At 71.6% G+C, this 56,724-nt stretch carries 50 protein-coding genes (2 of these 50 only partly in view); 23 read left to right on the forward strand and 27 right to left on the reverse strand.

Features of this window, described 5'->3' with window-relative positions; all coding sequences use genetic code 11:
• The 3 genes in view from ettA to ACWC1K_RS15770 are tightly spaced (at most 6 nt apart) and all read left to right on the forward strand, a layout consistent with a single transcriptional unit that may run on beyond the window.
• Window positions 1-777, forward strand: the 3' portion of a protein-coding gene (gene ettA / locus ACWC1K_RS15760; protein ID WP_097264247.1) for an energy-dependent translational throttle protein EttA. It extends 888 nt beyond the left edge of the window; the window shows 777 of its 1,665 coding nt (coding positions 889-1,665); its start codon lies beyond the left edge, outside the window; its stop codon occupies window positions 775-777.
• A 6-nt stretch (window positions 778-783) separates the two neighbouring features.
• Window positions 784-1,197: an acyl-CoA thioesterase gene (locus ACWC1K_RS15765; RefSeq protein WP_351474866.1), complete on the forward strand. Its 414-nt coding sequence runs from the start codon at window positions 784-786 to the stop codon at window positions 1,195-1,197.
• Window positions 1,194-1,871, forward strand: coding sequence for a hypothetical protein (locus tag ACWC1K_RS15770; protein ID WP_450831715.1), 678 nt, complete (start codon window positions 1,194-1,196; stop codon window positions 1,869-1,871). Before ACWC1K_RS15765 ends, ACWC1K_RS15770 begins: the two co-directional genes overlap by 4 nt.
• A 34-nt stretch (window positions 1,872-1,905) precedes the next feature.
• On the opposite strand, the gene ACWC1K_RS15775 is transcribed toward ACWC1K_RS15770, so the two are convergent.
• Window positions 1,906-2,085, reverse strand: coding sequence for a hypothetical protein (locus tag ACWC1K_RS15775; RefSeq protein ID WP_450831717.1), 180 nt, complete (start codon window positions 2,083-2,085; stop codon window positions 1,906-1,908).
• Between the two features lie 20 nt (window positions 2,086-2,105).
• On the reverse strand, window positions 2,106-2,510 hold the full coding sequence (locus tag ACWC1K_RS15780) for a globin (RefSeq protein WP_351474861.1): 405 nt from the start codon (window positions 2,508-2,510) through the stop codon (window positions 2,106-2,108).
• A gap of 132 nt (window positions 2,511-2,642) precedes the next feature.
• On the opposite strand from ACWC1K_RS15780, the gene ACWC1K_RS15785 reads away from it, so the two are divergent.
• Complete coding sequence (locus tag ACWC1K_RS15785) at window positions 2,643-3,626, forward strand: methyltransferase domain-containing protein (protein WP_450831719.1); 984 nt, start codon at window positions 2,643-2,645, stop codon at window positions 3,624-3,626.
• A gap of 11 nt (window positions 3,627-3,637) precedes the next feature.
• Here ACWC1K_RS15785 and ACWC1K_RS15790 read toward each other — a convergent pair whose 3' ends face one another.
• From ACWC1K_RS15790 to ACWC1K_RS15855, 14 genes are all read right to left on the reverse strand, one after another.
• Complete coding sequence (locus tag ACWC1K_RS15790) at window positions 3,638-4,930, reverse strand: FHA domain-containing protein (protein ID WP_450831721.1); 1,293 nt, start codon at window positions 4,928-4,930, stop codon at window positions 3,638-3,640.
• A gap of 79 nt (window positions 4,931-5,009) precedes the next feature.
• Window positions 5,010-6,356 carry a vWA domain-containing protein gene (locus tag ACWC1K_RS15795; protein WP_450831723.1) on the reverse strand — a complete coding sequence of 449 codons (1,347 nt, stop codon included), beginning with the start codon at window positions 6,354-6,356 and terminating at the stop codon, window positions 5,010-5,012.
• A 98-nt stretch (window positions 6,357-6,454) separates the two neighbouring features.
• A complete protein-coding gene (locus ACWC1K_RS15800) occupies window positions 6,455-7,789 on the reverse strand; it encodes a PP2C family serine/threonine-protein phosphatase (protein ID WP_450831725.1) in 1,335 nt (444 codons plus the stop codon).
• A 3-nt stretch (window positions 7,790-7,792) separates the two neighbouring features.
• Complete coding sequence (locus tag ACWC1K_RS15805; RefSeq protein WP_450831727.1) at window positions 7,793-10,288, reverse strand: tetratricopeptide repeat protein; 2,496 nt, start codon at window positions 10,286-10,288, stop codon at window positions 7,793-7,795.
• Window positions 10,289-10,313: 25 nt separating this feature from the next.
• On the reverse strand, window positions 10,314-11,645 hold the full coding sequence (locus ACWC1K_RS15810; RefSeq protein ID WP_450831729.1) for a hypothetical protein: 1,332 nt from the start codon (window positions 11,643-11,645) through the stop codon (window positions 10,314-10,316).
• 65 nt (window positions 11,646-11,710) lie between these two features.
• Window positions 11,711-12,760 (reverse strand): glutamate ABC transporter substrate-binding protein, encoded by a 1,050-nt coding sequence (locus ACWC1K_RS15815; RefSeq protein WP_450831731.1) that lies wholly within the window; start codon window positions 12,758-12,760, stop codon window positions 11,711-11,713.
• Window positions 12,761-12,774: 14 nt separating this feature from the next.
• Entirely contained in the window at window positions 12,775-14,226 is a 1,452-nt protein-coding gene (locus ACWC1K_RS15820; RefSeq protein WP_450831733.1) for a hypothetical protein, read from the reverse strand.
• Between the two features lie 192 nt (window positions 14,227-14,418).
• Complete coding sequence (locus tag ACWC1K_RS15825; RefSeq protein WP_450831735.1) at window positions 14,419-15,444, reverse strand: N-acetylglucosamine kinase; 1,026 nt, start codon at window positions 15,442-15,444, stop codon at window positions 14,419-14,421.
• Complete coding sequence (locus ACWC1K_RS15830) at window positions 15,435-16,700, reverse strand: 6-phospho-beta-glucosidase (protein ID WP_450831737.1); 1,266 nt, start codon at window positions 16,698-16,700, stop codon at window positions 15,435-15,437. Before ACWC1K_RS15830 ends, ACWC1K_RS15825 begins: the two co-directional genes overlap by 10 nt.
• Before the next feature lie 6 nt (window positions 16,701-16,706).
• Complete coding sequence (locus ACWC1K_RS15835) at window positions 16,707-17,600, reverse strand: carbohydrate ABC transporter permease (RefSeq protein WP_450831739.1); 894 nt, start codon at window positions 17,598-17,600, stop codon at window positions 16,707-16,709.
• Window positions 17,601-17,602: 2 nt separating this feature from the next.
• Window positions 17,603-18,544, reverse strand: a complete 942-nt coding sequence (locus ACWC1K_RS15840; protein ID WP_450831741.1) for a carbohydrate ABC transporter permease — start codon at window positions 18,542-18,544, stop codon at window positions 17,603-17,605.
• 7 nt (window positions 18,545-18,551) lie between these two features.
• Window positions 18,552-19,889: an ABC transporter substrate-binding protein gene (locus tag ACWC1K_RS15845; RefSeq protein WP_450831743.1), complete on the reverse strand. Its 1,338-nt coding sequence runs from the start codon at window positions 19,887-19,889 to the stop codon at window positions 18,552-18,554.
• An 86-nt stretch (window positions 19,890-19,975) separates the two neighbouring features.
• The gene (locus tag ACWC1K_RS15850) at window positions 19,976-21,187 is read right to left on the reverse strand and encodes an ROK family transcriptional regulator (protein ID WP_450831745.1); all 1,212 of its coding nucleotides are present in this window, start codon (window positions 21,185-21,187) and stop codon (window positions 19,976-19,978) included.
• Window positions 21,188-21,414: 227 nt separating this feature from the next.
• Window positions 21,415-22,509, reverse strand: coding sequence for a mechanosensitive ion channel family protein (locus ACWC1K_RS15855; RefSeq protein WP_450831747.1), 1,095 nt, complete (start codon window positions 22,507-22,509; stop codon window positions 21,415-21,417).
• 328 nt (window positions 22,510-22,837) lie between these two features.
• Here ACWC1K_RS15855 and ACWC1K_RS15860 point away from each other — a divergent pair, with 328 nt between their 5' ends.
• Window positions 22,838-23,374 carry an HNH endonuclease gene (locus ACWC1K_RS15860; protein ID WP_020116449.1) on the forward strand — a complete coding sequence of 179 codons (537 nt, stop codon included), beginning with the start codon at window positions 22,838-22,840 and terminating at the stop codon, window positions 23,372-23,374.
• Between the two features lie 90 nt (window positions 23,375-23,464).
• Here ACWC1K_RS15860 and ACWC1K_RS15865 read toward each other — a convergent pair whose 3' ends face one another.
• Genes ACWC1K_RS15865 through ACWC1K_RS15875 form a run of 3 tightly spaced genes read right to left on the reverse strand, consistent with a single transcriptional unit; the run spans window position 23,465 to window position 26,051 of the window.
• Window positions 23,465-24,820 (reverse strand): FtsX-like permease family protein, encoded by a 1,356-nt coding sequence (locus tag ACWC1K_RS15865; RefSeq protein WP_450831749.1) that lies wholly within the window; start codon window positions 24,818-24,820, stop codon window positions 23,465-23,467.
• A complete protein-coding gene (locus ACWC1K_RS15870) occupies window positions 24,817-25,521 on the reverse strand; it encodes an ABC transporter ATP-binding protein (protein ID WP_450831751.1) in 705 nt (234 codons plus the stop codon). The genes ACWC1K_RS15865 and ACWC1K_RS15870 overlap by 4 nt, the downstream gene beginning before the upstream one ends.
• Window positions 25,518-26,051, reverse strand: a complete 534-nt coding sequence (locus tag ACWC1K_RS15875; RefSeq protein ID WP_450831753.1) for a PadR family transcriptional regulator — start codon at window positions 26,049-26,051, stop codon at window positions 25,518-25,520. The genes ACWC1K_RS15870 and ACWC1K_RS15875 overlap by 4 nt, the downstream gene beginning before the upstream one ends.
• A gap of 177 nt (window positions 26,052-26,228) precedes the next feature.
• Between ACWC1K_RS15875 and ACWC1K_RS15880 the strand changes: the two genes are divergently transcribed.
• The 3 genes from ACWC1K_RS15880 (at window position 26,229) to ACWC1K_RS15890 (ending at window position 28,867) form a co-directional block, all read left to right on the forward strand.
• The gene (locus tag ACWC1K_RS15880; protein WP_450701117.1) at window positions 26,229-26,459 is read left to right on the forward strand and encodes a hypothetical protein; all 231 of its coding nucleotides are present in this window, start codon (window positions 26,229-26,231) and stop codon (window positions 26,457-26,459) included.
• Window positions 26,459-28,546 carry a 4-alpha-glucanotransferase gene (malQ, locus tag ACWC1K_RS15885; RefSeq protein WP_450831755.1) on the forward strand — a complete coding sequence of 696 codons (2,088 nt, stop codon included), beginning with the start codon at window positions 26,459-26,461 and terminating at the stop codon, window positions 28,544-28,546. The genes ACWC1K_RS15880 and malQ overlap by 1 nt, the downstream gene beginning before the upstream one ends.
• Before the next feature lie 69 nt (window positions 28,547-28,615).
• The gene (locus ACWC1K_RS15890; RefSeq protein ID WP_450831757.1) at window positions 28,616-28,867 is read left to right on the forward strand and encodes a hypothetical protein; all 252 of its coding nucleotides are present in this window, start codon (window positions 28,616-28,618) and stop codon (window positions 28,865-28,867) included.
• A gap of 66 nt (window positions 28,868-28,933) precedes the next feature.
• On the opposite strand, the gene ACWC1K_RS15895 is transcribed toward ACWC1K_RS15890, so the two are convergent.
• Window positions 28,934-29,530, reverse strand: coding sequence for a TetR/AcrR family transcriptional regulator (locus ACWC1K_RS15895; protein WP_450831758.1), 597 nt, complete (start codon window positions 29,528-29,530; stop codon window positions 28,934-28,936).
• A 113-nt stretch (window positions 29,531-29,643) separates the two neighbouring features.
• Between ACWC1K_RS15895 and ACWC1K_RS15900 the strand changes: the two genes are divergently transcribed.
• Window positions 29,644-31,086, forward strand: coding sequence for an FAD-dependent monooxygenase (locus ACWC1K_RS15900; protein ID WP_450831759.1), 1,443 nt, complete (start codon window positions 29,644-29,646; stop codon window positions 31,084-31,086).
• 38 nt (window positions 31,087-31,124) lie between these two features.
• Here the strand turns inward: ACWC1K_RS15900 and ACWC1K_RS15905 are convergent, their stop codons facing one another.
• Window positions 31,125-31,634 (reverse strand): MarR family winged helix-turn-helix transcriptional regulator, encoded by a 510-nt coding sequence (locus tag ACWC1K_RS15905; RefSeq protein ID WP_450831760.1) that lies wholly within the window; start codon window positions 31,632-31,634, stop codon window positions 31,125-31,127.
• A gap of 150 nt (window positions 31,635-31,784) precedes the next feature.
• Here ACWC1K_RS15905 and ACWC1K_RS15910 point away from each other — a divergent pair, with 150 nt between their 5' ends.
• The 4 genes from ACWC1K_RS15910 to ACWC1K_RS15925 are packed head-to-tail and all read left to right on the forward strand — an operon-like array spanning window position 31,785 to window position 35,901.
• Window positions 31,785-33,107 carry an MFS transporter gene (locus tag ACWC1K_RS15910; protein WP_450831761.1) on the forward strand — a complete coding sequence of 441 codons (1,323 nt, stop codon included), beginning with the start codon at window positions 31,785-31,787 and terminating at the stop codon, window positions 33,105-33,107.
• On the forward strand, window positions 33,104-34,036 hold the full coding sequence (locus ACWC1K_RS15915) for an EamA family transporter (RefSeq protein ID WP_450831762.1): 933 nt from the start codon (window positions 33,104-33,106) through the stop codon (window positions 34,034-34,036). The genes ACWC1K_RS15910 and ACWC1K_RS15915 overlap by 4 nt, the downstream gene beginning before the upstream one ends.
• A gap of 35 nt (window positions 34,037-34,071) precedes the next feature.
• Window positions 34,072-34,965, forward strand: coding sequence for a DMT family transporter (locus ACWC1K_RS15920; RefSeq protein WP_450831763.1), 894 nt, complete (start codon window positions 34,072-34,074; stop codon window positions 34,963-34,965).
• A gap of 9 nt (window positions 34,966-34,974) precedes the next feature.
• On the forward strand, window positions 34,975-35,901 hold the full coding sequence (locus ACWC1K_RS15925) for a LysR substrate-binding domain-containing protein (RefSeq protein WP_450831764.1): 927 nt from the start codon (window positions 34,975-34,977) through the stop codon (window positions 35,899-35,901).
• Here ACWC1K_RS15925 and ACWC1K_RS15930 read toward each other — a convergent pair.
• The gene (locus ACWC1K_RS15930) at window positions 35,891-36,796 is read right to left on the reverse strand and encodes an SDR family oxidoreductase (RefSeq protein ID WP_450831765.1); all 906 of its coding nucleotides are present in this window, start codon (window positions 36,794-36,796) and stop codon (window positions 35,891-35,893) included. The two genes, ACWC1K_RS15925 and ACWC1K_RS15930, sit on opposite strands and share 11 nt — an antisense overlap.
• A 130-nt stretch (window positions 36,797-36,926) precedes the next feature.
• Here ACWC1K_RS15930 and ACWC1K_RS15935 point away from each other — a divergent pair, with 130 nt between their 5' ends.
• The 3 genes from ACWC1K_RS15935 to ACWC1K_RS15945 all read left to right on the forward strand — a co-directional run bounded on the left by ACWC1K_RS15935 (window position 36,927) and on the right by ACWC1K_RS15945 (window position 40,473).
• Window positions 36,927-37,814 carry a LysR family transcriptional regulator gene (locus tag ACWC1K_RS15935; RefSeq protein WP_450831767.1) on the forward strand — a complete coding sequence of 296 codons (888 nt, stop codon included), beginning with the start codon at window positions 36,927-36,929 and terminating at the stop codon, window positions 37,812-37,814.
• 496 nt (window positions 37,815-38,310) lie between these two features.
• Window positions 38,311-39,639: a sigma-70 family RNA polymerase sigma factor gene (locus tag ACWC1K_RS15940; protein WP_450831769.1), complete on the forward strand. Its 1,329-nt coding sequence runs from the start codon at window positions 38,311-38,313 to the stop codon at window positions 39,637-39,639.
• Between the two features lie 75 nt (window positions 39,640-39,714).
• Window positions 39,715-40,473 carry an SDR family NAD(P)-dependent oxidoreductase gene (locus ACWC1K_RS15945; RefSeq protein WP_450831826.1) on the forward strand — a complete coding sequence of 253 codons (759 nt, stop codon included), beginning with the start codon at window positions 39,715-39,717 and terminating at the stop codon, window positions 40,471-40,473.
• 96 nt (window positions 40,474-40,569) lie between these two features.
• Here ACWC1K_RS15945 and pepN read toward each other — a convergent pair whose 3' ends face one another.
• Window positions 40,570-43,140 (reverse strand): aminopeptidase N, encoded by a 2,571-nt coding sequence (pepN, locus tag ACWC1K_RS15950; RefSeq protein ID WP_450831770.1) that lies wholly within the window; start codon window positions 43,138-43,140, stop codon window positions 40,570-40,572.
• Window positions 43,141-43,296: 156 nt separating this feature from the next.
• On the opposite strand from pepN, the gene ACWC1K_RS15955 reads away from it, so the two are divergent.
• Window positions 43,297-43,812, forward strand: coding sequence for a DUF1203 domain-containing protein (locus ACWC1K_RS15955; RefSeq protein ID WP_450831772.1), 516 nt, complete (start codon window positions 43,297-43,299; stop codon window positions 43,810-43,812).
• On the opposite strand, the gene ACWC1K_RS15960 is transcribed toward ACWC1K_RS15955, so the two are convergent.
• A complete protein-coding gene (locus tag ACWC1K_RS15960; protein WP_450831773.1) occupies window positions 43,754-44,779 on the reverse strand; it encodes an aspartate-semialdehyde dehydrogenase in 1,026 nt (341 codons plus the stop codon). The genes ACWC1K_RS15955 and ACWC1K_RS15960 overlap by 59 nt on opposite strands.
• Window positions 44,780-44,998: 219 nt before the next feature.
• On the opposite strand from ACWC1K_RS15960, the gene ACWC1K_RS15965 reads away from it, so the two are divergent.
• Together ACWC1K_RS15965 and ACWC1K_RS15970 are read left to right on the forward strand one after the other, a co-directional pair.
• Window positions 44,999-45,526, forward strand: a complete 528-nt coding sequence (locus tag ACWC1K_RS15965) for an RNA polymerase sigma factor (protein ID WP_351475243.1) — start codon at window positions 44,999-45,001, stop codon at window positions 45,524-45,526.
• Between the two features lies 1 nt (window position 45,527).
• Window positions 45,528-46,250 carry a hypothetical protein gene (locus ACWC1K_RS15970; RefSeq protein WP_450831775.1) on the forward strand — a complete coding sequence of 241 codons (723 nt, stop codon included), beginning with the start codon at window positions 45,528-45,530 and terminating at the stop codon, window positions 46,248-46,250.
• 66 nt (window positions 46,251-46,316) lie between these two features.
• Here ACWC1K_RS15970 and ACWC1K_RS15975 read toward each other — a convergent pair whose 3' ends face one another.
• On the reverse strand, window positions 46,317-49,604 hold the full coding sequence (locus ACWC1K_RS15975; protein WP_450831777.1) for a S8 family serine peptidase: 3,288 nt from the start codon (window positions 49,602-49,604) through the stop codon (window positions 46,317-46,319).
• A 182-nt stretch (window positions 49,605-49,786) separates the two neighbouring features.
• Between ACWC1K_RS15975 and ACWC1K_RS15980 the strand changes: the two genes are divergently transcribed.
• From ACWC1K_RS15980 to ACWC1K_RS15990, 3 genes are all read left to right on the forward strand, one after another.
• Window positions 49,787-50,254, forward strand: coding sequence for an NUDIX hydrolase (locus tag ACWC1K_RS15980; RefSeq protein WP_450831778.1), 468 nt, complete (start codon window positions 49,787-49,789; stop codon window positions 50,252-50,254).
• Window positions 50,255-50,466: 212 nt separating this feature from the next.
• Entirely contained in the window at window positions 50,467-52,215 is a 1,749-nt protein-coding gene (locus ACWC1K_RS15985) for a TIGR03767 family metallophosphoesterase (protein ID WP_450831780.1), read from the forward strand.
• A gap of 104 nt (window positions 52,216-52,319) precedes the next feature.
• Window positions 52,320-53,489 (forward strand): serine hydrolase domain-containing protein, encoded by a 1,170-nt coding sequence (locus ACWC1K_RS15990; RefSeq protein WP_450831781.1) that lies wholly within the window; start codon window positions 52,320-52,322, stop codon window positions 53,487-53,489.
• On the opposite strand, the gene pdxR is transcribed toward ACWC1K_RS15990, so the two are convergent.
• Window positions 53,477-54,895 (reverse strand): MocR-like pyridoxine biosynthesis transcription factor PdxR, encoded by a 1,419-nt coding sequence (gene pdxR, locus ACWC1K_RS15995; RefSeq protein WP_450831783.1) that lies wholly within the window; start codon window positions 54,893-54,895, stop codon window positions 53,477-53,479. The two genes, ACWC1K_RS15990 and pdxR, sit on opposite strands and share 13 nt — an antisense overlap.
• Before the next feature lie 361 nt (window positions 54,896-55,256).
• On the opposite strand from pdxR, the gene ACWC1K_RS16000 reads away from it, so the two are divergent.
• Window positions 55,257-56,441, forward strand: coding sequence for a glycosyltransferase (locus tag ACWC1K_RS16000; protein WP_450831827.1), 1,185 nt, complete (start codon window positions 55,257-55,259; stop codon window positions 56,439-56,441).
• 134 nt (window positions 56,442-56,575) lie between these two features.
• Here ACWC1K_RS16000 and ACWC1K_RS16005 read toward each other — a convergent pair whose 3' ends face one another.
• Window positions 56,576-56,724, reverse strand: the 3' end of a protein-coding gene (locus tag ACWC1K_RS16005; protein ID WP_450831785.1) for a hypothetical protein. It continues 910 nt past the right edge of the window; the window shows 149 of its 1,059 coding nt (coding positions 911-1,059); its start codon lies off the right edge, out of view; it ends in the stop codon at window positions 56,576-56,578.

Raw genomic sequence — 56,724 nt, forward strand, 5'->3', positions numbered from 1 at the left:
GAGGCCGACAAGATGCGGAAGCTGGACTTCGAGGAGATCCAGATCCCGCCGGGTCCGCGTCTGGGCAGCATCGTCGTCGAGGTCAACAACCTCAGCAAGGGCTTCGGCGACAAGCTCCTCATCGACGACCTTAGCTTCACCCTGCCGCGCAACGGCATCGTCGGTGTCATCGGCCCGAACGGCGCCGGCAAGACCACCCTCTTCAAGATGATCCAGGGTCTGGAGACCCCGGACTCCGGCTCCATCAAGGTCGGCGAGACCGTCAAGATCTCGTACGTCGACCAGAGCCGCGAGAACATCGACCCGAAGAAGACCCTCTGGGCCGTCGTCAGCGATGAGCTCGACTACATCAATGTCGGGCAGGTCGAGATGCCGAGCCGGGCGTATGTGTCCGCCTTCGGCTTCAAGGGCCCCGACCAGCAGAAGCCCGCCGGCGTCCTCTCCGGTGGTGAGCGCAACCGCCTCAACCTCGCGCTCACCCTCAAGCAGGGCGGCAACCTGCTGCTCCTCGACGAGCCGACCAACGACCTCGACGTCGAGACCCTCGGCTCGCTGGAGAACGCGCTGCTGGAGTTCCCGGGCGCGGCCGTGGTCGTCTCCCACGACCGGTGGTTCCTGGACCGAGTGGCCACGCACATCCTCGCCTACGAGGGTGACTCCAAGTGGTTCTGGTTCGAGGGCAACTTCGAGTCGTACGAGAAGAACAAGATCGAGCGGCTCGGACCGGACGCCGCGCGCCCGCACCGCGCCACCTACAAGAAGCTGACCCGGGGCTGATCGATCTTGCGTCACATCTACCGCTGCCCCCTGCGCTGGTCGGACATGGATGCCTACGGCCATGTCAACAACGCGATCTTCCTCCGGTATCTGGAGGAGGCACGCATCGACTTCCTGTCCCTGCGGGGCAAGGAGTCCAAGCAGGGGTCCGTGGTGGCGCGCCATGAGATCGACTACAAGCGGCAGCTCGTGCACCGGCCCGACCCGGTGGACATCGAGCTGTGGATCACCGAGATCAGGGCCGCGTCCTTCACCGTCACCTACGAGGTGAAGGACGAGGACCTGGTCTATGTACGGGCCTCGACCGTCGTCGTGCCGTTCGACTTCGAGACGCAGCGGCCGCGCCGGATCACCTCCGAGGAGCGGGAGTTCCTCGAGGGGTACCGGGACGACGCCGAGGAGGAGGCCGTCGCCGCATGACGGTGCTCCACCTTGCCGACGAGCGGGAGGCGGCGGACCTCGCGGCCTTCCTCTCGCGGCTGCTCCACTACGACCGTGGGGCCGCGGTGCGCCTCCAGGCCGCAGGGACCGCGCTCGCCGTCTTCGGGCGGCCGCCGTCCTTCGAGGTGCTCGCGATCCGCGCGGTGCGGCTCGCCAAGCCCTACGAGAACGGGCTCGACGTCACGCTCGACGTGACCGTGTCCGCGGGTGAACTCCTGGAGGCGGTGGACGAGTCGGCGGCGACGGCTGGCGTTCCGGCGGCGGTGACGGGGCCGCCGTGGGCCGGCGTCCTCCCGCCGCGCGGCGGCTGGCGGCCCGAGCCCGGGCTGCCCGCGCCCGACGCGCTGCGCGCCATGGTCGGCGCGGCCGTCGCCGAATTCCGCTCCCGTACCGGGGAGTTGGCACCCGAGCTGCGCACACGCGCCGAGCTCGACCGCATCGGACGGGAGATCTGGTCCCGGACGGTCGGCGACACCCACCTTCCGGTACGGGCCGCGCACGCGGCACAGTCGCTCGGGTTCCTCCGGTCCACGCAGAGTGCCGGGGACCTGGCGCTGGTCTCGTCGGGCGCCTGGCTGCGGCTTCGTACGCCGTATGGCTCGATCGCCGTACGGCGTGCGGGGCTTGGGGCGCTGGACGTCAGCGTCCGGTAGCCATCCGGACGGGTGCGGTGGTCATCCCACGTGATCACTCACTGCCGTCCGGCCGTACGGCGATGTGGTCCGGCTCCGGTTCCAGGGCGACGCAGTCGCGCATGCCGGGCTTCAGGTCGGGGCGCTGCGCGGCGTTCTGCGGGCCCGCAGCGAGTGACGCCGGTCCGCGCGTCACCGCTCGCGCGCGGGCGCGTGACAGGACGAACGGTGCCACCGCACCGAACGTCGTCAGGGTCAGTCCGGGGCGTTCACCATCGAGGCCGCGGCGTAGGTCAGGTACTTCCACAGCTGCTGCTCGTGCTCCTCGGACAGGCCGAGCTCGTCGACGGCGTCCCGCATGTGCCGCAGCCAGGCGTCGTGCGCCTCGCGGTTCACGGTGAAGGGGGCGTGACGCATGCGCAGCCGGGGGTGGCCGCGGTTGTCGCTGTACGTCGTCGGGCCGCCCCAGTACTGGATCAGGAACAGCGTGAGGCGCTCCTCGGCAGGGCCGAGGTCCTCCTCGGGGTACATGGGCCGCAGTACCGGGTCCTCGGCCACCCCCTCGTAGAAACGGTGGACGAGGCGGCGGAAGGTCTCCTCCCCGCCGACCTGCTCGTAGAAGGTCTGCTCCTGAAGCGTGCCGCGCCGAATCTCATTCACGCTCCCATGGTCTCAGACCGCTCGGCGGAGGACTTGAGGCTTAGGTCCCCGCCCCGCCTCCAGGAAGTGGACATTCCGGATCTGGCGGAGTCGGTACTCGCCTCGTGCTTCCTCCCGCAGCACAGTGGACGTATGGGCGCAGCTGCTCTCGACAAGGAATTGGACGACCTCGCGGCCACCGCGCGGGCGGCGCTCGTACGGGAGATCGACGCGAGCGGGGCCTGGGACGACGACCCGGTGTGGCGGGAGGCGTTCGCTGCGGTCCCGCGCCATCTCTTCGTGCCGTACTACTACGTCGGGGTCGTCGGCGGCTACGAGCGACGCTGGGGCGAGAGCCCTGATCCACGCACGCGCGAGCGCTGGTTGCGCGGGGCCTACGAGGACGCCCCGCTGGCCACCCGGCTGCGCGACGGCGAGCTGCTCTCCTCCAGCAGCCAGCCGTCGCTGATGGCGAAGATGCTGGCCGAGCTGAGGGTCGAGGACGGCAACCGGGTCCTGGAGATCGGCGCGGGCACCGGCTACAACGCCGCCCTGCTGGCCCACCGGCTCGGCGACGACGACCTGGTCACCACCGTCGACCTGGAGCCGGAGATCACCGAGTCGGCCCGGCAGCACCTGGCGGCCGCCGGCCACCACCCGGCCGTCGTCACCGGCGACGGCGCCCGCGGAGTCCCCGAACGCGGCCCCTTCGACCGGATCATCGCCACCTGCACCCTGACCTCGGTCCCGCGCGCCTGGCTCGCCCAGTGCAACCCCGGCGCCCGCATCCTGGCGCCCTTCGCGACGGGCCTGATCGCCCTGACGGTCCGGGACCCCGCCCACGCCGAGGGCCGCTTCCTCCACACGCCCGCCTACTTCGTGCCCCTGCGCGGCGAGACCCGCCCCGAGCGGGGGTCACTCCAACTCGGCGACATTCCCCGCCGTGCCAGGGACCACGAACTCTTCCGCTTCCTCCTGGCCCTGACCCGCGGCACCCTCGACCCACAGGATGCTTTCGCCCTGTGGGAACACGAGGAACAGCCGGAGCGCCAGCGCTACGGCATCACCATCGGCACAGACCGAGCGTGGGCATGGCTGGATGACTCGGAGGGGCCGTACGTCTGGCCCCTCCGATGAATCAACGGCTTTCAGGGGGCGCGGCGAATAGTGATCGTCGTCCACGCACCCACGTGCACCCGATCCCCATCCTGCAACGGCACCGGCACAAAAGGTTGAATCGGCTCATCAGAGCCGTTGACCGTCGTACCGTTCGTCGAGTTCTGGTCCACGACCGCCCAACTGCCGTCCGGCTGCTGCACGAGCACCGCATGCTGGTGCGAGACGCCCGGGTCCTCCGGCGGCACCGCCAGGTCGATGTCGGGGGTGTCGCCGGTGGAGTGCCGGCGGCGCCCGATGGTGATCTGGTTGCCGCTGAGGGTGCGCTGCTGCTCCGGCGAGTACGCGGGCAGGTTGAGGCCCGCGGCCTCCGGGCCGGAGCGCTGCATCATCGCCATGAAGTACTCGCGGTCCGGACCGATGGTCGCCGTCCAGGTCACCGGCCCGCCCTGCGTCTGCGGGAAGCCCTGGCCGGGCGGGGGTGCCTGGGTCGAGCCGGGCTGCGGATAGCCGTAGCCACCGTTCTGACCGGGGCCACCGGGAGCGCCGGGGCCGCCGGACGGCGGAGAGATCACCCAGTCGTCGTCACCGCCGCCGTAGGACGGACCGCCCTGCTGCGGCGGACGTCCCGTCTCCTGCGGGAAGCGGGGCGGGGCCGGCGGACCTGGCTGCTGGAACGCCTGCGGGGCGCCGCCGGGGCCACCGTGCGGTGTGGGGCCGGGCGGCGGCGGGACCGGACGCGACGGGTCGGGGCCGAAGCCGGACCGGTCGGCGAAGGGGCTCGGCGGACCGGAGGGCTCGTTACCGAAGGGGCTCGGCGGACCGGAGGGCTCGTTGCCGAAGGGGCTCGGCGGGCCCGAGGGCTCGTTCCCGAACGGGCTCGGCGGGATCGGCTCCGCCGGGCGGTTCATCTGGGACGGGCGTGAGCCCTGGTACTCGTACGAGTCGCCGCCGCCGTACGACGGACCGGGCGGCGGCTGCTGCTGGAAGGGCCCGCCGGGGCCGGGCGCCGGCGGGCGCGGGGCGGCCGGGGTGTACGAGGTCGCGGTGTTCGTCAGGAAGTTCCACCGGCACTCCTCGCAGAACGGCGCACCGCCCTCACGGGGCGTGCGGCACTGCGGGCAGAGCTCCGGCTCGGGGTCCGGCACCGTGGACAGCGGGCGGCCGCCGGGCCGAGGGCCATGGCCGGGCGGCGGGAAGCCGTAGCCGCCGCCGGGCGGGGGCGGCGGGGGAGGGGGCGGAGGCACGGCACCGGCCATGCGGTGACCGCAGACCTCGCACCAGTCGTCGGAACCCGACTGGTGTCCGTTCGGGCAGGTCGGCATGTCGGCGCTTCCCCCTTTCCTTCAGGGTCCTACTCGGTCCTGGGATGTGTGTGATGTGTACGGCGACGTGACGTCGCTGTCACTTCTTTACACGAACAGTCTTTGTCGACCGTGTCTCGAGAGTCATCTCGTCGGCCTCCTCGACCTTCGCTTTCAGTCGCACAGTACCTGTCGCGGCATCGACCACGTCCACCACCTTCGCAAGCAGTTTCGCAGTATCCGCGTTTCCGGAGGCGCTGGCGAGCTGAACGGCCCGGCCCAGTTTGGCCGTTGCTCCATCCATATCGCCCGCTTTGCGAAGATCCAGCCCTTGTTGGATGGCCTGTGCCAGTTCGGCCTGCCCCGTGTAGTGGGCGACCTGGGGGTTGATCGAGGTGGAAGCCACCATGTCGTCGGTCCACACGGCCCTGACGAGCCCCTGGGCGCCGAGGTTGTGCGCGCTGCCGTCGGGCTGCGGGACGACCAGGGAGACCCGGGCGGCGAGCATCTCCTGGCCGAGGGCCGCGGCCGGGACCTCGACGCATACGTGGTAGTCACGGGACTCGTCGCCCCAGGAGCCGGTGGGGTAGTCCCCGGCGCGCGGGCCGGCCTCGGTGCGGCGGTCGGTCAGCTCCTCGACCGTGGGCGCCACTTGCTTGACGAACTTGATGGTGGTGCCGACCGGCGTCCACAGCCTCAGAGCGACGTCGGCGACCTCCTTGCCCATCGCCTTCTCCATCATCTGCGTGAAGTCGGCGGCGAGGGCGGCAGGGTCGGCGACGATGTCGGCGGTACCGAGCAGCGCGGAGGCGATCCCTGTGACTTCTTTCACTTCCCAGTCGGTGCCCACGCCACGTGCGTCACAGGTGAACCGTCCGGCACATTCGGCGAGCGCCCGCTTGAGGTCCTCCGGCGACTCGTGCTCGTTGCGGCCGTCGGTGAGCAGGATGCCGTGCCGGATGGCGACCTCGTCCGAGGAGAGCAGCCGGTCGGCCAGCTTCAGCCAGGTGCCGATGGCCGTGCCGCCGCCCGCGCTCAGCTTCCGCAGGGCCTCCTTGGCCTGGCCGCGGGTGGTGGCGTCGGCGACCGCGAGGCGCCCGCCACCCGGGTAGACCTCCTTGGCGACGTGCGTGCCGCCGATCACCGCGAAGTGCACCCCGTCGCGCAGGGTGTCGATCGCGGCGGCCGTCGCGTCCCGGGCGTTGCGCATCTTGGTCGGCGGGTAGTCCATCGAGCCGGAGCAGTCGACCATGATCGCTACCCCGGCCGACGGGCCGCGCCCCGGTCCGTAGAGGTGAGGCGCTGCGACGGCGCTGCCGACCGTGCCGCCGCCGGTGGCGGTGACCGTGACGATGGCGTTGACCTCGCGGCCGCCCTCCGGCAGGTACTCGTTCTGGTACACGTCCATCGAGAACTGCGGCACGCTGGACTTCGAGAAATTGGCCATGCCTACTCAAATCCCCCTCGAAAACCCCGCGTTCGCGGGGCGACGACTGTATGCGGACCGGTCCCCTCCGGTCCGCTGAGGCATCCCCGTATACGGCCTCAGGCCGATCCTGCCCCCTGAGGCACGGCCGGGAACGGCACGACGGCCACTGTTACGTTGTCGTGGCCCCCGCCGTCCAGGGCGTGACCGACCAGCACACGGGCGCTGTGCAGCGGACGTACGGCGGCATCCGTCGGCACGACCTCGGCCATCTCCTCGGCCGCCTCCGCGTAGTTCCACAGTCCGTCCGTGCACACCACCACTACACCCGGCCGGTCCGGCTTGAAGGAAGCCGTGTGCGGCTCCAGTTCGTAGGCGTCCGCGCCGAGCCAGCCGGTGATCGCGTGGGCGCGCTCGTCGGCGTACGCCTCGGCCTCGCTCATCAGGCCCGCGGAGACCATCTGCGCGGCCCACGAGTCGTCCTCGGTGAGGCGGGCCGGAGCCGAACTGCGGTCCACCGGCACCCAGTAGGCGCGGCTGTCGCCGACCCAGCCCACGACCAGCAGCCCGGCCGTCACGACCGCGCCGACGATGGTGCAGGCGGGCGCGTTCTGGTGCGGGGAGTGCTCGCGGGCGGTCGCGGGTTCGTCGGCCAGGGCGTTGACCGCGTGCGAGGCGGCCACGATCGCGTCGTGCATGGCCTGCTGCGGGTGGGTGCCCCGCGGCAGGGCGGTGAGCAGCGTGTCGTTCGCGGCGCGGGCGGCGGCGAGCGAGGCCTCGTCGGGCCGGGTCGCCGAGGAGACGCCGTCGCAGACGATCGCCACGGACGCGGGCGCGCCGTCGGGCAGGGTGGCGGTGCCGATGCCGAACGCGTCCTCGTTGCGGTGGTGGCGCAGGCCTCGGTCGCTGACGGCGGCCACCGGGCCGGACTCCTGCTCCATGTGGTCGCGTTCCCGGGGCTGGGCGTGCCCGCAGTTCTCGCAGTAGCCGTCGTCGTCGACACGGCCCGCGCGGCAGGCCACGCACAGCTTGGCCTCCTCGGCGGGCGCGGCGAGCGAGGCGACGCGCGGGTCCGGGGCCTGCAGCGGGTACTCGTCGGGCTGCGGCGGCCGGTCGAAGCGCACACCGGAGGCCGGGGACATCGGCGATCCCGTGGGCTGCTCCGGCGGCAGCGGGGAGCCGCCCGAGTCCGTGCCGTGCAGGTCCGTCGGCAGATGGGTCGCCGCCGGGGTGTCGGAGCCGCCCGGAGCGGCGGCGACGGGCCAGGCCGCACCATCCCCGTCGCCCGGCTGCAGGTCCGAGCCGTTCAGGGCGATCGTCGGATGGTCGTCCGGCCGTGCGGGCACGACGGACAGGTCGTATCCGCACGCACCGCAGAAACGGTCACCCGACTCGAGCGGCCACTCGCAGCTCGGGCAGTTCGACAGGGCGGCCTGCTGGGGCATCTGCGACATCAACTACACCCACGTCCGGGGGCGGTAACGGTTGGCACGTTCCACCAGGTCGATCCTCTCCTCGCCGCCTCGCGCCAGCCGGGCCAGCGTGCGGTACGAACGCTCCAGGCCGAAGCGGAGTCCCCGCTCGTCCAGGTCGCTGCCGAGCAGCACGCGCTGCGCGGCGGGAGCAACCACCTGGCCACCGGAGAGTATCCAGTCCAGCGCGCAACCGAGGACTTCGGCCGACAACTGCTCCCGGCGCGCCGGATCCAGACCGTACGCGTCCAGCGCCTCGACCTGCCCGGCGGCGGCACCCAGGTCCTCCAGGAACGGTACGTCGGAAGCGGCCGCCGTACGCCCGCGCAGCCGCGCCCGTACGGCCGCCACCCGCGCGGCCGTGTAGTGGATCGAGGACTCCGGTACCGACTCCAGCGTCCGTACGGCACTGCGCCGGTCCCCGGTCGCGAGCTGCACGCGGGCCAGACCGAACGCGGCGCTCACATAGCTGGGGTCGGTCGACCACACCAGCCGGTAGTACTCGGCCGCGTTGTCCAGCTGGCCCAGTACCTCCGCGCACAGGCCGAGCGCCAGCTTGGGCGCGGTTTCGCCGGGGAACGCGTCGTAGATCGCGTCGAAGGCGAGCGCGGCGCCCTCCTCGTCGCCGGTCACCAGCGCGGCCACGCCCCGGTACCAGACCACCCGCCAGTCGTCGGGCCGCTCGGTCTCCAGGGTCTGCAGCGCGTTGAGTGCGGTCGCAAAGTCGCCGTTCTCCAGCCAGGCGCGGATCTGCCTCAGCCGGGTCTCGACCGATGCCGCCGGGGCCGCGGCCAGCGCCCCGAGCAGTTCGGCCGGCGCGGTCGTCATCAGGCCCGCCAGGAAACCCGCGTTCGGGTCGGAGGGGTCGACGCGGGGGACGGGCAGGGCGAGGGCCGCGGTGGGGGAGTCGACGTGCTTGACGAGGGCCGCGGTGCCGTTCGCCGACGCGGGAAGCTGCGGCTGCTGTCCCTTACGCGGCAACACCACCCGCGCCCCCAGCCGTGACACGTCCCCCTCCAGCTTCGGGAACAACTCCGTGTCCGTGACCTTCAGTTCGGGTCCGAACAGCGTCGACAGCGCGGGCCGCGCCCGGCCCGTCTGCAACGACACCACCTCGCGCAGCACACCCGTCAGCTGCTCCGCCATCTCCTGCGCGGAGGCGAAGCGGCGGGCCGGGTCGGGGTCGGTGGCGCGGACCAGGAGCCGGTAGAAGGACTCGTACTGGCGGAAGACCTCGATGTTGTCGGGGTCGGGCAGGGAGTCCACGAAGACGTTCGTGTAGCCCTGGAAGTCGAAGGACAGGACGGCCAGGGTGCGGGCGACCGTGTACAGGTCCGAGGCCACCGACGGGCCGACCTCCGCGACCTCCGGCGCCTGGTAGCCGACCGTGCCGTAGATGGCCGACTCCTCGTCGTCCATCCTGCGCACCGCGCCCATGTCGATCAGCTTGAGCTGGTCCTCGGTCTGGATCGCGTTGTCGACCTTGAAGTCGCAGTACAGCAGGTTGCGGCTGTGCAGATGGCCGAGCGCCTCCAGCGCCTCGATGCCGTACGCGCAGGCCTGCTCCACCGGCAGCGGATCCCGCTTGCCGTCCGGGGTGCGGCGGTCGTTGGCGATCTCCTTCAGGGACTTGCCGCCGACGTACTCCATGACGATGTAGCCGTCGAGCGAACCGGTGCGCTGGTCCAGGTGCTCCACGAAGTTGTAGATCCGCACGATGTTGGAGTGCTCGATCTCCGCCAGGAAGCGCCGCTCGGAGATCGCCGCCGCCATCGCGTCCTGGTCACCGGTGTCCAGCAGGCCCTTGAGGACCACCCAGCGGTCGGAGACCGCCTTGTCCACGGCGAGGTAGACCCAGCCCAGGCCGCCGTGCGCCAGACAGCCGACGACCTCGTACTGGCCGTGGACGACGTCACCCGACTTCAGCTTCGGGACGAAGGAGTAGGGGTTGCCGCACTTGGTGCAGAAGCCCTCGGTGCGGCCCGCGCGGTCCCCGCGTGACCGGCCCACCGGCGCCCCGCAGTCGGAGCGAGAGCAGAACCGCTTGCGCTCGGGCACCTCCGGGTTCTCCAGCACCATCGCGCGCGGATCGGGCCGCGGCACGTCCGGCACCTGCACCAGGCCCACGCCCAGCCGGCCGCGGGAACCGGTGCTGGTGCCGGAACCGGAGCTGCGCACCGACACCGAACGGCCCGTGGACTTCCCCGACAGGGAGCGCGAGAGCCGCCCGGACACCGAGCGCCTCGACTTCGACGACTGCGAGGACGTACGCGAGCTGCCTCGGCTGCCGGCCCGCGAACTGCCGCTGTCCTGCGAGCCCTTGCCGTCGCCGGTGATGCCGGTGGCCGGCGAGCCCACCATGCCCTTCGACGACACGACGGGCGCCAGACCGCAGGTGTCGCAGTACAGCTCGCCGCCGCCCACGTCCTCGTACGTGCCCTCGCAGTCCGGTCGTTGGCAGGTCTGCTGTGCCTCACTCATGACGACGCCGTACCCCCTTTGTCGCTCACGCTCCGGACCCCCCGCGGTCCTGCGGGCCGCCCTGCGGCGGCACGCGCGGGGCACCCAGCACCTCGGCGGCCGCCTGCTGGTAGCGCAGCACGGCCTGTTCGGCGACGCGCAGATCGCACGGGGCGCTCCACAGCATGCGGCGCGCCGCGTCGTACCGCTCGATCAGGAACGGGTCCTCGGCGTACCCGAGCCGGGCGACCTTCGCCTTGTACGCGTCGAGGCGGCCGCGCAGCTCGGCGCGGACCGCCAGGGGCGCGGTGACCGCGGTCAACGACTCGCGGGCGCGCAGTAGTTCGTCCTCCGCCTTCTGCTCCAGGGACTCCAGGAGCGGGGACAGGCGGTGCCACTGGGCGTGTCTGCGGTATTCGGCGGCCGTCGCCAGCTGCTCCTGCAGCGCGGTCGGCGGGCCGCTGACGACCGGCACCTCCGTGGCGGCGATCTTCGCGAGAACCTCCCCGCGCGCGTTGCGTGCCTCCGCGAGCGTGCGGTCCGCCCGGCTGAGCACGTCCCGCAGCTTCACCAGCCGCTGCTCCGCGTCCTGCCGGACGGTGAGCACGGCGTCGATCTCCCTGCGCACCTCCTCCAGGGCGCGCGCCTCCCGGTCGTACACCGTGGTGTCCGGCCGGCCGCCGCCCGGCGCCGAACTCCCCTGCGCGGGAATCCAGTACGCCAGCGGGTCGGAGATCACCTGCTCGCGCAGGGTGGTCAGGGTGCGGGTGATGCGCTCCAGGTCGTCCCCGGAGGGGTGCTCGCCGGGGCGCACACCGACGGAGTGGGCGAGCGTACGGGTGCGCTGGAGCTCCGCGGCCAGTAAATCGATCCGGGCGGGCAGCGCCGACCAGACCGCGTCGGCCGCGACCACCATGTCCAGGCTCGACGCGTACAGCTCGTTCATCAGGTCGACCAGGGCGGCCAGGGAGAACTGCCGGCTGAGCTTGCCCGGGGCGGACAGCAGCGTCGGCGCGTTCGCCGTGGCCGTCGTCGAACCCGCGACCGTGACGGACTCGCCGCGCAGCAGCTCCGTCAGCTCCACCAGGTCCTCGCGGCTGGACCAGCGGCGGCGCGAGCGGATCTCCCGGGCGGAGCGCAACGCGTCCGTGTACGCGTCGAAGTACGCCCACAGCAGCGTGATCGACGCCTCCGCGGCAGCCCATCGCTCCTTGGTGATGCCCGTCAGCTCGGCGCCCTCGAGGAGTCTGCGGCCCGCGTGGTCCTGCAGGGCGAGGAGCGAGGTCTCGATCGCCTCGTGCTCCGCGCCGAGCCGCGCCAGCGCACGGTCCACCTCGTCCCGGTCCATCACCGGCCCGGCGGGGTCCGTGACGCCCATCGATCACCTCTCGCTGCTGTCGTGTTCCGTCGTGTGGTGCCGTACGTCCGTCAGTTGATGATCGGTCACTTGTAGTGGGCTTCGGGAGGGGTCGCCGACGCCGACTTCTCGCCACCCTGGTCCATGGTCGGATGCAGCCACGTCTTGTACGAGGCCGCCCAGTCGCCGTCCTTGATGTAGTTCTGCAGGGTCCGGTTGACCTGGCGTATCAGATCCTGGGAGCCCAGCTTCATCGCCACGCCGTAGTACTCGTCGGTGAACAGGCCGCCCTTCAGCTGCACCGTGGGGTCCTGTGCGGCCTGGCTCGCGGCGAGCGCGCCGTCCGTGACGACCGCGTCGACCTCGCCGAGCTGCAACTTCACCAGGCAGTCGAGCTGGTTGGGGACCACCGTCCCGATGTCCGCGCCGGTCGGAAGAGTGCCCTTCCCCTTGTCCGCCTGCAGCCGGTCCAGTGCCGTCGAACTGTCCGCCGAGCAGATCTTCTTGTGGGCGAGGGTGCTGTTGTATCCCGTGATCGCCGAGGTCCGCGGGGCGAGGACCTGCTGTCCGGTCCTGAAGTAGGGGGCGGAGAACGCCACTTGCTTGATCCGGTCGCAGTTGATCGTCATGGTGCGCACCACCATGTCGACCTCGTCGTCCTGAATCGCCTTGATACGGCGGCTGGTCGGGATGGCCTTGAACGAGACCGCGTCAGGGTCGCCCAGGATGTCCTTGGCGATCTGGTGGACGAGGTCGATGTCGAAACCTTCCGGCGCACCGGAGGTGTTGTTCGGGTTGAGATAGCCCCAGCGGTAGCTGTTGGTGTCGATGCCGACGATCAGGCGCCGGTCCTTGCGGGCCTTGATCCTGTCGATGATCGCTGTGCTGCCGTCACCGCCCGACGGCGAAAGACTGCCGTCCTGCGGGTTGTCGCACTTGGCCGCAGCCCTGGCCTGCAGGCCCTGCGCGACCCCTGGGCCGCCGCTGCCCGCGGCGTCGTCCGTGCCGCTCGACTGGGTCTGGGGCAGCAGCAGCGCGAACGCCAGGGCCAGGGCGCACAGGGCCGCCATCGCGCCGACCCCGCCCCAGCCGCGGAGACCGGTCCGCAGACGCTGTGCCAGACGCCGTGCATCCATCGTCACGCCCCCTCTCACCGGTACTCCGACAGCCTGCGCCCGATGCCGACGACCGCGCCGGCCGCCCCCAGCACCGCGAGGACCGCGGCCCCGTACGGCAGTCCGGTCAGCGCGTCCCGGCCGTCGCCCGCGGCCTGCTTGAACTCGGCCTGCTCGTGCGTGAGCGCCGTCTCCAGAGCGATGTCGATGTTGTCGAAGCACTCGCTCGTCGGGTCCTTGCCGACGCCGATGACCTTGTCCCGGGCCTGCTGGTACTCACCCTTGTCGTTCCAGCCCTGCGCGACTACGTGCCGTTGCTTCCACACCTTCATGAAGCCGTTCGCGTTCTGTACGGGTTTGCGGCCCGCCGAGTCGTCCGCGAGACCGTCGGCCTTGGTCAGCGACGCCGCCAGCTCACCGATCTGCTCGTCGTACCCGGCGGCGTAGGCGTCCACCGGATTGCCGCCCACGACCTTGGTGTCGGCGCCGCGGCGGATCAGGCTGAGGTTCTCGTCACTGCGGGCCGTCAGGGACGCGATACGGGCGTCGTGCAGCACGTTCAGCGAGCGGACGCCGTGGTTGTACGAGGCGTTCAGCCCCGAGCGGGCGACCGTGTGGCCGACGACCAGCCAGAGCAGGACCACCACCGACGCGGCCGAGGCGATGACCAGACCGTGGTTCAACACCCGGTTGGTGCGCAGGTAGTTGCGGCGCTGGGCCCAGGCCAGCCCGCCGAGGGCGAGCAGACCGAGGCCGACCGCCGCCCACGGGAAGGACTTCGCGTGCGCGTAGTCGGAACTCAGCCGCTGGTTCTCCTTCTGGTACAGGGCCTCGGCCTTCGGCAGCATCTGCTGCTGCATCTGCTCGTTCGCCGCGCGCAGATACGCGCTGCCCACCGGGTAGCCCTGCCGGTTGTTGGCCCGGGCCGTCTCCACCAGGCCCTTGTACCGGGGCAGCAGCTTGTTGAGCTCGGCGATGGTCTTCGCCGAATCGGACCCCGGGTCCGAGCTGGAGGCGGCCGTGACCAGCTTTTCCGCGGCCGTCCTGATGCCGTCCTCGTACCGCTGCCGCGTCTCGGGCTTCTCCTGCGGGCCCGCGAGATAGCCGCTGGCCGCCGCCGTGTTGGCGTCGGCGAGCGAGCGGTAGATGTCGGCCGCGTCGGAGCTGAGCGGCTGGCTGCGGGTGAGCACCTGCTCGGCGGCCGTCGCCCGGGCCGTCATCTGCCAGGCGGTGACCGCACCGAACGCGACGACGAGGAGGGCGAGGAACGCCCCGATGATGCGCAGCCGCCCGGGCTCCGTGGTCGCGGCCTCGCGCAGCCGGTCGACGCCCTCCGCGAAGGCCGTGCGGCGTGCGGAGACGTCGGGAACGACTGCGGGGCCCGTCGGGGTGGGGGGAACGGGCCGGCCCGGCTGAGGCGGTACGGACGGCATCGTGGGCACGGCGGTGCCCGGCCTTGCCGCGCTGCTCTTCGGCGGGTGTGTCACTTTTGACCTCCCCCATGGTCATCCGTCACAGCAAGTATCGCCGCCGGGACTGACATCCGCACGGGGTGCCTGCCGGCGGCTTGCAGGATCCCGTATCCCCCCTGCCCATGAACACGTTTTGGGAATCAGTTCGGTTCCGTCCGGGGGCTGCCGCCCCCAGGCCCCCGCCTTTCGGCCTGAACGGCCTCGTCCTCAAACTCCCCCACTCTCGGCTTCGCTCGAGCGGGGGGACCCCCATGACGGGCTGGGGTGTTCGAAGTGGGCCCTTACTCGTTCGTGCACCTCCGCCTCCGCCCCCACCTTGTCCAGGCCCAGCAGTGCCGCCCCCAGCACCGGGCTCGCCGTCACCACCCGGGGGACCGCCTTCGGGGCGCGGGCGGACAGCAACTCGCGGATTCCGTCGTTGAGTTGGGGGTGCTGGGCGGCCAGGACGCCGCCACCGAGGAGAACGGGGGTCTCCTCCTCCAGCAGGTCCAGGCGGGTCAGGGCCACCGTGGCCATGGTCACCACCTCGTCGGCCAGGCGGTCCACGATCGCGCGGGCGACCGGGTCGCCGTCGGCCGCCGTGGCGAAGAGGACCGGGGTCAGTTCATGGCGGCGGGCGGGCGGTACCTGCTCCACGTGGAGGGCCTCGATGAGGTCGAGCATGGTGTCGTGGCCGAAGTGGGCCGGGAGGGTGTGCGCGAGGGCGGTGGGGGCGCCGCGGCCGTCCGCCGCCCGTGCCGCGTGCCACAGGGCCTCCTCGGCGAGGCCCCAGCCGCCGCCCCAGTCGCCGGAGATGCGGCCGAGGGCGGGGAAGCGGGCGGTGCGGCCGTCGGGGCGCATGCCCACGCAGTTGATGCCGGCGCCGCAGACGACGGCGACCCCGCGGGGTTCGGTGACGCCCGCGCGCAGGATGGCGAAGGTGTCGTTGCGGACCTCCACGCCCGCGCCCCACGCGCGCGCGTGCAGCGCGGCCGCCAGCTGCTCCTCCTCGAAGGGGAAGTCGGCGTTGGCGAGGCAGGCGGAGACGTGGTCCACCGAGCTCACCGAGGCCGCGGCGAAGGCCCGTTGCACCGCCTCGGCGACCTTGTCCACGGCCGCTTCCACGCCCACCACGGGCGGCCGGAAGCCGCCGCCGCGGCTCGTTGCGAGGACGGTTCCGTCGGCCGCCACGACCGCGACGTCGGTCTTGCTGTTGCCCGCGTCGACGGCGAGGACACGTGCGGTCATGCCCACGCGAGATGCTCCCGGTTGTGTGCGATCAGTCGGTCGGTGAGCGCTTGTGCGTACTCGTACTGGCCGATGAGGGGGTGGGCGAGGAGGGCCTTGAACACCCGGTCGCGGCCGCCTCGCAGCGCCGCCTCCAGGGCCAGGTCCTCGTACGCCGTCACGTTCGCCATCAGGCCCGCGTACAGCGGGTCGACGGGCGGTACCGGCAGCGGGAGCGGTCCCTTGGGGCCGACCGCCGCCTGCACCTCGATCACCGCGTCGTCCGGCAGGAAGGGCAGCGTGCCCCGGTTGAGGGTGTTCACCACCTGGTACGGGCTGCCGGCCGAGCCCAGCAGGGCGGCCGCGAGGTCCACCGCCGCCTCCGAGTAGTAGGCGCCGCCCCGCTTGGCGAGCAGCTCCGGCTTCTCGTCGAGAGCCGGATCGCCGTACATCTTGAGCAGGTTCCGTTCCATCTCGGCGACTTCGGCGGCACGGGAGGGCTTGGTGCGCAGCTCGCGTACCACCTCGTCGTGGGCGTAGAAGTAGCGCAGGTAGTACGACGGGACGACGCCCAGGCGGTCGAGCAGGGCCCGCGGCAGCCGCAGGTCCGCGGCGATGGCGTCACCGTGTTCGGCGAGCAGCTTGGGCAGGACGTTCTCGCCCTCGGGGCCGCCCAGGCGTACCCCGGTCTCCCAGGTGAGGTGGTTGAGGCCCACATGGTCGAGGTGGACGTCGGCCGGCGCGACCCCGAGCCGGTCCGCGAACTTCCGCTGGAAGCCGATCGCCACGTTGCACAGGCCGACCGCCTTGTGGCCCGCCTGCAGCAACGCGCGCGTGACGATGCCGACCGGGTTGGTGAAGTCGACGATCCACGCGCCCGGGTTGGTGCGGCGGACGCGTTCCGCGATGTCGAGGACCACCGGGACCGTGCGCAGCGCCTTGGCCAGGCCGCCCGCGCCGGTGGTCTCCTGGCCGACGCAGCCGCACTCCAGCGGCCAGGTCTCGTCCTGCTCACGGGCCGCCTGCCCGCCCACGCGCAGCTGCAGCAGCACGGCGTCGGCGCCGTCCACGCCGGCGTCCAGGTCGTCGGTCGTCACGATCCGGCCGTCGTGCCCCTGCTTGGCGAAGATACGGCGGGCCAGGCCGCCCACCAGCTCCAGGCGTTCGGGCGCCGGGTCGACGAGGACGAGTTCCTCGACGGGCAGGGTGTCGCGCAGCCGGGCGAAACCGTCGATGAGTTCGGGGGTATAGGTCGAGCCTCCGCCGACCACGGTGAGTTTCATGAATGGTTAACCCTTCACTCCGGTCAGCGTGACGCCCTCGACGAACGCCTTCTGGGCGAAGAAGAACACGAGGATCACGGGGGCCATGACCAGCACGGTCGCGGCCATGGTGAGGTTCCAGTCGGTGTGGTGCGCGCCCTTGAAGGACTCCAGGCCGTACGACAGGGTCCAGGCGCCCGGGTTCTCCGACGCGTAGATCTGCGGGCCGAAGTAGTCGTTCCAGGCGTAGAAGAACTGGAACAGACCCACGGCCGCGATGCCCGGCTTGGCCATCGGCAGGACGACCTTCAGGAGCGTGCGCAGGTCGCCGCAGCCGTCCACCTTCGCCGCGTCCAGGTACTCGTTCGGGATGGTCATCAGGAACTGGCGCAGCAGGAAGATGGAGAACGCGTCACCGAACGCCATCGGGATGATCAGCGGCCACAGCGTGCCCGACAGGTCCAGCTGCTTCGCCCAGAACAGGTACATCGGGATGATGATCACCTGCGGTGGCAGCATCATCATCGAGATCACCAGCATCAGCGACAGATTGCGGCCGCGGAAGCGGAACTTGGCGAGCGCGTACGCCACGGGGATCGAGGACGCGACGGTAAGGACTGTTCCCAGTCCCGCGTAGATCAGCGTGTTCTTCCACCAGGTCAGGAAGCCCGGGGTGTCGAAGACCTTCTTGTAGTTGCCCCATTCCCAGGTGTGCGGGATGAGGTCCCGGCTGAGTGCCTGGGTGTCGCTCATCAGGGAGGTCAGGAACACGAACACGAAGGGGAGGGTGAAGAACAGCGCGGTCGCCACGCCGAGGGAGTGGATCGCGACCCATTCGAGTACGGCCCGGCGGCGGGCCGTGCGCTCGGCGGGGGAGACCGGTGCCTTCAACTGCACGGGCTTGTCCAGTACTTGGGCCATGGTCAGTCACCTGCCAGGTTGAGACCGCCCCGGCGCCGCATCAGGAACGCGGTGAACACCATGGACAGGGCGAACAGGACCAGGGCGACGACGCAGGCGGAGCCGTAGTCGAAGCGCTGGAAGCCGAGGTTGTAGACGAGCTGGGGGAGGGTGAGGGTCGACTTCTCGGGATAGCCGGGCTCGAACTGGGTGCCCGCGCCCTGGATCACGCCGGAGGCGACCTTCCCCGCGATGAGCGGCTGTGTGTAGTACTGCATCGTCTGGATCACGCCGGTGACGACGGCGAACATGACGATCGGCGAAATGTTGGGAAGGGTTACATACCGGAACCGCTGCCAGGCGGATGCCCCGTCCAGTTCGGCCGCCTCGTACTGCTCCTGCGGTACGTCGAGCAGCGCGGCCATGAAGATGACCATCAGGTCGCCGATGCCCCACAGGGCGAGCAGGGTGAGGGCGGGCTTGGACCAGGTGGGGTCGTTGAACCAGCCCGGGGCCGGAATGCCGACCTTTTCGAGGATCGAGTTCACCGGTCCCGTACCGGGGTTGAGCAGGAAGGCGAAGGCCATCGTGGCGGCGACCGGCGGGGCGAGATAGGGCAGGTAGAAGAGGGTGCGGAAAACCCCCGTACCCGTCTTGATCTTGGTGATCAGCAGACCGACCCCGAGCCCGAAGACGACCCTGAGGCTCACCATGACCAGCACCAGCCACAGGGTGTTGCGCAGGGCCGGCCAGAAGAACGGGTAGTGCTCGAAGACATAGGTCCAGTTCTTCGTCCCGCTCCACGTCGGCGCTTTGAAGCCGTCGTAGTGCATGAAGGAGAAGTAGACCGTCGAGATCAGCGGATACGCGAAGAAGACCGCGAAGCCGATCAACCAGGGCGACATGAAGGCGAGAGTACGAAGCGCCGACCTGCGGCGCTTCGACGCCAGCGTGATGGTGCTCATCGTCGGACTACTTCGCCTGCGCGATGTCCGTGTCGATCTGCGCGGCCGTCTTCTTCAGGCCCGCCTTGAGGTCGGTGACCTTTCCGCTCTCGTAGTCGTAGCCGAAGTTCTGGATCGTCGTGAGATACACGCCGCCGTTGATGGAGGCCGGAGAGGTCGTCGAGTTCGGGTTCGCGGCGATGTCCAGGAACGTCTTGAAGCGGGGGTCGTACTTCAGCTTCGGGGACTTCAGCGCGGCCAGTGTCGAGGGCACGTTGTGGATGGCGTTGGAGAAGTTCACCACCGCGTCCGTGTCCGTGGTCATGTACTTCACCAGCTCCCAGGCCGCGTTCTGCTTGTGGCTGGCGGCGGAGATGCCGGTGATGGTGCCGGTGATGTAGCCCTTGCCGTACTGGCTCACCTGGTCGTCGGGGACGGGCAGCGGGGCCACGCCGATGTCGAACTTCGGCTTGGCGTCCAGGGCCATTCCCAGGCGCCATTCGCCGTCCAGCTGCATGGCCACCTGACCGGTGTGGAAGGGGTGCTTGACGCCCCATTCGTCACCCAGCTTGGAACGGTAGGTCTCCAGTTTCCTGAAGCCGCCGAGTTCGTCGACGAGCTTCTTCTGGAGCTTGAATCCGGCCTCGAAGGCGGGGTCGGTGGCGAGCTGCGACTTGCCGGCCTTGTCGAAGTACGTCGGGGAGAACTGGCCGAAGTAGTGCTCGGTCGTGGTCTCCCAGCCGTGGTAGTCCGGCATGAATCCGAGCTGCTTGTAGCCGTCGCCGTCCGGGATGGTCAGCTTCTTGGCGTCGGTCTCGAATTCGGACCAGGTCTTCGGGGGAGTCTTGATGCCCGCCTTCGCGAAGGCCGTCTTGTTGTAGTAGAGCCCGTAGGCGTCGCCGAGGAGCGGTGCCGAGCAGCGGTTCCCGTCGAACTGGGTGTACTCGTTCATCGCCTTCGGGAACGTCGTCTCCGGGTCGATGCCCGCCTTCTTGAAGAACGGGTTGAGGTCGACCAGTGCACCCGAGGAGCAGAACTTGCCGACGTTGTTGGTGGTGAAGGAGGAGATGACGTCCGGGGCCTTGTCGCCGCCCGTGCGCAGCGCCTGGTTGATCTTGTCGTCGGTCATGTTGGCGACGACGTTCACATGGATGTTGGGGTGGGCCTTCTCGAAGCCGGCGATCAGTGCGTCGACGGCCTTCACTTCATTGGGCGCGCTCCAGGCGTGCCAGAAGTTGATGGTCGTGTCCTTGGAGGCGTCGTCGTCGGCGCTCGAGGAGGACTGGCCGGTACAGGCGGTGGCGAGCAGGGCGAGGGAGGCGGAGGCGGCGAGGGCGAGGGCCGCTTTCCGGGATATTCCGGGCATGGCAGGGTCTCCCAGGGACAGGGCAGGGGATGGTGAGGGAAGGCGGGGGGTGAGTTCGGGGCCCCGTACGCGGTGCGTACGGGGTGTCAGCGCGAGGTGTCGAAGACCTCGTCGCGGGTGGTCGCGAGGGCGCTCTCCAGCGCGCCGCGCAGCACGGGGTGTGCACGGACGTCGCCGACCACGAGCCGGGGCCGGGAGGCCGCCAGCTCCTCCAGTTCGGCCTGGACGAGGGCGCGCAGCACCTCGCCGCCCGAGGTCAGCGAGGCACCGCTGAGGACGACGAGTTCGGGGTCGAGGACGGAGACGAGGGAGGCGAGACCGGTGGCCAGCCGGGTCGCGTACGTCTGCAGCAGCTTGCGATGCAGGACGGTGTCCTCGGCGGCGGCCCGCTCGACGAGGGCGGCGGCGACCTCGGCGTACGGCCCCGAGGGGATCTGCCCGATGCCGAGTTCGCCGGCGAGGTGCGGGATGGCCTGGGAGCCGGCCAGCTCCTGGTAGCCGCCACTGTTGGCTTTCGTCACGTGCCGGACCAGAGGCGCGCCCGGAACCGGCAGGAAACCTACCTCTCCCGCGCCGCCGGTCCAGCCGCGGTGCAGTCGCCCGCCGAGGACGAGGGCGGCACCGAGGCCGCCCTCGTTCCACAGCAGCACGAAGTCCTCGTGCCCGCGGGCCGCGCCCAGCCGTTGTTCGGCGACGGCGGCGAGGTTGACGTCGTTCTCGTACTCGACCGGCATCGGCAGTGCGGCGGCGAGTTCGTCGAGGAGGGCCGGGGTGTGCCAGCCGGGGAGGTGGGAGGCGTAGCGCAGGCGTCCGGTGTTCGGGTCGAAGGCGCCGGGGGTGCCGATGACCAGCCGGTGGATGTCGTCGCGGGCCAGCCCCGCGGCCTTCACGGCACCGTCGAGGGCGTCGGTGACCTGCCGGACGACGGGCTGGGTGGGCCGCCTGCCCGGGGTCGGGAGCTCGAAGGAGCCCACCGTGCGGCCGGTGATGTCGGCGACGGCGGCGAGGACGCGTTCGGGGGTGACGTCGAGCCCCGCGGCGTACGCGGCGGCCGGATTGACCTCGTAGAGCTGGGCATTGGGGCCGGGGCGTCCCTCGGTGGTGCCGGTGGCGAGGACGAGCCCGGCCGCTTCGAGGCGGGCGAGCAGCTGGGAGGCGGTCGGCTTGGAGAGGCCGGTGAGCTTGCCGATCCGGGTGCGGGACAGGGGGCCGTGCTCCAGGAGGAGGTCCAGGGCGGCGCGGTCGTTCATGGCGCGCAGGACGCGCGGGGTGCCCGGCGTACCGGCTGTTCCTGCCATGTGGGTCGACACCTGCCTTTCGACTGCCCAGCTTCTCAGTGACCAGGGAGGGAAGTCCATCGGACGATCACCGGAGGACCGTCTCCCGATCACTGTTAGGAAAGTTTCCTATTGGCTGGAAGGGAACGTAAGCCCAGGGCGAAGGAGGCGTCAAGAGAAACCGCCCCCGAGGCAACAGACTCGTTACCTCGGGGGCGGGTGGAGATGGGCCGGGACCGGCCCTGCTGCTACTTCGCGGCCGGCCGCTGCTGGACGAGCGGTGATGCCGCCTCCGACTGCGGGGACTCGGGGTTGGAGAGCACCGACGGGGCCGCGACCGCCGCCGCCGGGTCCGCGGCCTCCTCCGCGTCTGCCGGGGCCGTCGCGCCGCCCACGATGCGGATGTTCGCCGCGTCGAAGGCGCGCTTGATGCGCCAGCGCAGCTCGCGTTCGACGGTGAGGGACTTGCCGGGCATCGTCTTGGCGGAGACGCGGACCACCATCGAGTCCAGCAGCACGCTGTCCAGGCCGAGGACCTCGATCGGGCTCCACAGGAGCTCGTTCCAGGGCTCCTCCGCGCTCATCTTCTCGGCCACCTCGTCGAGGGTGGACTTCAGCCGGTCCAGGTCCTCGTTCGCCTTCACGGTCACGTCCACGCCGGCCGTCGCCCAGCCCTGGGAGAGGTTGCCGATCCGCTTGACCTCGCCGTTGCGGACGTACCAGATCTCGCCGCTCGCGCCGCGCAGCTTCGTCACGCGCAGGCCGACCTCGATCACCTCGCCGGAGGCCACGCCCGCGTCGATCGAGTCGCCGACGCCGTACTGGTCCTCCAGGATCATGAAGACGCCGGAGAGGAAGTCCGTGACCAGGTTGCGGGCGCCGAAACCGATCGCCACGCCCGCGACACCGGCCGAGGCGAGCAGCGGGGCCAGGTTGATCTGGAACGCGGCCAGGACCATCAGGGCCGCGGTGCCGAGGATCACGAAGGAGGCCACCGAGCGCAGCACCGAGCCGATCGCCTGGGAGCGCTGGCGGCGGCGCTCGTTGTTGACCAGGAGGCCGGCCAGCGAGGTGCCGTCGACGGCCTCGGCGGTGCGGGTCATCCGGTCTATCAGCTTGGTGATCGCCCGCTGCACGACCGCTCTGAGCACCCCGGCGATCACCAGGATCAGCAGGACCCTGAGTCCGATCGCGAGCCATGTGGACCAGTTCTGCTCGACCCAGCTGGCGGCGTTGGTCGCGCTCTCCTGGGCGTCCTGGAGCGTGGGGACCGCCGGGGTCGTCGACGAGGGGGTCGGCGACGGCGACGAACCGGCGGCCAGTAGGACGGCGGGCAAGGACACGGCAGGTACCTCCAGGTGCAACGGTCTGCCGTCCCGTACGTCGACTGGTCAGGGTCAAGGTCACGAAAAGGTCACCGGGACGGCAGGTCCACCACACTATCGGGGCACGGTGTGCGAATCCTTGCCATCTTCTGAGGAGAGACCGTGCTCACCCCGGGTTGAGCAGGTGGGATAAACCGCTGCCCCTCCGGGGGATGAATCAGATGTGGTCGAAAACACTCCCAGCCCGTTACCGGGACATGGTGGCGCTTCCACCAGGCAAGAGGGGAGACTGACTACAGATCGTCCCGGCGCGAGCCACGCGCCGCCGACGCCCAAGGAGGCATCCGTGCCGCATGTCCTGGTCCTCAACGCGTCGTACGAGCCACTCGGCGTCGTACCGCTCCGCCGCGCGCTCGTCCTCGTCCTGGAGAACAAGGCAGTCTCCCTGGAGGAATCCGGCGCCTTCATGCACAGCGCAACCGTCACAGTCCCCGCACCCAGCGTGGTCCGGCTCAAGCGATTCGTCCGGGTTCCCTATCGGGGGCCCGTTCCTCTGACCCGTAGGGCGCTCTTCGCGCGCGACGGGGGCCGGTGCATGTACTGCGGTGGCGTCGCAACCAGCGTCGACCACGTCATCCCGCGCAGCCGCGGGGGCAAACACGTCTGGGACAACGTGGTGGCGTCCTGCCGCCGCTGCAACCACGTGAAGGCCGACCGACACCTCTTCGAGATCGGCTGGCGGCTGCGCCACAAACCCGCTCCACCCACCGGCCTGGCCTGGCGGATCATCGGCACCGGCCATAGGGACCCGCGCTGGCTGCCGTACTTGCAGCCGTACGGCGCGGAGGACGCCATGGCCCGGATCGACGGCATTTCCGCCTGACGATCCGGGCCTTCGCACACCCCCGGTGACGGGGCCTGCGGTCACAGCGATCCGGCTCCGGGAGTCCCCCGTACTCCCGGAGCCGGACGGTCATGCGTAGCGCAGCTCCGCGGGGCGGACCGAGCGGCGCAGCAGCGGCAGCGAGGTGGCCGCCGCCAGCAGACAGGCCGGATAGACGGCGAGCGGGACCAGGAGCGCGGCGTACGGCACGGGCAGTGCCAGGTGCTCCGAGGTGATCGAGTCGTACCAGAAGCTGATCACCGTGCCGCCGAGGCCGGCCACCGCGATCGCGGGCGCCAGCGGCACCGCGGTCTCCAGCAGCAGCGCCCGGGCCAGTACGCCGTGCGGCACCCCGGCGGCGGCCTGTGCGGCCAGGCCCCGGCGCCGGGTGGCGACGGACTCGGCGGTGCCCACGGCGAGCGCGGTCAGCAGCAGCGCGAGGGCGACGAGGATCGCGGCGCCGGTCAGGTTCAGGCCGTTCTCGTAGAACCCGTTCCCTTCGGCGTAGTGCGCGTGCGAGGAGTGCAGCCGCGCCAGCATGACCTGGCGTATGCCCGCGAAGCCCGAGGCCGCCACCGTCACCAGCAGCACCGCGGCATGCGTGCGGGCCGCAGCCCAGGGGTCGTCGAGCAGCCGTCCCGCCGCGATCAGCACCGCGGTGCTCTTGGCGCGGGCGGTGAGCCCCTCGCCCAGCTGCCGGGCCGATGCCCCGGTCAGCCACACCGCCACCGCGCCGACCAGCAGGCACACCACGAACACGGTGAGCGGGGCGAGCGCGAACTCGAAGGGGACGTCATGGAAGAAGGGGATGGTCGCGATGTACACCACTGTGAGCGCGAGCGCCGCGGTCGCCACCCGGAACATCCGCCCCGGACCCTCCGCCGGCCGCAGCCGCCGTATCCGCCCCAGCGGTGAGGTCACCACACGGCGCAGCACCAGCGCGCTCACGGCCGCGCCCAGCACCGGCACCCCGACGGCCACCATGGCGATGCCCGCCCAGGCCAGGGGGGTGGGGCTGTGCCACAGCCGCAGCAGGGCCGGCACCGAGACCGCCGTGGCCACCGCCGAACCCACCAGACACGCAAGCCCCGACTCCAGCGCCGCGATCCGCCGCACCTGGGCAGGTGTGGCCCCCGCCAGCCGCAGCGCGGCCAGTCTGCGGTCCCGGTGCACGGCGCCGATCCGGGCGCACTGGCCGAGGAATCCGAGCACCGGGATGAACAGCATCAGCAGCGCGAAGATCACGCCGATACGGGTACCGGGCTGGTCCAGCAGACCGCCGCCCACGGACACGGTGAGCTGTCCGTCCAGCGACAGCAGCGCGGCGATCACCAGCCCCAGCCCGGTCGCCAGGGCCGCGCCGACCGCGGTGAGCAGCACGCGCCACCCCTCGCGGCGGTCCGAACCCCGGGTGAGCAGCCAGGCCAGCCGCAGTTCGGCCCTCATGCCGACACCCCCGCCGGCAGCACGGCCCCGTCGCTCAGCCGGACCTCGCGGTCCGCGTAGGCCGCGACCTGCGCGTCGTGCGTGATCAGCAGGACCGCCGTGCCCGCCTCGCGCGCCGTGTGGACCAGGGACGTCATCACCTGCTCGGTCGCCAGGGAGTCCAGCGCGCCGGTGGGCTCGTCGGCGAAGACGACCCTGGGCCCGGTGACCAGGGCCCGCGCCAGAGCCGTCCGCTGGGCCTGGCCACCGCTCATCTCGCCGGGCCGCAGCGCCTCCTGCCCCCGTACGCCGAACCGTTCCAGCCACTCGCCGGCCGCCGCCTGGGCGTCCTTGCGGGCGGCGCCCGCGAGCATCAGCGGCAGCGCCACGTTGTCCAGCGCCGTCAGCTCCGGAATCAGCTGCCCGAACTGGAACACCACCCCGAATTCGCTCCGGCGCAGCTCGCTCAGCCGCTTCTGAGGCAGCTGGTCGAGCCGCTGCCCGTCGTACGTCACCGAGCCCGCGTCCGGGCGGACGATGCCGGCCAGGCAGTGCAGCAGCGTGGACTTCCCGCTGCCGCTGGTGCCGGTCACGGCGAGGATCTCGCCGGCCCGCAGCTCCACCGAGGCGCCGCGCAGCGCCTCGGTCCTGCCGTGCGCCTTGGTGAGGTCACGGGCCGCCAGGAGCGGCACTGTGCTGTCTGGGCTGTCCCCGTTGCTCATGCTGCGTCGACCTCCGCGGTCAGGGTGGTGAGCCGGGCCGCCGTCGTGGTCATCCAGCGGAGGTCGGCGTCGAGATGGTTGAGGGCGTAGTCCGCCGAGAGCACGGTCGCGAGATCGGCGCCGGGCGCCGTCTTGACCGCCGTGAGCTCCCGCATCCGTTGCATGTGTGCGGCGCGCTGGGCGGCCAGATAGGCCTCCGCGTCGCCGCCGGAGAGGATCGAGACGACGACCTTGGCGAAGATCTCGTTCGTCACGAAGGGGGCCGGTGGGGCGATCTCCCCGGCCCAGGCGGCCAGTTCACGCGCCCCGTCGTCGGTCGAGCGGTACGTCGTCCGTTCCGGGCCGCCGTCCGAGTCGGTGCCCTCGACCTCCGCGAGGCCGTCCCGGACCAGGCGCTGCAGGGTCGTGTAGACCTGCCCGTAGGCCAGCGGACGGGCCTGCGGGAAACGTTCGTCGTGCCGCCGCTTCAGGTCGTAGCCATGGCTCGGCCCCGAAGCGAGCAGCCCCAGCAGGATGTGGCGGGTGCTCATGGCGATCATTATGCACTCGATACATGTACTGAGTGAATAGTCGCCGCCGCGGAGCCTCGGAGTTGACGCAGAATGTGAGGAGAGGCACGTAGTCCCTTTCGGTACGTCTGCCGCCGCGTCCGGTGGGTAGGGCTGCGTTAACCCGCAACCTCTTGCGTACTCGACAAGGAGGCCCCCGTGGCCGCACCGGCTTACCCCCTTTCCAAACCCGTGGCGCAGCTGCCGTCCCTCGACCCCGAACCGCACTTCTGCGTCTTCAGTGCGGAGGGCGCCTGCGCCGAGACCCCGCTGACCAGCGAACCGCCGCTGCCCGAGGCCGAGCCCCTCACCAGTGAGCCGCCGCTTGCCGACGCCGCTCCCCTGACCAGCGAGGCGGTGGCCCCCGAGCCGGACGCTCCGAGGCACTAGTGACGGCGCAGGGGTCGGCCGACCCGCCCTCCGAGGACCTGTCCCGGCTCGCCGCGCTGCACGGCGTCGCCACCTCCTACAGCCCCTCCCCGGACCGCTCGGTCGCGGCCTCCGCCACCGCAGTCACCCGCGCCCTCGCCGCCCTCGGCGTCGACGCGAGCACCGACGAGCTGACCCGCGCCGCGCTCGCCGCCCGCGAGCGGGAGCTGAGCGAACGGCTGCTGCCGCCGACGGTGGTCCTGTGGAACGGCACAGAGTCCTCCGCCCTCGCGGCCCTCCCGGCCGGCACCCGGCTGAGCATCGAGACCGAGCAGGGCGAGACCCGGTCCTCGGCCGAGCAGCTCCCGCCCGGCGTCCACCGGTTGACGGCCGCCGCCCCCGACGGCCGCAGCGCCGAGGCCCACCTCGTCGTCGCCCCGCCCCGGCTGCCGACCCCCACCGCCCGCTCGTACGGCCTGCTCGTCCAGCTCTACTCCCTGCTCTCCCGGCGCTCCTGGGGCATGGGCGACCTCGGTGACCTCGCCGAACTCGCCGCCTGGGCCGGCCGTGCGCTCGGCGCGGGGTTCATCCAGGTCAACCCGCTGCACGCGGCGGTGCCCGGCGCCCCCACCGACCCCTCCCCGTACCGCCCCTCCTCCCGCCGCTTCCCCGACCCCGTGCACCTGCGCGTCGAGGACATCCCCGAATACGCCCATGTCGAGGACCGGGAGCGGGTGCGAGCGCTGCTCGGGCGCGCGGCCGAACTGCGGGAAGCGGTGCTGGAGAAGGGCGCGTTGATCGACCGGGACGCGGTGTGGGAGCTCAAGCGGGAGGCGCTGGAGCTGGTCCGCGAGGTGGAGCTCGGGCCCGGACGGCGCGCCGCGTACGTGGACTTCCTCGCCGAGCAGGGCGAGGCCCTGGAGGACCACGCCACCTGGTACGCCCTGGCCGAGGTGCACGGCTCCGACTGGAGCCGCTGGCCCGCACCGCTCCAGGACCCGCGCTCGGCGGAAACGGCCCGCGCCCGCGGGGAGCTGATGGACCGCGTCGACTTCCACTCCCGGCTCGCCTGGCTCACCGACGCCCAGCTCGCCGACGCCCAGCGCGCGGCGCGCGAGGCCGGGATGCCGGTGGGGATCGTGCACGACCTGGCGGTCGGCGTGCACCCCGGCGGCGCCGACGCCTGGGCGCAGCAGGAGTACTTCGCCGCCGGGATGTCGGTGGGCGCCCCGCCGGACGCCTTCAACGCGCGCGGCCAGGACTGGGGCCTGCCGCCCTGGAGACCGGACCGCCTCGCGGAGTCCGGCTACGCGCCGTACCGCCGCCTGCTCAAAGCTCTCTTCCGGTACGCCGGCGCCCTGCGCATCGACCACGTCATGGGCCTGTTCCGCCTCTGGTGGGTGCCGCAGGGGCATCCGCCCACGGAGGGCACCTACGTCCGCTACGACGCCGAGGCCATGCTCGCGATCCTCGTGCTGGAGGCCTCGCGTGCCGGGTCGGTCGTCATCGGCGAGGACCTGGGCACGGTCGAGCCGGGGGTGCGGGAGACGCTGCGCGAGCGGGGGGTGCTGGGCACGTCGGTGCTGTGGTTCGAGCGGGACTGGGAGGGCGACGGACAGCCGCTGCCGCCCCAGGCCTGGCGCTCCGACTGCCTCGCCACCGCCACCACTCACGACCTGCCGCCCACCGCCGCCCGTCTCACCGGCGAACACGTGGAACTCCGCGACCGCCTGGGCCTGTTGACCCGCCCGCTGGAGGAGGAGCGCGCGGAGGCGGCCAACGACACGGGGGAGTGGCTGGGCCTGCTCGCCCGCCTCGGTCTGCTGCACGGCACCGGCGGCGCGCACGGTGTGTCGCAGGAGGAGGCCGAGATCCAGGCGGTCCACCGCTTCCTGCTGCGCACCCCGTCCCGCATGATCGGCGTCTGGCTCCCCGACACGATCGGCGACCGCCGTCCGCAGAACCTCCCGGGCACCTGGGACCAGTACCCGAACTGGCGACTGCCGATCGCGGACGCGGAGGGCCGACCGGTGACTCTGGAGGAACTGGCCGGCTCGCCGCGACTGCATGCGCTGCTCGACGTATTGCGGACGGTACGGCCGGGGTGAGGAGGGGACTGCTCGCGTAGGGCACCCCCGAACGAGCGACCCCAATCGTCGTTCGATACGTTTGACAGCGTGGACAAGAAGAACGCCCTGCGCGCCGGCGCCCTGGCCGCCGGTACGACGCTGATGATGCTGCTCATGTCGTCCCCCGCCTCCGCGCTGATCCGCGACGACGGCGACGACCCCGGCAATGGCCTGAGCGTCGGCGAGACGCTGGGCCTCTACGTCCTGGTTCCTCTGGCCCTGTTCGCGGTCATCGCGGGCCTGGTCATGGTGCTGGACAAGTCCAAGGACCGCCAGCCGAAGGCCAAGGCGAAGGCCTGACCTCACGTTTCCCGGGGGCGTCGGCCTCACCGTCCGTACGGTGAGGCCGACGCCCCCGCTGTGTTCTCACGGGCTCGGCGCCGTCAGATACCGCTGCAGGGTGGGTGCGAGCCACGCCACGATCTCCTCGCGGGGCAGCGCCACGACGGGCGGGATCCGCAGCACGTAACGGGTCAGCGCCAGCCCCAGCAGCTGCGTCGCCCCGAGCGCGGCCCGCGCCGGTACCTGCTCGGGGTCCGGGCACACCTGGCGGGCGACCGGCAGCACCTGGTCCCGGAAGATGCCCTGCATGCGCTCGGCCCCGGCCTGGTTGGTCGCGCCGACCCGCAGCAGCGCGGTGAGCACCTCGTTCTCCTCCCAGGTGTCGAGGAAGTGCGCCACGAGGGCGCGGCCGACGTCCTGCCGGGGCAGCCCGGCCACGTCGGGCAGCCGCAGATCGACGGAGACGGCCGCCGCGAACAGGCCCTCCTTGTTGCCGTAGTAGCGCATCACCATGGACGGGTCGATGTTCGCGTCCTTGGCGATGGCGCGGATGGTGGCGCGCTCGTAGCCGTCGGCGGCGAAGCGCTCGCGGGCCGCCGTGAGGATCGCCTCACGGGTGGCCTCGGAACGCCGCGGGGCGCCGCTGCCGGAACCTGTGCTTCTGCTGGTGCTGCCGTTCATGCCAACGAGCGTAGGCCAACGCCTGTTCGCCAACAAGTGTTGACCCCGTCGGGGGCTCTCGATACTGTCGTCAACAAGTGTTGGCAAACAAGCGTTGGCAACTGGAGGTCATCATGAACGGCACCCTCGACCGCTCCGTGATCGTCGTCGGCTCCGGTCCCGCCGGTCTTCTGCTGGCCGGCGACCTCGCCATCGCCGGTGTCCCCGTCACCCTCCTCGAAAAGCGCCCGCACAAGATCAGCAATCTCTCCCGCGCCTTCGTCCTGCACGCCCGCACCCTCGAGCAGCTCGACGCCCGCGGTCTCGCCGACGGACTGGAGGCCGTCGGCCGCCCCCTCGACAGCCTCCGCCTCTTCGGCCGCCTCACCATCGAACTCTCCACGCTTCCATCCCGCTTCAACCACCTCCTCGTCATCCCGCAGTACGAGGTGGAGAAGGCCCTGCAGCGGCGCGCCGTCGAGGCCGGGGTGGACTTCCGGTACGAGACCGAGCTGACCGGGCTCGCCCAGGACGCGGACGGCGTGACGGTCGAGGTCCGCGGACCCGGCGGGGCCGCCGGCAGTCTGCGGGCCGCGTACGTCGTCGGCACCGACGGCATGCGCAGCGCCGTGCGCGACGCGATCGGGCTCCCCTTCCCCGGCCGCTCCGCCATCCGCTCCGTCGTCCTCGCGGACGTACGTCTCGCCGAGGAGCCCGAGAACCTGCTGACCGTCAACGCGGTCGGCGACGCCTTCGCCTTCCTCGCGCCCTTCGGCGACGGCTACCACCGCGTGATCGCCTGGAACCGCGCCCGCGACGTCCCCGACAGCGAGCCCCTCGACCTCGACGAGGTCAAGGAGGTCACCCGCCTCGCCCTCGGCCGGGACTACGGCATGCACGACGCCCGCTGGATGTCCCGCTTCCACAGCGACGAACGCCAGGCGCCCGCCTACCGGGTGGGCCGTGTCCTCCTCGCCGGGGACGCCGCGCACGTCCACACCCCGGCCGGCGGCCAGGGCATGAACACCGGTCTCCAGGACGCGGCCAACCTGAGCTGGAAGCTGGCCGCCGTCGTCCAGGGCCACTCGGACGCGGCCCTCCTCGACACCTACCAGGCCGAGCGTCACCCCGTCGGCAAGGCCGTGCTGCGCAGCAGTGGCGGCATCGTCCGCCTCGCGATGGCCAAGCGCCCCTGGGAACTGGCGCTGCGGGCCGTGCTCACCGCCTTCCTCGACACCGTGGGCCCGGCCCGGCGCAGGGCGGTCGGCCAGATCACCGGGATCGGCTACCGCTACCCCGCCCCCCGCGGCGCCCACCGCCTCACCGGCACCCGCGTCCCGGACGTCGCCCTGGAGGGCGGCCGCCTCTACGAGGCCCTGCGCGGCGGCAGGTTCGTACTGATCACCCCGGAGTCCTACGAGGGCCAGGGCACCCGCAAGGACCGGCTGGCCGTGGAGCGCTGGGCGAGCGACCGGCGGACGACCGTCCTGGTCCGCCCCGACGGGTACGTGGCCTGGGCGGCGGACTCGGCGGACGCGGCGCGGATCGAGGACGCCGTGGCCCGGTACGTGGGTTAGCGCGCCGTCGCCCGGTCCGGTGCCCCGATAGGGGGGGCTCACTGTCCGGCCTCCAGCGTCCCCGCCAGCAACTCCCGCAGCAGGTCGGCCAGTTGGCCGGCCTGTTCGTCGTTCATGGTGGACAGGGCCTCCGTCTGGACGGCCAGGCCGGCGCCGACCGCCTCGTCGATGACCGTCAGCCCCTTCTCGGTGAGCGTCACCTGGAGGGCCCTGCGGTCGTGCGGGTCGGGGGAGCGGCGCAGCAGACCGGCCCGTTCCAGCTTGTCGAGGCGGCCGGTCATGCCACCCGTGGTGAGCATCAGGGTGGTCGAGAGCTGACGGGGCGAGAGGGTGTACGGCTCCCCCGAGCGGCGCAGGGTCGCCAGGACGTCGAACTCGCCGCGTCCGATGCCGAAGCGGGCGTACGCCTTCTCCATGCGGTCGCCCATGGTGCGGGAGAGGCGGTAGATCCGCCCGAAGACCTCCATCGCCCTGGTGTCGAGGTCCGGCCGCACCCCCGCCCACTGCTCGATGATCGCGTCGACGGCGTCCTTGCGCTGTGCACTCATGCCCCGAGTATCCGCAGGCGCAGAGTGACTCGCAAGAAAGTAGCTTGACGGAAAGTTGCTTAGCGCTAAGCTAATTACTGCCAAGCTAATCACGTCGTCAGGCTCCTGGTGCTCGTCGCCGAGGACGCATCCGATCCCGAGAGGTCGACCGTGGAGAAACCGGACCGCATACCGGGCCAGTGGGCCCTGCCCGTCGCCGCCGCCGTCAACGGCATCGGCACGGGCATGTACGTGCCCTTCACGCTGGTGTTCTTCCACTACGTGACCGGCCTCTCCTTCACCACCGTCGGGCTGGTGCTCACCGCGACCGGGCTCGCCGGTATCGCCGCCCTGCCGCTGGCCGGCGCGGCCGTCGACCGGTTCGGCGCGCGGCGCGTGCAGCTCGCGCTGTACGGGGTGCGCGCCGCCGGCTTCGCCGTGTACCCCTTCGCCGACTCCCTCGCGGCCTTCGCCGCGGTCGCGCTGGTCACCGCCGCGGCCGACCGCGCCTTCCCCGCCGCGCAGTCCTCGCTCCTCGGCGAGGTGGCGCGGGGTGCCGGGCGGGACCGGCTGCAGGCCGCCACGCGGGCGCTGCAGAACGGCGGCAACGGCGCGGGTGCCCTGCTGGCCACCCTGGTCATCGCCTTCGCCGGACCCACCGCCTACACCTACGCGGCCTGGGGCAATGCCCTGTCCTTCGCCCTCGCCGCGCTGCTGCTGAAGCCGCTGCGGCCGTTGCCCGCCGCCGACGCTGCGGCGGCCCGGCGGCCCGGGGCCGGCTACCGGCTCGTGCTCGCCGACCGGCCCTTCCTGGTCGTCACCGGCGCCAACTTCCTGAACGCGCTGAGCTATTCGGCCCTGTCCGTGCTCTTCCCGCTGTTCCTCGTGGAGTGGCTGCACGGGCCCGCGGCGCTCACCGGTGCCGCGTTCACGGTCAACACCGTGCTGTGCGCGGCGGCCGGCGTGTTCGTCGGCGGGCGGGTGCGCAGGGCCGGCGCCCGGCGCACCCGGGCCGCGGCCCTGGGCGGGAGCCTGTTCGCGGTGGCCTTCCTCGGGCAGATCGCGCTCGGCACCCTGCGGCCGCACTCCGGACCGGTGCTGGGCGGGGCCCTGGTCGCCGTGGTCCTCGTCTACACGCTGGGCGAGCTGATCCACAGCCCCGCCGCCGAGGTCCTCGCCGTGTCGGCGGCGCCCGAGGCCGCGCGCGGCCGGTACCTGGCGGCGTACCAGATGTCCTGGTCGCTGGCGAAGGCGGTGGCGCCCTCGCTGTTCACGGCGCTGCTCGCGGTGGACGGCCGGGCGCCCTGGGCGGTCCTGATCCTCACCTCGGCGCTGGCGGCCGCCCTGCTGATCCGCACGGAACGCCACCTTCCGGCCCATGCCGTACGGCCGGTCACGGAGACCGTCGTACGCACAACCTCCCCACGCGCTTCCCGCCACTTTGAGGAAGTCCCGACCCGCACCTCCCGCCACCCCGAAGGAACCCGGTCATGAAACGGACCGCGACCGTCCTGCTCACCGCCCTCGCTCCCGTCTCCTGGGGCACCACCTACGCCGTCACCACCCAGTTCCTCCCGGCCGACCGGCCCCTGTTCACCGCTCTGGCGCGGGCCCTGCCCGCCGGTCTGCTCCTGCTGGCCGTCTCCCGGGTGCTGCCGCGCGGTGCCTGGTGGTGGAAGGCGGCCGTGCTCGGTGCGCTGAACATCGGTGCCTTCTTCCCGCTGCTGTTCCTGTCCGCGTACCGGCTGCCCGGCGGCATGGCGGCCGTCGTCGGCTCGGTCGGACCGCTGTTCGTGGTGGGGCTGTCGGCGCTGCTGCTGGGGCAGCGGCCGACGGGGCGGGCGCTGCTCGCCGGGGTCGTGGCGGCGTTCGGTGTGAGTCTCGTCGTACTGAAGGCGGCCGGGGCGCTCGACCCCGTCGGTGTGCTGGCCGCCCTCGCCTCGACCGCGTCGATGTCCACCGGCACGGTGCTGACCAAGAAGTGGGGGCGCCCGGAGGGGGTGGGCCCGCTCGCCCTCACCGGCTGGCAGCTGACGGCCGGCGGGCTGCTCATCGCCCCGCTCGCCCTCCTCGTCGAGGGCGCCCCGCCCGCCCTGGACGCCCGCGCGGTCGGCGGCTATCTCTACCTCGCCCTCGCCAACACGGCCGTCGCCTACTGGCTCTGGTTCCGGGGCATCGGCCGCCTCACCGCCATCCAGGTCACCTTCCTCGGCCCGCTCTCCCCGCTGACCGCGGCCGTGGTCGGGTGGGCTGCACTCGGCCAGGCGCTCACTCCGGTCCAGCTCGCGGGCATGGCGCTCGCGTTCGGCGCGACGGTGGCGGGGCAGGCGACGAGGTCCGCTCCCCCGCAATCGTTCAGTTCTGCTGAAATGAACGGTCGAAAAGATTCGATGGACCTGACAGGTGTGTCGCTGCGACGGTAGATCCACCGAGATCACCCGTCGCAGAAAGGACCTCCGTGGCCGTCGCCCTCGACCGGACCGCCCCCGCCCTCACCACCCGCTCACTGCGAGGACTCGCCCTCGCCGCCCTCGCCACCGTCGTCTGGTCGGGCAGCTTCGTCGCCTCACGGGCGCTGCACGACAGCGTGCCGCCGGTGCAGCAGGCGTTCTGGCGGTGGGTGGTCGCGTTGGCGGCGGTGGCGCCGTTCGGGGCCCGGCAGGCCTGGCGGCAACGGCAGGTGATCCGGCGTCACTCCGGCTTCGTGCTGCTCGCCTCACTCCTCGGGGTCGCGGCCTACAACACCCTCGTGAACCAGGCCGGGTTGACCACCCCGGCCGCCGACATGGGCATGATCATGGCCGCATCGCCGGTGCTGATCGCGGTGTTCGAGCGGGCAGGAGGCGTACGGCCGGGCGGGCGCCGGGTCGCCGGGCTGCTGACGGCATGCACGGGGGTGGTGCTCCTGGTCGGCGGTGCGACGGGCCTCGCCTCCGGTGACCTCTGGATGATCGCCGCCGCCTGCTGCTTCGGGTCCTACAGCGCCCTGCTGCGGCGACGACCGGCCGAACTCGGCGGTACGGCCTTCCTGTTCACCACCTTCCTGCTCGGTACGGCGATGCTGCTGCCCGCCCAGACCGTGAGCGTGGTGGTGCAGGGCGCCTTCACCCCGACGCCCGGGACCGTCCTCCCACTCCTCTACGTCGGTATCGCCTCCTCTGCCCTCGCCTTCTTCGCCTGGAACAAGGCGATCGCCCTGGTCGGCGCGGCCCGCGCGGGTGTCGTCTACCACCTCCAGCCGGTGTGCGTGGCCCTGTTGTCCTGGGCCGTGCTCGGCGAACGGGTGGGCCCGGAGCAACTGCTGTGCATGGCGCTGATCCTCGGCGGGGTGGTGCTCGGAGCCGCCGGATAGGTTGCCGCCATGGTCGAGTGGGACATCCGGAAGCTGCAGATCCTGCGGACGCTCAGGGAGCGGGAGACGGTCACCGCGACCGCCGAGGCGCTGCGGATGACGCCCTCCGCGGTGTCCCAGCAGCTGACCAACCTGGCCAGGCAGCTCGGGGTGCCCCTGCTGGAGGCGCAGGGGCGGCGGGTGCGGCTGACCGACGCGGCGCGGCTGGTGCTGCGGCACGCGGAGGGCGTGTTCGAGCAACTGGAGCGCGCCGACGCCGAATTGGCGGCCTACCTGCAGGGCGAGGCCGGCGAGGTGCGGGTCGGCGCCTTCTCCACGGCCGTACCGGCGCTGGTCGTGCCCGCGGTACGGGCGCTGCGCACCCGGCACCCCGGCGTGACGGTACGGGTGCGGGAGGCGGAGGCGGGAGAGGCGTACGAGCTGCTGGCCGCCGGTGACGTCGACCTCGCGCTCTCCCTCGCCGCCCAGGCCCCGACCGCCGCCGACCCCCGCTTCACCCGCGTCCCGCTGCTCGCCGACCCCCTCGACCTCGCCCTGTCCCGCGACCACCCGCTCGCCGCCGCCGAGGGGCTGCGGCTGGCCGACCTCGCCGGGGAGCCGTGGATCTTCGGCGGCAGCGGGCCCTGGTCGGACATCACCCGCGGTGCCTGCGAGGCGGCCGGGTTCAGCCCCGTGCAGGGTCATTCGGCGGCCGGGTGGACGGCGATCCTGGCGATGGTGGAGGCCGGGATGGGGGTCGCGCTGGTGCCGCGGATGGCGGCCGTGGGGAGGGAGGGCGTCGCGATGCGGGAGCTGACGGAGGACCGGCCCCGGCGGCACGTGGTGGCGGCCGTACGGAAAGGGGCCGGGGAGGGGGCGGCCGTCGGGCGGGTGCTCGGGGCGTTGCGGGAGGTGGCGGGGGAGCTTTCCGAGGGGGCGCCCGCCGTCACGCGCTGAAGTAGTGCCCCTCCTCCAGATCCTCGATCAGACCGGGGCCCGTCGGCTCCCAGCCGAGCCACTTGCGGGTCAGCGCGTTCGAGGCCGGTATGTCGAGGCCGACGACGTTGGCCAGCCAGCCGAAGTGGGCGGGTGCCTCCTCGGCGGTGATGCTCCTGACGGGGAGGTCCAGGTGACGGCCGATGACGGCGGCGATGCCGCGGAACGGGACGCCCTCGTCGGCCACGGCGTGCAGACGGGTGCCCGCGGGCGCCGACTCCAGGGCGAGGCGGGCCAGGTGGGCCGCGTCCGTGCGGTGCACGGCGGGCCAGCGGTTGGTGCCGTCACCGACGTAGGCCGCGAAGCCCTTCTCACGGGCGATGGCGATCAGCATCGAGACGAAGCCCTTGTCCCCGCGGCCGTGCACGGTCGGAGAGAACCGGACGGCCGCCGACCTGACCCCGCGGTCGGCCAGCGCGACGGCCGCGTCCTCGTTCCGCGCGCGGACCGCCCCGAACGACTCCGGCGGGGCCGTGTCCTCCTCGGTGTTGAGCCTTCCCGGCTGCAGCAGCGCCGTGCCCGAGGACATCACGAAGGGCTTGTCCGAGCCCTCCAGCACCGCCCCCATCGCCTCGATCGCCCGCAGGTCGGCCGCGCACGCGGCGGCGAAGTCGAAGTCGGCCGAGAAGTCGTGGATGAAGGCGAAGTGGGCGACGCCGTCGGCCGCGGCCGCCCCCTCGCCCAGGCTTTCCAGGTCGTCCAGCGAACCGCGCCGCACTTCGGCCCCTGCGGCCGTCAGCGCCGCGGCGGAGGAGTCCGAGCGGGCCAGCCCCGTGACCCGGTGCCCGGCGTCGAGGAGTTCGCGGACGACCGCGGAGCCGATGAAACCGGTCGCGCCCGTGACGAATACGCGCATGGTGCAGCCCTTCGAGGGTGGTGAGTGGATGTGCCTCCATCCTCCGAAGGGGATGGTGGCCGCGTCCAAAGCCTGTTCCGCATAGCGCAATACGGTTCAGGCATCACCGCAGGTGAGTAAGGTGGATGTCATGGCTGACCTCGACCTCCGTCTGGTCCGGTACTTCACGGCCGTGGCCGAGCACCGCCACTTCGGGCGCGCCGCCGAGGCCCTACACATCACCCAGCCCTCCCTCAGCCGGCAGATCGCGGCCCTGGAACACCAGCTCGGCGCCCGGCTACTGGACCGCACCCCGCGCGGCACCCGGCTCACCGAGGCCGGCGAGGTGTTCCTGCCGCGTGCGCGGGCGCTCCTGGGCGCCGCCGAGCAGGCCGCGGCCGAGGCCCGGGCCGCCGCCGAGCCCGGCCGGTTCACCGTCGGCTTCACCAGCGGCCTGATCGTCACCTCGGCCGTGCGCGAGCTGCGGCGCAGGCATCCGGACGCCGACGTACGCAGCCGGCATCTGCGCTGGGACGGGGCGCGCGCCGCTCTGCTCGAACGCCGGGTGGACGCCGTGGTGACCCGACTGCCCTTCGCCACCGACCAGTTGGAGGTGACCGTCCTCTACGACGAGCCCAGGGCCGTGGTGGTCCCCGTCGACCACCGGCTGGCCGGCAAGGAGTCCGTCACCGTCGACGACATCGCGGACGAGCCGATGCCCCGGATCACCGGCGCCGACCCCGCCTGGGCGTCCTTCTGGCGCCTGGAACCCCGGCCGGACGGCCGCCCGGTGCCGGACGGCCCCGAGATCCTGGACCTGGAGGACAAGTTCGAGGTCGTCGCCGCCGGGGAGGCCCTGGTCATCACGGCCTACCCGACCGGCGTCCGCCTGCGCCCCGACGTCACCGCGATCCCGCTGCACGGCGTGGAGCCCAGCCACGTCGCCCTCGCCACCCGCGCCGACGACCGCAGCCGCCTGGTCACCGCATTCCGCAAGATCGCCCGCACCCACCTCGCCCGGCCGTCCGCCCCGGCGTGACCGGTGGGTCGCTTCCGCCGTTTCGGGTCGGTGGCGGTGGTTGTCCGGTGTTCGTGTCTCGCGGGCTGGCGACCGGTCTCGCCGGGGCGTCGGAACCGGCGTGACCGGTGGGTCGCTGCTGCCGCCTCGGGTTGGTGGTGGCGGTTGTCTGGTGTTCGTGCTTCGCGGGGTGGCGCGTCCCTGCCTGATCGGGCCGTCCGCCCCGGCATGACCGGTGGGTCGCGCTTCCGCCGTCTCGGCTTGGTGGCGGCGGTTGTCTGCTGTCCCCGTTCCGCAAGATCGCCCGCACCCACCTCACGGGGCCGTCGAAACCGGCGTGACCGGTCGGTCCCCCTTGTCGCTCGGGTCGGCGACCGCAGCCGTTCGCGTTTCGCGGGGTGGCGTGCAGCTGTCTCGCCGGGCCGTGCGTACCGGTGTGACGAGAGGCTCCCTCGGCCGCGTATCGCGGTAGCGTCACTCCGTCCCCGTGTGACGCAATGCCTTCACCACCCCGGAGGTGCCCGTGGTCGCCGACGCCTGTGCCAGTTGCGGCAAAGCGCTCCCCGCGCGGGCGGGCCGCACCGGCCGGAGCTCCGTGTACTGCTCGGCCGCATGCCGGCAGAAGGCGTACCGGGAGCGGCAGGGGGCCGGGACGGGGGCCAGTGTGCAGGGCCTGATCGACGACATCGGACGGCAGGTCAAGGAACTCACGCCGCAGCCCCCCTCGGTCCTGTACTCCGGGGTGGCCGACCTGGCGGCCGCCGTGGCGCGGCTGCGGCGGGTCGCACGGACCGCCCGGGACACCGCGAAGGAGCCCCAGGGGCCCACCGAGCCTTCCGTAACAGCGAAGGCCGTTACGGAAATCCCCCTCACCGAGGCCGACTTCGCCACCCTCACCGAGTCCCACCGCCGGGAGATCCACGTCCACTGCTACCGCATGACGGGCTCCTACGACGACGCCGAGGACCTGGTGCAGGAGACGTTCCTGCGGGCCTGGCGGGCCCGGGAGTCCTTCGAGGGGCGCGCCGGTGCCCGCACCTGGCTGTACCGCATCGCCACCAACGCCTGCCTGGACTTCCAGCGCCGCATCGCCCGCCGCCCGCAGCGCTACGAGCCGATCCCCGGCATGAACCACGGCACCGGCGAGGCCCCCGCCCGCATCACCTGGCTCCAGCCCTACCCGGACGACGAGCTGCCCACCGCCGAGGAGGACCGGCCGGACGTCGCCGCCGTCTCCCGCGAGACCCTGGAGCTGGTCTTCCTCGCCGCCATCCAGCACCTCCCGCCCCGCCAGCGGGCCGTACTGATCCTTCGGGACGTGCTGGGCCTGACCGCCGCCGAGACCGCCGAGGCCCTGGACCTGACCGTGGCCTCCGCCAACAGCGCCCTGCAACGCGCCCGCCCCACCCTCCGCGACCACCTGCCCGGGCAGCGCGCGGAGTGGAGCGCGGGCGAGCCGACGGAGGTCCAACGCACCGTGCTGCAGCGGTACATGACCGCCGCCGAGCAACTCGACTTCGCCGCGATGACCGACCTGCTCAGCAAGGACGTCACGCTCACCATGCCGCCCAACCCCTTCTGGTTCACCGGCCGGGACGCCCTCGTCGAGTTCCTGCGCCCCAGCCTCGACCCCGCGTCCCCCATGTTCTTCGGCCACTGGCGCCATCTGCCCGCCCGCGCCAACGGGCAGCTCGCGGCGGGCGGTTACGTCCGCAGACCCGGTACGCACGTCCACCGTGCCCAGGTCCTCGACGTGCTCCGTTTCGACGCCGACGACCGGATCGTGGAGATCACGTCCTTCGAACCGCATCTGTTCCCGGCCTTCGGACTGCCGCTGCGGCTGTGACGACCGATGAGCGATCGGGCGGCCGTGCGTCTGTACGACCGACCGATACGGAACACCTCCATCGAGGAGATCACCATGCTGCTCACCGACAAGACCGCGATCATCTACGGCGCCGGCGGCTCGATCGGCGGTGCGGTCGCCCGCGCCTTCGCCGCCGAGGGCGCCCGCGTCCACCTGGTCGGACGGACCCGGGGGACGCTGGAGGCCGTGGCCGCCGACCTCAAGGACGCCGAGGTCGCCGTGGTGGACGCCCTCGACGAGGCGGCCGTCGAGGAGCACCTCGCGGGCGTCGGGGACGTCGACATCTCGTTCAACCTGGTCACCCGAGGCGATGTGCAGGGCGCCCCGCTCACCGACATGCCCGTGGACGACTTCCTGCGGCCGGTGCTGGACGGCGTCCGGGCCAACTTCATCACCGCCCGCGGCGCCGCCCGCCGGATGGCCGAGCGCGGCTCCGGCGTGATCCTCACCCTCAACAGCGGCTCCGCGCACGGCAGCCCGATGATGGGCGGCACGGGTCCCGCCGACGCCGCCATCGACACGCTCGTCCGCAACCTGGCCCTGGAGTGCGGTCCCCGCGGGGTGCGCGCGGTGGGCCTGTGGGCGGCCGGAGTGCCCGAGACCTTCACCGTCGAGAAGCTCTCCGCGGTCAACCCCGCCATCGACGAGGCCGCCGTCCAGGGCATCGTCGAGGGCCTCGCCGGGATGCGCATGACCCGCCGCAACCCGACCCTCGCCGAGGTCGCCGCCACGGCCGTGTTCCTCGCCTCGGACCATGCGGCCGGCATCACCGGCACGTTCGTCAACGTGACGGGTGGGATGGTCGTGCGGTGAGCGCCACGAGAACCTGAGCGCGGACACGAGAGCGGACACGAGAAAGGGCGCCCGGTGCGACACCGGGCGCCCTCGTTCTCGTACGACCGCGGGCGACTACGCCTGCGCGTCCGCAGCCTGCGCCTTCAGCGCCCGCTCCACCCCGGACCGGGATTCCGAGACCAGGCGGCGCAGGGCCGCGCCGGGCTCGGCGGAGGACAGCCAGGCGTCCGTCCGGTCCAGGGTCTCCTGCGAGACCTGGACGGACGGGTAGAGGCCGACCGCGATCTGCTGGGCGATCTCGTGCGAGCGGGAGTCCCAGACGTCCTTGACCACCTCGAAGTACTTCTCGGCGTACGGGGCGAGCAGCTCGCGCTGGTCGGTCTGGACGAAGCCGCCGATGACCGCCTCCTGGACGGCGTTCGGCAGCTTGTCGGACTCCACGACCTGCGCCCAGACCTCCGCCTTCGCCTCCGCGGTGGGCCGGGCGGCCCGGGCGCCGGCGGCATGGCGCTCGCCCGCGGCGGTCCTGTCCCGCTCGTACTCGCCGCCGATCTCCGTCTCGTCGTAGCGGCCCACCGCGGCCAGCCGGTGCACGAACGCCCAGCGCAGCTCGGTGTCGACGACCAGGCCCTCGATCGTCTGCGAACCGTCGAGGAGCGCCTCCAGCAGGTCCAGCTGCTCCGGCGTCCTCGCGGTCGCCGCGAACGCCCGCGCCCAGGCCAGCTGGTGGTCGCTGCTCGGCTCGGCCGCGCGCAGATGGGCCAGCGTGGCGTCGGTCCAGCGGGTGAGCAGGGCCTCGCGGGCGGCCGGGTCGGCGTACAGGTCGATCGCCAGCTTCACCTGGCGGTGCAGCGACTGCACGACACCGATGTCGGACTCCTTGCCGATGCCCGACAGGACCAGCGAGAGGTAGTCGCGGGTCGCGAGCTCCGCGTCCCGCGTCATGTCCCAGGCCGAGGCCCAGCACAGGGCGCGGGGGAGCGAGGACTCGAAGTCGCCCAGGTGCTCGGTGACGAACGCCAGGGACTCCTCGTCGAGACGGACCTTGGCGTACGACAGGTCGTCGTCGTTGAGCAGGACGACGGCCGGGCGGCGCCTGCCCACCAGCTGCGGCACGGCGGTCAGCTCGCCGTCGACGTCCAGCTCGATGCGCTCGTCACGGACCAGCTTGCCGCTGTCCTCGTCGAGCTCGTACAGGCCGACCGCGATGCGGTGCGGGCGGAGCGTGGGCTCGCCCTTGGCGCCCGTGGGGAGCGCCGGGGCCTCCTGGCGGATGGCGAAGGAGGTGACGACGCCGGCGGCGTCCGTCTCGATCTCGGGGCGGAGCACGTTGATGCCCGCCGTCTGGAGCCATTTCTCCGCCCAGTTCTTCAGGTCGCGGCCGGAGGTCTCCTCCAGCGCGCCCAGCAGGTCGGACAGGCGGGTGTTGCCGTACGCGTGACGCTTGAAGTACGCCTGCACGCCGCCGAAGAACTCGTCCATGCCGACGTAGGCGACCAGCTGCTTCAGGACGCTGGCGCCCTTGGCGTAGGTGATGCCGTCGAAGTTCACCAGCACGTCGTCGAGATCGCGGATCTCGGCCATGATCGGGTGGGTGGAGGGCAGCTGGTCCTGCCGGTAGGCCCACGTCTTCATGGAGTTGGCGAACGAGGTCCAGGAGTGCGGCCAGCGCGACTGGGGGTGGTACGCCTGGCAGGCGATGGAGGTGTAGGTGGCGAACGACTCGTTCAGCCACAGGTCGTTCCACCACTCCATGGTGACCAGGTCGCCGAACCACATGTGCGCCAGCTCGTGCAGGATGGTCTCCGCGCGCAGCTCGTACGAGGCGTCGGTGACCTTGGAGCGGAACACGTACTGGTCCCGGATGGTCACCGCGCCGGCGTTCTCCATCGCGCCCGCGTTGAACTCCGGCACGAACAGCTGGTCGTACTTCTTGAACGGGTACGCGTAGTCGAACTTCTCCTGGAACCACTCGAAGCCCTGCCGGGTGACCTCGAAGATGGCGTCGGAGTCGAGGAACTCGGCGAGCGAGGGCCGGCAGTAGATGCCCAGCGGCACGCTCTGCCCGTCCTTCTCGTACACGCTGTGCACGGAGTGGTACGGCCCGACGATCAGCGCCGTGATGTACGACGAGATCCGCGGCGTCGGCTCGAAGACCCAGGTGTCGTCCTTGGGCTCGGGCGTCGGCGAGTTGGAGATGACGGTCCAGCCGGAGGGCGCCTTCACCGTGAACTGGAAGGTCGCCTTGAGGTCCGGCTGCTCGAACGACGCGAACACGCGGCGGGCGTCCGGGACCTCGAACTGGGTGTAGAGATAGGCCTGTTGGTCGACCGGGTCGACGAAACGGTGCAGTCCCTCACCGGTGTTGGTGTACGCGCAGTCGGCGACCACGCGCAGGATGTTCCGCCCCTCGAGCAGTGCCGGAAGGGCGATCCGCGAGTCCTTGAAGACCTCGGCGGGGTCGAGGGCGTCGCCGTTGAGCGTCACCTCGTGGACGGTCGGGGCCACCAGGTCGATGAAGGACTCGGCCCCGCTTTCGGCCACGTCGAAACGCACCGTCGTCACGGACCGGTAGGTGCCGCCCTCCTGCGCGCCGGAGAGGTCGAGATCGATCTCGTACGAGTCAACGGTGAGCAGCGTCGCCCGCTGCTGCGCCTCTTCGCGAGTCAGGTTTGTGCCAGGCACGCGGTCATCTCCTCGTCATGTGTGGGTTCAGCCATCCTTCCACGGGACCGTGGGGAGGTCGACGAGGGTTTTCCCGATGGCTCCGCCGGTCAGCACCCGGACCACCACGTCCGAATCCCGCCGGTCCCGCGGCCCGGCCCGCGCCAGCCTGGATGCATGACGACGTACACCGCACGACCCATCGCTCCGTCCGTCCTCGAGGAACTGCGCGCCGTCGACGACGCGGGCCGTCCGACGGTCCCCGTGGCCGACGACGAGGGCGGCGCCCCGCTGCGCTGCTGTCTGCGCCGCAGCGAGCCGGGGGAGCGGATCGCCCTCGTGGCGTACGCGCCCCTGCGCCGGTGGGCGGCCGAGACGGGCGCCGAGCCCGGGGCCTACGACGAGCAGGGGCCGGTTTTCATCCACGCGGACGAGTGCCCGGGCCCCGACGGCGACCGCCACCCCTTCGACGATGCCCACCGCACGGTCCGCCGCTACTCCGCCGAGGGCCACATCCTGGGCGGGCAGCTGGTCGCGGCACCCGACGACGAAGCCTTCCGTAACGCGTTCGACGACCCGGAAGTGGCGCTCGTCCACGTCCGGGCCGTCGAGTACGGCTGTTTCCTCTACGAGGTCAGGAGGCCTTGGCCTTCAGCTCCGCAGCCACCAGCTCCGCGATCTGCACGGCGTTGAGCGCCGCGCCCTTGCGGAGGTTGTCGTTGGAGATGAACAGGGCCAGGCCGTTGTCCACCGTCTCGTCGCGGCGGATGCGGCCGACGTAGGACGGGTCCTGGCCGGCGGCCTGGAGGGGGGTCGGGATGTCGGAGAGCGCGACGCCCGGGGCGCCCGCCAGCAGCTCCGTGGCGCGCTCCGGGGAGATCGGGCGGGCGAAGCGGGCGTTGACCTGGAGGGAGTGGCCCGAGAAGACCGGGACGCGGACGCAGGTGCCGGAGACCTTGAGCTCGGGGATCTCCAGGATCTTGCGGGACTCGTTGCGGAGCTTCTGCTCCTCGTCCGTCTCGTTCAGACCGTCCTCGACGAGGTTGCCCGCGAAGGGGAGGACGTTGAAGGCGATGGGGCGCTTGTAGACGCCGGGCTCCGGGAAGTCGACCGCGCCGCCGTCGTGGGTGAGCTTGTCGGCGTCGGCGACGACCTTCTGCACCTGGCCGTGCAGCTCCGCGACGCCCGCGAGACCCGAGCCGGACACGGCCTGGTAGGTGGCGACGACCAGCGCCTGGAGGTCCGCCTCCGCGTGCAGCACCTTCAGGACCGGCATGGCGGCCATCGTCGTGCAGTTCGGGTTGGCGATGATGCCCTTGGGGCGGTCCGCGATCGCGTGCGGGTTCACCTCGGAGACGACCAGCGGGACCTCGGGGTCCTTGCGCCAGGCCGAGGAGTTGTCGATCACGACGGGGCCCTGCGCGGCGACCTTCTCGGCCAGCGCCTTCGAGGTCGCGCCGCCCGCGGAGAACAGCACGATGTCCAGGCCGGAGTAGTCGGCGGTCGCCGCGTCCTCCACGGTCACGCCGTCCAGGACCGAGCCCGCCGAGCGCGCGGAGGCGAACAGGCGCAGCTGCGTGACGGGGAAGTTCCGCTCCGTGAGGATCCTGCGCATGACCGTGCCGACCTGTCCGGTGGCTCCGACGATTCCGACCCTCACAGCGACTCCCTCTGTGTGTGTTCCACGTGTACGTGCATGTCTGCGGCTTTTCCATCATGCGGCCGACCGGGGTCCGCCTGTCCAATTCTTTGCGCTCCATGCCCGAGGAGTGGACTGCCGGACGGTGTGACGTACACCTCTGGACGAATTTCTCCGGGATCGGCCGAACGTTTCCGGGCGCTGCGGCGTCGTAGAGGAAACGCGGTGAGGGGGTGGCTTGTGCTGCGCAGAAAGGCCCGCCGTGGCCAGGGGGACGATCATGGCGATCCTCTGGACGCGGCTCAGGAACGCCGGGTGCGGGCGGTGCTCGCACTGGGCGGGGTGCCGCAGACGGACCTGCCGGACGGGGTGCAGCAGGTCCGTCTGCGGCTGCTGGAGCGGGCGGCGAAGGGGTACGAGGCCCCGCGCGACGTCTCCGCATGGGCCGCCGTCGTCGCCTCCAACCTGGCCATGGACTGGCACCGGGCCAAGAAACGGCAGGAGCGGATCGGTGAGCGGCTCGCCTCCCTGCGCCAGCTGGAGCACCCGTCGGGAGAGGACACCAGCCTGCTCTCCCTGGCCGTCGCCCAGGGCCTCGACGAGCTTCCCGACGCCCAGCGCCAGGTCCTCGTCCTGCGCTTCTACGCCGACCTGCCCGTCCGCTCGATAGCCGACGAGCTCGGCATCCCGGAGGGCACGGTCAAGAGCAGGCTGCACACGGCGGTACGGGCCCTGCGCGCCCGCCTGCACGAGGACGAGGTGGTGTGAGATGACCGCCGAATACAACAGCGTCGACGCGCTGATGGCCGCGATCACCGGCGAGGAGCTGCCGGAGGAGGCCCGCGCGGACGCCGCCTTCACCGCCGAGCACCGCAGGGCGACGGCCGATGTGGCGCTGCTGCGCCGGCAGCTCGGGATCATCGGGGACGCGCTGGCCGAGGAGCCGCGCCCGGAGCGGACACCCGCCGCGGTGCGGGCGCCGCGGGACTGGCGCCGGGCGCGCAGGTTCGCCTTCGGCTCCCTCGCCGTGGCCGCCGTCGCGACCGTGCTGTCGGGGCTGGGCTGGCTGCTGGTCCAGGCGAACACCGGCGTCGACACCTTGTCGGGCGGCAGCGCCCACTCGGCCTCCAAGGCGGACCGCAACGCCGAGGCCGGTTCCGCCTTCTCCAGCCCCGGCTACCTCGCCTGCACCCGTCTGGTCGCCGAGGGCGAGGTGACGGCGGTGGAGCCCGTGTCCAAGGCCGCCGGGCAGGAGCGGATCACCCTGGACGTGACCCGCACGTACAAGCCGGAGAAGCCCAGGAAGGAGATCACCCTGCTGATCGAGGACGAGACCCTCCGCAAGGCGCTCCACAAGGGCGACCACATCCTGGTGTCCGTCCCGCCGCAGTCCGCCGTCCCGGACTACGTGATCGTCGGCGAGAAGTCGATCGCCCGCGAACGCGCCGGGCTCACCCGCGCGCTGCCCGAATCGGCCGAGGTCACCTGCTGACGTGGCCCGCTGACGGGAAAGGGCGGGCGCCCGTACGGACGCCCGCCCTCATCGCCGTACCACTGGTTACGGAGTGACCTTCTCGATCTTCACGCTGCCGGTGCCCGCGGCCGTGCCGTGTGCGTTCACCAGCTGGACCTGGCCGAAGAACTCCCGGCCCTCAGGAGCGGCCGCCGCGGCGGTGACGCTGCCGGAGACGGTCGCCGAGTCGCCCGTGCCGAGCTTGACCGGCGTGGAGTCGTCGACGGTGACGGCGCCCAGGGACGCGGAGAAGAAGACGTCCCGGTAGTCGTACGCCGTGGAGCCGGACGGAACCGAGTAGCCCGCGACCTCGATGGTGTACGTGCCGGCGGCCGGGTTGGCGACCGAGACCGCCTCCTCCGAGTCGCCGTCGGCGGACTGGCCGACGACCGTGCCGGCCGCGTTCTTCACCACCAGGTCGAGGTCGGCGGACGCGTCGGAGACGTTGCCGATCGCGACGTCCAGCGACTTGGCGCCCGCGGGCACCTCGACCGTGGTGGTCTGCGTCTCGCCCTGCTTGATGGTCGGGCGGGCCGTCTTGGACGAGCCGAGCGGGCCGCCGACCAGCTTGCCGTCGAGCGCGGCGAGCTTGTTCGTCACCTTCCAGGAGACGGCGGCCGGGGTACCGACCTTCGCCTCGGGAACGGTCACGGTCTGCGGGTCGAAGGCCGCGCCGAGGACGGCGACGTCCAGCTTGTACGGGTTGTCGAGCAGCGGCGACGTACGGCGCGACTCGACCTCGATCTCCCAGACACCGGCCTGCGGGTCCGCGTACGAACGCACGTCGGGCTTGCAGCCGTTGCCGTCGAGGTAGTTGTTGTAGCAGTACGGGGTGGAGGTGTTGTCGACCGGAGTGCCGTACGGGTGGATGGCGATGAACCGGGTCTGGCTCTTGTCCTTCAGCCCGCCGATGGCGACCTCGAGGGACTTGGCGCCCGCCGGCACGGTCACGAAGTACGACTGCGTGCTGTTGCGCTGCACCGTGTTCGAGGCCGTGAAGGTGTAGTTCACCGGCGTCGAGACCACGACCGAGGCGAGGATCTGCTTGTCGACGCCCTCGGTGCCCGGGTCGTCGACGTCGAGGATCGCGCTCTTGATGCCCGCGGACCTCGGGTTCGCCTGCACCTTGACGGTGACCGGCTGGTTCAGCGGCAGCTTCACCCAGTCCTTGCCGACGATCCGGAAGGTGTCACCGGCGTTGTTCTCGATGCTCAGCTCGTGCCAGAGGGCCTTGGCGGAGCCGGAGGTACGGGTGATCGTGACGTCGTACGTCTTCCTGCCACCCGCCTTGAGGCCGCCCTCGCGGTCGTACAGGCCGGTGCCGAAGCCCGGCGTCTTCAGCGCCTGGTCGAGCGCGGTGTCGACCGGGGCCTTGACGGTGTAGTCATTCGCGGTGGCGCCGTCGCGGATCGCGTCCCAGGCGTCGACGATGTCGATGCGGCCCGCGCCCTCCTCGTAGGCCTGAACGCCCTTGATGTGGTGGGCGGTCGAGGTGAGAGCCGTGCGCAGGGTGGCGGGCTTGAGCTCGATGCCCTTCTGCTTGGCGGCCGACAGCAGCAGCGCGCTCGCGCCCGTGGCCTGCGGGGACGCCATGGACGTGCCCTGCAGCATGGAGTAGCCGGCCGGCAGCGAGTAGCCCGACTCGGCGACCGGGGAGCCCGGCAGCCAGGTCTGGGTGGTGTTGATGGCGGCACCCGGCGCGACGAGCGTCGGCGTGAAACCGCCGTCCTCACGCGGGCCGCGGGAGGAGAAGGGCATCATCGCGTACTTCTTCTCCACGACCGAGCCGTAGTTGGACGCCCAGGTCGCCTTGGAGATGGCGGCGCCCACGGAGATCACCTTGTCGGCGAGACCGGGGTCGCCGATGGTGTTCGCGCCCGGGCCGGAGTTGCCCGCCGAGATCACCAGCTGCACGCCGTAGGTGTCGATGAGCCGCGTGTACAGCTCGGCGCGCGCGTTGTTGCCGTCGTTGAGCGCCGGCAGACCGCCGATCGACATGTTGACGATGTCGACACCGCGGTTGACGACGAGGTCGATCATGCCCTCGGTGAGCGCGACGTTGGTGCAGCCGCCGGTCCAGGTGCAGGCACGGGAGGAGACGATCTTCGCGCCGGGGGCCGCGCCGTTCATCTTCCCGCCGAACAGGCCGTTGGCGGCGGTGATGCCGGCGACGTGCGTGCCGTGCTCGGACTCGATGACGCCGATGTTGACGAAGTCGGCCTTCTTGCCGACCCAGTCGCCGCCGAACGGGTCCATCGGCACGTCCTTGCGGATCTGCACGACGAACGGCTGGCGCTCCACGACGTCGGTGGCCGGGTTGTCGGTCCCGAAGTAACCGATCTGGTAGCCGTCCTTGTACGGCTTCATCGGCGTGTCGTCGCTGAAGTCGAAGTTGTTGTTCAGGTCGACGCGGACGGTTCCGGCGGCGGCGTCGTAGAGGACGCCCCACTTGTCCGTGGTGTCCCCGTCCCGGTTGGCGTCGCCCTTCGCGTCGCCGCCCGCGGTGGCGGCCTCGCTGAAGGTGCTGACCTGGTACGACCCGGCGGGCGCCGTCCAGGTACGGCCGCCGAAGGTGAAGGTGGGCCCGGAGACGGAGGTCACCATCGGGCGCCAGGTGGCGTCGCTGTCGACGATCGGGTCGGTCGCCGTCACCCAGTCGACGATCTTCCGCTCGCCGGTGGTGGTCTTCTGCAGCGCCGGGTGGCCGAGGTCGACGCCGGAGTCCAGGATGCCGATGGTGACGCCGCGGCCGTCCGCCTTCGGGTGGTCCTGCACGAAGTCGACGGCGCCCGTCTCGAAGGACGGGTTGTACGGGTTCTCGGCGGGCGTGTTCTTGTCCGGAGCGGGGTAACTGACCGTTCCGGAGGCCGACTTGGAGCCGCTCGTCGCGCTCGGGTCGTCCAGCGGTATCTCCTCGCGCAGGTCGATGCCGTGCACGGAGGAGAGCTTCGCGGCGGCGGCGATGGCCGCGTCCGCCTTCGAGGTGGGGACAGTGGCGCGGACGTAACCGAGCTTGTCGTACGTCCGGCCGACCGAGCCGCCCTTGACCGCGTCCAGCTGCCCGGCGACCTGCTCGGTCTGCCCCGGGGCGGTGGCGATCATCATCGTGACGTTCTTGTCGCCGTCGGCCTTGGCCTCGGCGAGCAGGTCCGCGTCGTCGGAACCGAGCTTTTTCTGTGCGGACTTGACGCTGCCGTCCGAGGGGGCGGTGGAGCCCGGGGACGGCGCGTCGGCGGAGAAGGCCATGGGTATCGGCCCGGCCGCGGAGAGCGCGGCGACGAGACCGGCGGCCACGGCTATTCGGGCCACAGGTCTGAGGGGGGTGAGGGTCATCGGCATCCCTTGGAGTGAAGATTTCAGTGCCGGACGAGCGCACAGCTTTACCCAAGGGACAGTTGTTTGGGAAGTGTTGACCGAAACGATATGGACGTATGGGGAAAACCCCCGATTCCCTTTACGGGGATGAGTCCGCAATAGTGCCAAATGAACCGGCGGTTCCGGACTAACGTCCCTACGTGCGCAGGAAACTGAGGGTGGCGGCCTACGCCATATGCGTCCGCGACGACCAGCTCCTCCTCGCCCGTGGCATCGACGACCGGGGCCGCCCCGAGTGGACCCTGCCCGGCGGCGGTGTGGAACACGGCGAGGACCCCTACGACGCCGCCGTCAGGGAGGTGGAGGAGGAGACCGGCTACCAGGTCGACCTCACCGCCCTCCTGGGTGTGGACTCGATCCGCCGCACCGCCCCGAGCCGCTTCGGGCCCTCCGTCGACCACCACGGCCTACGCCTCGTGTACGAGGGCCGGGTGACCGGCGGCGAGCTCCGCCACGAGGTCGGCGGCTCGACGGACATGGCGGCCTGGCACCCCCTGGAGACGGTACCCGGGCTGAGCCGGGTCGCACTGGTCGACGTGGGGCTGACGCTGTGGCGGGAGCGGCCGGCGGCGGGGCGGCTGAACTGCTTTCACTACCCAGAAAGATGAACGCGGAGTGACCGCCCCCGGGCCGCCCGACGAGCAGGCGTGAACGCGCAGGGTGGCCCAAGATCCACGTACGGTGATCGGTGTTGCGCGTTGCCGTCTCGTTCACCAGCAGGTCATTCCCGGTGCCAACCATCCAGAGCGAGCGGGTTGTTCGCGACAGCGAAACAGCCCGCGACCACTGCCGACGCGTTGCCACTCGGGGAGATCGCGCCATGTCGCGCATACGCTCTGTCGCCGCCACCATCCCGGCGATCAACCGCCGTACCGTCCTCGCCGCCACCGGCGCGGCGGCCGTCTCCGCAGGCGTCGGCTACGCCCTGCGGCCCACCGACAGCCAGGCCGCCACCGACACCACCCGGGTCGTGGCGCAGTCCGGCAAGGCCCCGGCCGCCCCCCTCGCGCCCTACACCAAGGGCACCACCCTCGCCACGGTCGCCGCCCCGCGCACCTCCTCCGGATACCGTCGCCTCGGCGACGGCCCCGGCTGGTCCCGCGTCGTGCGCGGCGAACTCGCCGCCGCCAAGTCGGGCCGCGCCGGCCGCCGTACCGCGCTCGCCGCGTTCGTACAGCTCACCGACCTGCACCTGATCGACTCCCAGCACCCGATGCGCCTGGAGTACCTGCGCGCGACGGACAAGCACGCCTGGCGCCCGCACGAGGCGCTGACCGTGCAGGGCGCCGTCTCGCTGGTCGAGCGGATCAACGCGCTGCGCGGCGCCCCGGTCACCGGCTCCCCGCTGCACTTCGCGATGACCACCGGCGACAACACGGACAACAACGCCAAGTCCGAGCTCGAGTGGTTCCTGAAGATCATGAGCGGGGGGCGGATCACTCCCAACACGGGGGATCCGCGGCACTACGAGGGCGTCCAGAACAGCGGTCTCAAGCTGTACTGGCAGCCCGACTCCACCGTCCGCGACGGCGACAAGCAGCTCGGCTTCCCGCACCTGCAGGGTTTCCTGGCCGCCGCGGTCCGCGAGGTCCGCAGCCCCGGCCTGAACCTGCCCTGGTACTCCACGGTCGGCAACCACGACGCGATGCCGCTCGGCTGCTACGGCCACGGCGACTCCTGGCTCGCCGAGTACGCGGTCGGCGGCAGGAAGCTGATGTCGCTGTCCGCCTCCGAGGCGAAGAAGCTGCAGGACCACATCAAGAGCGGGAACGACCCCAGGGGGACCGGCTTCCGGGACCTGCTCAAGGCCCACGCCCGCGACATGCGGTCCGTCACCGCGGACGAGAGCCGGGCCCCGTACACCCCGGCCGACTATCTGAAGGCCCACCTCGACCCGGCGTACCGCGGTGTGGGCCCGGTCGGGCACGGCTACTCCACCGCCAACCTCGACGCGGGCACCCAGTACTACACCTTCCGCATCGCCGACGACGTCGTCGGCATCAGCCTCGACACCACCGACCCGGGCGGCCACTACGAAGGCTCCATCGGCACCGCCCAGTTGAAGTGGCTCGACCAGCAGCTGAAGGACAACAAGGACGCGCACGTCATCGTCTTCAGCCACCACACCAGCAAGACGATGGACAACACGGGCATCGTGGACCCGGCACGCCCCCACGAGCGGCGGCACGGCGGCCAGGAGGTCGTCGCCCTCCTCGGCGGCCACGCCAACGTCCTCGCCTGGGTGAACGGCCACATCCACCGCAACGACATCACGCCGCACAAGGCGTCGAACGGCCGCTCGTTCTGGGAGATCTCGACCGCCTCCCACGTGGACCACCCGCAGCTGGCCCGCGTCATCGAGATCACCGACAACAAGGACGGCACCCTCTCCCTGTTCACCACCCTCGTCGAGTCCGCGGCCCCGCACCGCACGGACTTCGCCGACCTCACCCAGACGGGCCTGGCCGCCCTCTACCGCGAGCTGTCGTACAACGCCCCGGGGGCGAACCTGACCCTGGGCGGCGACCCCGGCGACCGCAACACGGAGCTGCTGCTGAAGAAGGGCTGAAAGCGGCTCAACCGGCCCGCGGTGCATCAACCTCCGCACCGCGGGCCGGGTCTGCTTCCCCGACCGGACCCGGTTCCGTACCGAACCAGATGGGGGAGACCGACATGAACGCAGGCATACGTACGACTCTGGTCGCGGCGACGGCCGTCGCACTGTCCGCGGCCCTGGCCGCACCCGCGCTCGCCGCGGCGCCCGCCAGAGGGGCCGAAGGCCACGAGCCGACCCAGCGGGCCGTCGAAGCCGCGGTGAGGCTCGGCGTGCCCGGAGTGACGCTCACCGCGAAGGACGCCCACGGTGCCTGGGCGACGACCGCGGGCGTGGGGAGCCTCCGCACGGGCAAGCCGCGTTCGGCCCACGACCGCTACCGCGTCGGCAGCATCACCAAGACCTTCGTGTCCACCGTGCTGCTCCAACTGGAGGCGGAGGGACGGCTGTCGCTCGACGACTCCGTGGACAAGTGGCTGCCCGGTGCGGTCCGCGGCCACGGGCACGACGGGCGCGCCATCACGCTCCGCCGGCTCCTCAACCACACGAGCGGCATCTTCAACTACACGGCCGACGCCGAGTTCGGCCGCACGTACTTCCTCAAGGACGGCTTCTTCAAGCACCGTTACGACCGCAAGAGCCCCGCGGACCTGCTGGCGATCGCGATGTCCCACAAGCCGGACTTCGCGCCGGGCACCTCCTGGAAGTACTCCAACACCAACTACCTGCTGGCCGCGATGGTGATCGAGAAGGCCACGGGCCGTCCGTACGGGGAGGAGATCCGCGACCGCATCATCGGGCCGCTCCATCTGACCGGCACCTCGGTCCCCGGCACCCGGGTCACCGTCCCGCAGCCCAGCAGTCGCGCCTACTCCAAGCTGGCGGATTCGACGACGGGCCCGACGTACGACGTCACCACGCTCAACCCCGCCATCGCCTACGGCTCCGGCGAGATGATCTCGGATTCGGCCGACCTGATCCGCTTCTACTCGGCCCTGCTCACCGGCCGTCTCCTGCCGCCGCACCAGCTGAAGGAGATGAAGACCACGGTGAAGCAGAGCGCCGGGTCGAAGGGCGGTTACGGTCTGGGCATCGCCGATGTCCCTCTCTCCTGCAACGGCCGTGAACTGCACGTGTGGGGCCACGACGGCGGCATCCACGGCTCGCTCTCCCTGGCGCTGACCACCGCGGACGGCCGGCACTCCCTCGCGTACAACTTCAACGGGGACTGGGCGGACAACAGTAAGGACGTGGTCGAGGCGGAGTTCTGCGGCGGTCAGGGCCGCTGACGGCACGCGTCGATCGCCGCGCGCAGCTGGGCGACCGCCTCCTCCACCGCCCCGTCGGCGAGGTTGCCGTACCCGAGGACCAGGCCGTGGTCGGCGTGGTCCTCGGTGGCGTGATAGGCCGCGAGGTCGGCCACGCGCAGCGAGCGGGCGGCCGCCGCCCTGACCACGGCCGCCGGGTCCACCGCGGCCGGCAGCCGGAGGAGGAGATGCAGGCCGGCCGCGACGCCGGAGACCGGGGCGTCCGGCAGCTGGTCGGCGAGGGCCCGGACGAGGGTGTCGCGGCGGTCGCGGTAGCGCCCCCGGCAGGCCCGCAGATGGCGGTCGTAGGCGCCTGATTCCAGCAGGTCGGCGAAGGCCAGCTGGTCGAGGGGAGGGGGCTGGGTCGCCGTCTGGTCGGCCCGGTGCAGGTGCTCGGTCCAGCGGGCGGGCGCCACGATCCATCCGATGCCGAGCGCGGGGGAGAGGATCTTGCTGAGCGACTTGAACAGGACGACCCGGGACGGATCCATGCCCTGGAGGCTCGCGACCGGCCGGCGGTCGTAGCGGAACTCGGCGTCGTAGTCGTCCTCCAGCACGACGCCGTCCACCTCGCGCGCCCAGCGCAGCAGGGCCGCGCGCCGCTCGGGGGCGAGCACCGTGCCCAGCGGGAACTGGTGCGCCGGTGAGGCCAGCACCGCCCTCAGACCGGTGTGCCCGGCGAGTTCGTCGGTGCGCAGCCCGGCGCCGTCCGCGCGGACGGGGACGACGTCCAGGCCCGCGGCGCCGATCACCTCGCGCAGCCGGGTCCAGCCCGGTTCCTCGACGGCGACGGCGGTGATGCCGCGGGCGCGCAGGGCCTGGCAGAAACGGCGTACGCCGTCGGTCACGCTCGTGCACACCGTCACGTCCTGCGGGCCGGCGAAGACGCCGCGGGAGCGGCCCAGGTACTCGGCGAGCAGCCGTCTGAGCCGGAGGTGGCCGCCGGGCGGCGGGTAGCCGAACTCCGTGAACGCCACCGTCGTCGCCTGCGCGCGGACCGCGTCGGCCCAGCGGCGCCGCGGGAACGCCCGCAGGTCCGGCAGGCCCGGGGCCAGGTCGTAACGGGCCGCCGGAGCCTGCTGCGGCGCGCGCCGCGCGGAGCGGTCGTCCTGGCTGTTCGACCAGCGCACCCGGGTGGCGGAGCCGGTCCGCGCCTCCAGATACCCCTCGGCGACGAGCTGGCCGTACGCCTCGGTCACCGCCCAGCGCGAACAGCCGAGGTCGGCGGCGAGCTGCCGGCTGGGCGGCAGGGCGGTGCCCACCTCGATCCGGCCGTCCCTGATCGCCGAACGCAGCGCCCGCTTCACGCGCTCGTGCAGCGGCCCGTCGGCGGCCCGGCCCAGCTGGAGCAGGAGATCGCCCGCCAGATTGGTCTGTGATTCCCGCATGCCATTGGACGGTAGCAGCGAGCCATTTCTCAGTAGCTTCGAGTGCATGAAGGACGTACCTGAAACCCACCAGTTGTTCCGCGGAGTCTTCGAGGACTGGCAGACCAAGGCGGGCGTCCTGTCCGCGAGGCCGGACGCGCCGGTCGTATCGGACGACCCCTCTTCCTTGCGGCTCGCGCTGCGCCGGTTGCGGGTCCGCTTCGAAAGACCACCCGGTAATTCAGCCGACTCCGACACGAGACGCCGAGTTCATTCGTACGAAACGTCCATGCCGCCTCATATCGGCTAACCCGCACTTCACGGGGGATGGCTCGATTTGTGCAAGGCGGGTGGTCGTATGCTCACGAGGCGCGGACTACACGTGCTCTCGGTCTACGAGGGTTTCTTCTCCGGCGGGGCCCGGATCGTTCACAGTGACGTCGTACGCGGACTTCAGGAGGGTGACCAGCAGCATCGCGTGCTGAGCCTCCATGGCGAGGTGCACCGGGAGGCCACCCGGCAGCGCATGGAGGACGACGCCTGCTACCAGTCGCTGACCGCGGCGGGCGTGGGCGTCACTTCCCTGGGCCGGGTCTTTCCCGCAAGCGGTGATCCGGCCACCTTCACCGGACCGGAGCTGGCCGACACGGCACGGGCGACGGCGGACGCGGACGTGATCCTTTCGCTGAAGGAACAGCCGCTGCGTCTCCTCAACCAGGCGGGCCTGCCGCGCCGCCCCGTCGTGGTCTGTCTGCACCGCTCCGACCCGGAGAACCAGGGGGCGGCCCTCGACGAACTGAAGGCCGCCATCGCGGACGGCAGGGTGGTGGCGTGCGTGTGCTGCGCGGAGTCGACGCGGGCCGCGTACGAGGCGGCGGGGATCCCGGCCGAGCTGCTGCACGTCATCCCGAACGGCGTGGATCTGCTGCGCTTCCGCCCCGACGCGGCCCGACGGCTGGCGCTGCGGGCCTCGCTGGAGATCCCGGCCGCGGCACCGGTGGTCGTCTTCGCGGCCCGCTACGACGCGATGAAGAACGTCCCGCTGTTCCTGCGGGCGGCACGGGAGTGGCTGGAGCGGGAGCCCGACGCGCATGTGCTGATGTGCGGCGCGGGCATGACGGCTGCCAATCCGGGCCTCGACACGGACATCGAGACCGCGTTCGGACCGCGGCGCTCACTGACGGACCGGGTCCACCTGCTCGGCGTGAGACACGACATGGAGTCCGTGTACGCCGGTGCCGACGTCGTCGCGCTGACCTCCTCCTGGGGCGAGGCGGCCCCGCTGTGCCTGGTCGAGGGCATGATGTGCGGCGCCGTACCGGTCGCCACCGACGTCGGCGACAGCGCGGCGATCGTGGCGGGCCGCGGCTTCGTCACCCCGCCCGACCCGGCGGCGATCGCCCGGGCCTGGACGGAGGCGGCGGCAGCCCGCACCGCCCTCGCCCCCGCCCTCACCGCAAGCCGCGAACGCTTCAGCCGCACCCGCATGATCGCGTCGTACGCCACCCTGCTCGACTGGGTGGCCGCGGGGGCTGCCGCGCGGCCGGCTCTTCCGGAGCCGCACTGAGCGGCGGGCCCGACATCGGCCGCCGTCTTCTGCGTGCCGCGGGGTGCCGTTTGCCGCCGGCCTCCCGACACGAGGAGGGGCCACCGGCACCGGTGGCCCCTCCTCTCCCCTCCTGCCCCCGCCCCGGTCCGTCACTACCGCGGCAGCACCACGACATACGCGGCGGGCTCCCGGTCGCCCGACGCCATCAGCGCCGTGCGGACCACCGCCGCCTGTTGTTCCATCGAGTCGCGGAGCTTCTTGGGGGTGATGTGGACGACCGTGATGCCCAGGCGCTCCAAGT

The sequence above is a fragment of the Streptomyces sp. NPDC001492 genome, assembly GCF_053597275.1.

Bases quoted from the DNA above. Each gene is read 5' to 3' on its own strand.
- ACWC1K_RS15830 (WP_450831737.1), bottom strand. From the start codon at position 16,700: ATGAAACTCACCGTGGTCGGCGGAGGCTCGACCTATACCCCCGAACTC.
- ACWC1K_RS15900 (WP_450831759.1), top strand. From the start codon at position 29,644: ATGAACGGCACCCTCGACCGCTCCGTGATCGTCGTCGGCTCCGGTCCC.
- ACWC1K_RS15785 (WP_450831719.1), top strand. From the start codon at position 2,643: ATGGGCGCAGCTGCTCTCGACAAGGAATTGGACGACCTCGCGGCCACC.
- ACWC1K_RS15935 (WP_450831767.1), top strand. From the start codon at position 36,927: ATGGCTGACCTCGACCTCCGTCTGGTCCGGTACTTCACGGCCGTGGCC.
- ACWC1K_RS15985 (WP_450831780.1), top strand. From the start codon at position 50,467: ATGTCGCGCATACGCTCTGTCGCCGCCACCATCCCGGCGATCAACCGC.
- ACWC1K_RS15895 (WP_450831758.1), bottom strand. From the start codon at position 29,530: ATGAACGGCAGCACCAGCAGAAGCACAGGTTCCGGCAGCGGCGCCCCG.
- ACWC1K_RS15800 (WP_450831725.1), bottom strand. From the start codon at position 7,789: ATGTCGCAGATGCCCCAGCAGGCCGCCCTGTCGAACTGCCCGAGCTGC.
- ACWC1K_RS15905 (WP_450831760.1), bottom strand. From the start codon at position 31,634: ATGAGTGCACAGCGCAAGGACGCCGTCGACGCGATCATCGAGCAGTGG.
- ACWC1K_RS15955 (WP_450831772.1), top strand. From the start codon at position 43,297: ATGACGACGTACACCGCACGACCCATCGCTCCGTCCGTCCTCGAGGAA.
- ACWC1K_RS15845 (WP_450831743.1), bottom strand. From the start codon at position 19,889: ATGCCCGGAATATCCCGGAAAGCGGCCCTCGCCCTCGCCGCCTCCGCC.
- ACWC1K_RS15850 (WP_450831745.1), bottom strand. From the start codon at position 21,187: ATGGCAGGAACAGCCGGTACGCCGGGCACCCCGCGCGTCCTGCGCGCC.
- ACWC1K_RS15865 (WP_450831749.1), bottom strand. From the start codon at position 24,820: ATGAGGGCCGAACTGCGGCTGGCCTGGCTGCTCACCCGGGGTTCGGAC.
- ACWC1K_RS15810 (WP_450831729.1), bottom strand. From the start codon at position 11,645: ATGGGCGTCACGGACCCCGCCGGGCCGGTGATGGACCGGGACGAGGTG.
- ACWC1K_RS15990 (WP_450831781.1), top strand. From the start codon at position 52,320: ATGAACGCAGGCATACGTACGACTCTGGTCGCGGCGACGGCCGTCGCA.
- ACWC1K_RS15975 (WP_450831777.1), bottom strand. From the start codon at position 49,604: ATGACCCTCACCCCCCTCAGACCTGTGGCCCGAATAGCCGTGGCCGCC.
- ACWC1K_RS15870 (WP_450831751.1), bottom strand. From the start codon at position 25,521: ATGAGCAACGGGGACAGCCCAGACAGCACAGTGCCGCTCCTGGCGGCC.
- ACWC1K_RS15945 (WP_450831826.1), top strand. From the start codon at position 39,715: ATGCTGCTCACCGACAAGACCGCGATCATCTACGGCGCCGGCGGCTCG.
- ACWC1K_RS15790 (WP_450831721.1), bottom strand. From the start codon at position 4,930: ATGCCGACCTGCCCGAACGGACACCAGTCGGGTTCCGACGACTGGTGC.
- ACWC1K_RS15915 (WP_450831762.1), top strand. From the start codon at position 33,104: ATGAAACGGACCGCGACCGTCCTGCTCACCGCCCTCGCTCCCGTCTCC.
- ACWC1K_RS15925 (WP_450831764.1), top strand. From the start codon at position 34,975: ATGGTCGAGTGGGACATCCGGAAGCTGCAGATCCTGCGGACGCTCAGG.
- ACWC1K_RS15840 (WP_450831741.1), bottom strand. From the start codon at position 18,544: ATGAGCACCATCACGCTGGCGTCGAAGCGCCGCAGGTCGGCGCTTCGT.
- ACWC1K_RS15815 (WP_450831731.1), bottom strand. From the start codon at position 12,760: ATGGATGCACGGCGTCTGGCACAGCGTCTGCGGACCGGTCTCCGCGGC.
- ACWC1K_RS15970 (WP_450831775.1), top strand. From the start codon at position 45,528: ATGACCGCCGAATACAACAGCGTCGACGCGCTGATGGCCGCGATCACC.
- ACWC1K_RS15835 (WP_450831739.1), bottom strand. From the start codon at position 17,600: ATGGCCCAAGTACTGGACAAGCCCGTGCAGTTGAAGGCACCGGTCTCC.
- ACWC1K_RS15805 (WP_450831727.1), bottom strand. From the start codon at position 10,288: ATGAGTGAGGCACAGCAGACCTGCCAACGACCGGACTGCGAGGGCACG.
- ACWC1K_RS15875 (WP_450831753.1), bottom strand. From the start codon at position 26,051: ATGAGCACCCGCCACATCCTGCTGGGGCTGCTCGCTTCGGGGCCGAGC.
- ACWC1K_RS15770 (WP_450831715.1), top strand. From the start codon at position 1,194: ATGACGGTGCTCCACCTTGCCGACGAGCGGGAGGCGGCGGACCTCGCG.
- ACWC1K_RS15930 (WP_450831765.1), bottom strand. From the start codon at position 36,796: ATGCGCGTATTCGTCACGGGCGCGACCGGTTTCATCGGCTCCGCGGTC.
- pdxR (WP_450831783.1), bottom strand. From the start codon at position 54,895: ATGCGGGAATCACAGACCAATCTGGCGGGCGATCTCCTGCTCCAGCTG.
- ACWC1K_RS15795 (WP_450831723.1), bottom strand. From the start codon at position 6,356: ATGGCCAATTTCTCGAAGTCCAGCGTGCCGCAGTTCTCGATGGACGTG.